Here is a 54860-nt window from a genome sequence, read left to right on the forward strand (position 1 = left end):
GAGCGCTTGCCGACCCGCAGCGCCTGCTGGAACAGGCTGTTGAGCGCCGGCCCGACCGTGCCCATCTCCTGGCCGAGCTGCAGGGCCGCGCGGGCCTGCCCGAGGATCTGGCCCTCGCCGACAGCCATCGAGTCGAGCCCGGCAGCCACCTTGAACAGGTGGGAGACGGCACCGTCGTCGTAGTGGACGTAGAGGTGCGGCAGCATCGTCTCGAGCGTCTGACCGGCGCCCTCGATGATGCGGCGGGAGAGCTCCTCGACGGAGCCGTGGAAGCGCTCGACCTCGGTGTAGATCTCGAGACGGTTGCAGGTCGCGATGACCGCAGCCTCGCTGACATGCTCACAACCAGCCACGTCGGCGAGAAGCTTCTGCAGGCCGTCCGCGTCCACCGACGCCGCCTCGAGCAGCGAGACCGGCGCAGAGTTATGTGAGATGCCGACAACAAGGACGCTCATGCCGTGATCCCTTCCTCGGAACCATTGTCCACCGTCTCGTCAGCTTCTGCAGCCTTGCGCGACTCGTGATACGCGAGGATCTGCAGTTCGATCGAGAGATCGACCTTGCGTACGTCGACACCCGGCGGCACGTTCAGGACGGCGGGCGCGAAGTTGAGGATGCTGCTGATGCCGGCCGCCACCATCGCGTCGGCGACGTCCTGGGCAGCGGTCGCCGGCACCGAGATGACTCCGATCGAGACCTGCTCGGCCGCGACGATCTCGGCCAGGTCGGCGAACGGCCGGACCTCGAGCCCGGCGACCGTCTGGCCCTGCATCGGCGCGGCCGCGTCCAGGAGCGCGACGGTGCGGAACCCGCGGCTGCTGAAGCCGGAGAAGTTGGCGAGCGCCTGACCCAGGTTTCCGATACCGACGATGATGACCGGCCAGTCGTGGGTGACGCCGATCTCGCGGGCGATCTGGTAGCTCAGGTAGTCGACGTCGTAGCCGACCCCACGAGTGCCGTAGGAGCCCAGGTAGGAGAGGTCCTTGCGCAGCTTGGCCGAGTTCACCCCGGCGGCCGTCGCGAGCTCCTCGGAGGAGCAGGAGGCGATGTTGCGCTCAGCGAGCGAGGTCAGCGCCCGGAGGTAGACCGGAAGCCGGGCGACAGTCGCCTCGGGGATGTCCCGGTGGGGGTCCTGGGCACCGCTGCCCTCGCCCGTATTCGTACTCCGTGCCGTCACGCTCTGCTCTTTCAATGCCGGCGCCACAGACGGGGGCTTTTTAGCCCGGGATCGCCCTGCGGCTCAGCCACCATACGGAGTTTGTGACCGCGAGAACAAACTCGCAGAGCGTCGGCTAGCACACGTGTTTGCGGAGTTGTCAGAGGGGGGTTGTTCAGGGTAATGGGCCGATCGACAGTTATTCTGGGGAGCGCGCGAGCGCTGCCCTCAGCCGCTCCTCGGAGACACGCCAGAAGTCGTGCTGCTTCCCGTCTACGTACGTCACGGGCACCTCGTTCGTGAATCGCTCGCGCAGTTCCTCGTCGGCGTCGATGTCGACCTCGGCGTAGTCGTCCCCGACCACCTTCTCGAGGACCAGCCGAGCCTCGTCGCACAGATGGCAGCCCTGACGGGAGTAAAAGGTCACACGCGGTTCCATCCGACCATCTTGACACCTGGGTCCCCTCACGGCGTCCGGACCACTACTGTTGGCGAAATGAGCAGCGCCAGCGACCGCCGCCGTGCCGAGCTGCGGCGAAAAGACCTCAAACGCCGCTCGGCTCTCGCCGGGGAGGCATCGGCCGCGGCCGCGGAGATCGAGGCCTGGCTCTATCCGACGGCCGGAGACCCGACGGCAGCGGCCTTCTTCGACGTGGACAACACGATCATGCAGGGCGCGACGATCTTCCATCTGGCCCGCGGCCTGCACCGGCGCAAGTTCTTCCGTACGCGGGACATCGCCTCGGCCGCGTACAAGCAGGCCTATTTCCGGGTGGCCGGGGTGGAAGACCCGGCCCACATGGAGTCGGCGCGATCGTCGGCGCTGTCGTTCATCCGCGGCCATCGCGCCGAGGAGGTCGAGAGTCTGATGGAGGAGATCTTCGACGAGGGCATGGCCCACCGGATCTGGCCCGGCACCAGGGCACTCGCGCAGACCCATATCGACCAGGGGCAGCGGGTGTGGCTGGTGACCGCGGCGCCCGTCGAGGCCGCGCGGGTCATCGCTCGGCGGCTCGGGCTCACCGGCGCGCTCGGGACGGTGGCGGCCACCGAGGACGGCGTCTACACCGGCGATCTGGTCGGCGAGATGCTCCACGGGCCGGCCAAGGCAGAGGCGGTCAAGGCGATCGCCGCCCGGGAGGGCCTCGACCTCTCTCGCTGCGCCGCCTACTCGGACTCCTACAACGACCTGCCGATGCTCTCGCTGGTCGGGCATCCGTGTGCGATCAATCCGGACGCGCGCCTACGCGCCCACGCGCGCGTGAAGGGCTGGCCGATCCGTGACTACCGCACCGGGCGCAAGGCCGCCCGGGCCGGCGTGGTGACCGCGGCTCTGGGCGGGGCGGCCACAGGGGCGATCGCGGTGGCGATCGCGCTTCGCGGCCGGCGGGACTGATCGCGCCGTTGGCGACCTGTATGCAGTGCCGGGTATTCGCCGCGCTGTCAGGAAATTGCCAACACACGCCGACGCAACTTCGGCTCGGGACCTGACATCTGGATGCCCTAACCCGTAAGGTTGGGCTCGCTCAGGGGGAGTCTTCGGGAGGGACCCACATGTCGCGCCGCGCCAATGACGTCCATCGTCGCTTGGATGCGCTGCGTGCTGCGGTCGAGCTCTTGATGAACGAGGGCTACGAACCCGCCTACGCCGGCGTTGCCGGTGCGTCCGGTCCGCTCGCCGAGCCCGAGCGTCGCGGCTCGGGTGGCACCCACGAGTCCAAGCCCCGCTCCGACAACGAGCCGGACGACGACGCCGAGCTCGCCACCTCCTCGGAGGAGAGCGAGGCCGACCGCACCCGGCTGATCGCGCTCGTCGAGCTCGCCCGTAAGGGTGACAAGGAGGCGTTCGGCCTCCTCTACGACCACTACCACGGAGCGGTCTACCGGTTCCTCTTCTACCGGACCCGCTCCACCCAGGTCGCCGAGGACCTGACCTCGGAGACGTTCTTCCGCGCGCTCCGCTCGATGACCGGCTTCCGCTGGCAGGGCAAGGACTTCGGCGCCTGGCTGATGACCATCGCGCGCAACCTGGCCACGGACCACTTCAAGGCGGGACGTACGCGCCTGGAGATGACCACCGAGGACATGGGCCAGCACGACTCGTCCTCGGACGGGCCGGAGAAGATCGTGATGGCCGGGATCACCAACGAGATGCTGCTCGGGGCTCTCTCCAAGCTGCCCGACGAACAGCGCGACTGCATCGTCATGCGTTTCCTCCAAGGGCTGTCAATCGCAGAGACAGCGGCTATCCTCGGGCGCAGCGACGGAGCCGTGAAACAGCTCCAGCTGCGCGGGATCCGCAATCTCGCCAAGCAGATGCCTGACGGGATCCGCTGATGACTGTGTTCCGCACCACCTTGAATGCTCGACCGGTTGCCGTAACCCGCGGCCGGGGCGACTCGTTGTCCGACATGGCAGCACCTTGTGCGCAGCTGTTTCGACGAATCCCTGACAGCCGATACCGAGTAGGAACCCCCCGATGAGCCCGGCATTCCCGGCGCGAAAGCGTGCCGACGAGTTCGACCGAATGGTCGCGGCTGCTGCCGCGACGGATCGGCGTGCCTCGCAGTCTGCCGACGAGCTTCGTGATCTGGCCGTCTTCGCTTCGTCGCTCTCCACTCTCAGCGACTCCGCCGTCCCCAGTCGCGACTTCTCCGTCTCCCTTCGCGAGCGCCTCATGGCGGCCGCCGACACCGAGCTCGTGCCCGCGCCGCGCACCGAGAAGACGGTCGAGCGCAAGCTCACCGTCGGCCCCGTACGCAGGCCGCGCCGGCAGCGCAAGCTGGCCGTCGCCTTCGCCGCGATGGCGATCGTCGGCGGCACCGCGGGTGCCGCGGCCGCGTCCCAGACCGCTCTGCCCGGTGACTCGCTCTACCCGGTCAAGCGCGCCGTGGAGAACGTCTCGGCCGGATTCACGGTCAGCACCCAGGCCCGTGGCATCCGGATCCTCGAGGACGCCGGCACCCGCCTGCGCGAGGCCAAGTCGCTGGTCGCCGACGAGCCGATGACCGACTCCGAGCGGGTCACCGCGACGCTCGAGACCTTCTCGCGTCAGGCTGCGCACGGCTCCGACCTGCTGATCAGCGACTTCGAGCAGTCCCAGGACAACGACTCGCTCGCCCAGCTGCGTACGTTCGCGGCCGATGGCGTCGAGGAGCTGGCCGAGCTGAGCCCGAAGGTGCCCGAGCGGGCCGAGCCGGCCGTCTCTGACGCCGCTCAGACCCTCGTGCTGATCGACCAGGCCGCCGCCCAGCTCTGCCCCACCTGCGAGGGTGGCATCACCGAGCTTCCCGCGACGCTGGTCTCCAGCCTCACCTCCGACATCGACGGGCTGCTTCCGGCCGACACCGTCGTCGAGGCCGAGGCGCTGCCGCCGCTCACCCAGGACGACAACGCCCTCGACCTGCCCTCCATCGACCCCGACAAGATCGGTCCCGGCTCGGTGACCGACCCCAAGGGCGAGAAGTACGACCCGGAGAAGCCCTCCGAGGAACCGGAGGAGGACGGCAGCATCCTGCCGACCCCGTCCACCCCCTCCGACGGCGATCCCTCCGAGGAACCCGACACCGACCCCGGCACCGTGACGGACCCCGTCACCGGTCTGGTCACCGGCGTCACCGGCCTGGTCGGCGACGTGCTCGCCGGCGCCACCGGCCTCCTCACCCCGTAACCCAAGCCGAAGCGTCACTGGCGCCGGTCGAGTTGGCACACGCGTGCCGTCTCGGCCGGCGCAGCTGACTTCTCGGCCGGCGGGGGTGACCTCGCGGGATCAGCCGAAGACGGAGGCGCGCTCGCCCAGCAGGCGGTAGAGGGTCTGCTGGATCGTCTCGCGCACCTGGTCGGTGACGTTGAAGACCAGCATCGGGTCGTCAGCCTCCGAGGCGTCGTACGCATCGGTGCGGATCGGCTCGCCGAACTCGATCAGCCACTTCGATGGGAGCGGGATGAGACCCAGCGGCCCGAGCAGCGGGAAGAACGGCGTGATCGGCAGGTAGGGAACGCCGATGACCTTGGCGAGGGCCGGAATGTTGCCGACCAGCGGATAGATCTCCTCGGCGCCGACGACGGAGAGCGGAACGATCGGGACGCCGGTGCGCAGAGCAGAGGAGACGAAGCCGCCACGGCCGAAGCGCTGGAGCTTGTAGCGCTCGCTGTAGGGCTTGCCGATGCCCTTGAAGCCCTCGGGCCAGACGCCGACCAGCTCGCCGTTGCGCAGCATCCGCTCGGCGTCCTCGCTGCAGGCCAGCGTCGCGCCCGCCTTGCGGGCGATGTTGCCGACGATCGGCATCCGGAAGACCAGGTCGGCCCCGAGCGGGCGCAGGTTGCGACCGAGCTCGTCGTGGATCGAGACCATCGTCATCAGGCCGTCCATCGGGATGGTGCCGGAGTGGTTGGAGACGATCAGGGCGCCGCCGTCGGTCGGGATGTTCTCGATGCCGCGCACCTCGACCCGGAACCACTTCTCCTTGATCGGCCGCAGCACGGCCAGCATGAAGCGTTGAGTGAGCTCGCGGTCGAAGCCGTATTCGTCGACGGAGTATTCGCCGGAGATCCGGCGGCGCAGGAACACGATGAACCGAGCGAGCTGCTCCTCCCACTCGGCACCGAAGACCTCTTTGGCGGCGCTCTCCAGAGCCGCGGCCCAGTCGGCCGCCGGGATCGCCCGCAGCGGGTGGCGCTCGCGGGCCGTGGTGCCGGTGAAACCCTGGGCGGGGGACTCAGTCACCGGGCGCTCCTGTCAGTCGGCTCTCCAAGGCGGCCAGCGCACGGTCGGCACGGTTCGCGGACGGCATCACGCTGTCCGCGAAGTCTACGACCGTGTCCTCGGTCGTGTATCGGGGTTCGAAGCCCAACAGCGAGCGCATCCGCGTGGTGTCGACGCCACGACCGTAGGTCAGCAGCGCCCTCAGCTCGGCGGGATACTCGCCGCCGCCGAACCTCGCCAGGCCGAACAGAGGCTCGGGGATCGGCACGGTGACCCGCTGCAGCCGGCGCGCGACCTGCGAATGGGTCAGCACGCCGTCGCCGGCGACGTTGAACGTCCCGGGGACCCCGGTGCGTACGGCATGCTCGAGGACGCCGTAGAGGTCCTGCTCGTGGAGGAACTGCAGGCGCGGGTCGAAGCCGAGCACGTTGGGCACGACGGCGCGCCGGAAGTGGGACGCGATGGGGCTGATCACGCTCGGCCCGAGGACGTTGGCACAGCGCAGCACCGTGACGGCGATGTCCGGGCGACGACGGGCGAAGCCGCGTACGTAGGACTCGATGTCTGCCGCGTCGCGGGCATAGCCGGAGGACGGGGTGCGCCGCGGCTCCATCGACTCGGTGAACATCGCCGGGTCGCGGCTGCTCGCCCCATAGACCTGGGTCGTCGACTTCACCACGACCTGACGCAGGGACGGCGCGGTCTGACAGGCCGCGAGGAGCTGCATCGTCCCGATGACGTTGAGCTCCTTCATCGTCGAACGACCCCCGGTGGTGCCGGGGGTCGCGATGACGCTGAGGTGGACGACGGTGTCGACCTCCTCCTTGGCGATCACCTTGGCGATCACCGGGTTGCGGATGTCGGCTCGGACGAATCCGACCTTGCCGATGTCACCGCGAGGCGGTGCGACATCGACGCCGATCACCCGCTCGACGTTCGGGTGGCGGGCGGCAGCGCGCGCGAAACGGCGACCGAGGTCACGCGAGACCCCGGTGACCAGGAGGACCCGACCGGGTCCGGTGCGTTCCGCCACCTACGCCACGAACGTCACTTGCCGAGCTTGCGGCGCTGGACGCGAGTCTTCTTGAGCAGCTTGCGGTGCTTCTTCTTCGCCATGCGCTTGCGACGCTTCTTGATGACAGAACCCACGGGGAACCCTTCACGATCGTTGCAGAGAATGCCGGCCCGGTGCCGACGCGGCCACTCACCGCAGCGCGCGGCAAACAGACCTAGGGGGTAAGACTAACGAAGCCAGGGCACCCAGAGAGAATCGGTGACCCGATGCGACCGGTGTTGCCCCCGCGCCCATCGTGCCCGGGCGCGGGGTCCGACAACTAGCCCGCGTTGTAGAACGAGCTCTTGAGGTATTCGTTCGCGTCGTCCTCCCGAACCCGGAAGGAACGACCGACACGCACCGCAGGCAGCTCGCCCGAATGAACCAACCGGTAGACCGTCATCTTGGATACGCGCATCATCGACGCAACCTCGGCAACGGTCAGGAACTTGCTGTCAGAGATGTCTCCAGAAGGAGTAACCATCTGCTTCCACCGTTCTCTCTCGAGTGATCGCGACGCCGGCGGCTTCCCCACCGCCGGTCCAAAACGCGATCCCAAAGTGAGAATAGGGCCTGATGTGACTGATGGGGAAGGGGACACCCCTGAGAATCTCACATACCACCGGCGTGTCGAGTTGCATTCGGGCGCGACGAACTGCGGTTTCTAGACCGTCCCGAAACTATGTGACCGGCTACGGCATCGGGTCGAGCCCGTGCAGCGGGAACACCGCTGTGCGAGTCGCGTGGACCTGCCGGTCGAGCCACGTGCCGGGGTCATATCCGCTCCCCCAGTCGCGGTAGGCCGGTTCACGTCCGTCCGTCATGCGCAACGGTGCGACCCTCCCGAGGCGCGTCTGCACGTGCTCACGCCAGCCACCTGGCACGTCGAGCGTCGGCTCCAAGGGATTCCCCGACACTAGCGCAAGAAGGTGCGTCCATGCGCGTGGCACGACGTCGACGACCGCATAACCACCGCCGCCGAACGCCACCCACTTGCCCCCGCACACCTCGTGGGCGAGCTCGTGGAGCGCGACGTACGCCGCCCGTTGGCCGTCCACGCTGAGCGCCAGGTCGGCGAGGGGGTCGTCGGTGTGCGAGTCGCAGCCCTGCTGGGTCACCAGGATCTCCGGCTGGAACTCCCGGATCAGGTCGGGCACGACGGCATGGAAGGCGCGCAGCCAGCCGTGGTCGGCGGTGCCGGGCGGCAGTGCGACGTTGACCGCGCTCCCCTCGGCCTCCGGTCCGCCGACCTCCTCGGCGAAGCCGGTGCCGGGGAAGAGCAGCTGGCCGGTCTCGTGGAGGGAGATCGTCAGGACGCGCGGGTCGTTCCAGAAGGCCCGCTCGACGCCGTCCCCGTGGTGCACGTCGACGTCGACGTAGGCGACCTTCTTCACGCCCTGGTCGAGGAGCCACTGGATGCCGGCGGCGACGTCGTTGTAGATGCAGAACCCGGCGGCCCGTCCGCGCATGGCGTGGTGGAGGCCGCCCATGATGTTGGCGCTGTGCAGACTCTCGCCGGAGTAGACCTGGCGGCAGGCCTCGATGCTCGCGCCGACGATGTGGGCGCTGGCGTCGTGGATGTGCGCGAAGACCGGGTCGTCCTCGGTGCCGAGGCCGTGGGCGAGGTCCGACTCGCCGCTCCGGCCGGCCTTGATGACCGCCTCGATGTAGCTCTCGTCGTGGATGGTGAGCAGCTGCTCCGGGGTGCCCATCGGCGCCTCGACGACCTTCAGGTGGTCGAGTACGCCGAGCTCGCCGGCCAGGCGCATCGTCAGGTCCACCCGGATCGGCGCCATCGGGTGGGTCGGGCCGAAGTCGTAGTCGGCCAGACTCTCGTCGAAGACGACCGTCGAGTGCCCCTGGCACGAGGTCGGCCACGTGGTCGGCGGAGTCGTCATGAGCCACACGGTATCTGTGACGTGTGAGACACTGGAGAGGTGTTCAGCATTCGTTCCACCCAGTGGTGGTCCGCCTCCTAGGCGGTCCACCCGATTGTTGAGCACTCACATCAGGCCGCCCACGGGCGGCCTTTCTCGTTGATCGTCGCTGACCCGTGGGCCTCACCACCCCGAAAGGTCCACCATGACCAGGCGACTCTCCCTCATCACACCCTCCGGCCGACTCACCATCGGCAACCTGCTCGGCGCGCTGCGCCCGATGGCCGCCACGGCCGACTCGGACGCCTTCTACGGGCTCTCCGACCTGCACGCACTGACGCTGCCGCACGAACCGTCGGTGCTGCGTACGCGGACAGAGGAGATGGCTCTCCTCCTGATGGCGTCCGGACTCGAACCGGCCACGTTGTTCATCCAGTCCCACGTCCCCGCGCATCGGTCGCTCAGCTATCTGCTCGAGTGCGTCGCGCACACCGGTGAGCTGGGCCGGATGATCCAGTTCAAGGAGAAGTCGCGCCGGGTCGGGGCGTCGGTGCGCGCCTCGCTGTTCACCTATCCGGTGCTGATGGCGGCCGACATCCTGCTCTACGGGGCGACCGAGGTGCCCGTCGGTGACGACCAGCGCCAGCACGTCGAGCTCGCCCGGGACATCGCGATCCGGTTCAACACGACGTACGGCCGGGTCTTCTCGGTCCCCCAGGCGGTGCACCCCGAGGCCGGGGCCCGGATCATGGATCTGGCCGAGCCGACCCGCAAGATGTCGAAGTCGGCCGGCGACGCGCATCCGGGCTCGATCTTCCTGCTGGACGACGCCGATGTCGTACGCCGCAAGGTGGCCCGTGCGGTCACCGACTCCGTCGGGGACGTCTCCCGCGACGAGGATCGGCCGGGGGTCAGCAACCTGATCGACATTCTCGAGGCCTGCGGCGGATCGGCGGCCGGGCTGTCGAACTACGGCGGGCTGAAGGCCGCGGTCACCGACGCGGTCGTCGCCGAGCTCGAGCCGATCCAGAAGCGCTACCGCGAGCTCGCCGCCGACCGGGCGTACGTGACGAAGGAGTACGCCGCCGGAGCCGAGCGCTGCCGCGAGGCGACCGCGCCGGTCCTGGCCGCGGCGGAGGCGGCGATCGGGCTGGGCTGAACGCGTCCAGGGGTAACACGGTGTTCGCACGGGTAGCAGCGGGCTGCAGCCCGCTGCTACCCGGCGTAACACCGTGTTACCCCTGTTTGGAACCGTCAGATCCGCACGTCGGCCAGCTCGCCCACCCGCGCACCCTGCGGCCGCAGGTAGACCACGAAGGTCACCAGGGCGCAGATGGCGTAGAAGATCGTGAAGGCGACGAACGCCGACTTGGTGGCGTCGAGGGGGTTGTCGACCCAGGGGCTGTTGAAGGCGATCGGGATGAGGAAGCCGCCGACAGCGCCGACAGCGCCGATGATGCCGACCGCGGCGGAGGACTTCTTGGTCGAGCCGACGAGTGCGGCCTCTCGCTCGGCGGTGCCCGGCGTGGTGGCCAGCTCGGCCTCACGACGGAAGATCGCCGGGATCATCTTGTACGTCGAACCGTTGCCGATGCCGGTCGAGGCGAAGACCAGCATGAAGAAGCCCAGGAAGACCGGGAACCAGGACTGGTTCTCGAACGCGATCGCGGGGGTCGCGTCCGGGTTCGGGGTGAGCTGCATCAGGGTCCACAGCACCCCGAGGGTGAAGACGACCAACCCGATGAACGCGCCGAGCGTGACCTTCGCGCCGCCCCAGCGGTCGGCCAGCCAACCACCCAACGGTCGGGTCGCGGAACCGATCAGGGCGCCGAGGAAGGCGAAGTAGGCGAAGTAGATGCCGGTGCCGAGCGGCGCCGGCTCGGGCACCCAGAAGTTGAGCTTGATCAGCAGCGGCATCGCGGCGGAGTAGCCGATGAAGGAACCGAAGGTGCCGATGTAGAGGAACGACATGATCCAGGTCTGCTTCGACTTCACGACCGAGAGCTGTTCCTTCGTGGAGGACTTGGCGTCAGTGATGTTGTCCATGAAGAAGAAGGCCGCGAGGATCGCGATGACGGCCAGCGCCGCGTAGACGAACGCGGCCCGCTCGAGGTGGATTCCGCCGTCGGAGGCCTTGATCAGCCCGAAGATGCCGGCACCACCGACGATGACCGGCAGCAGGAACTGGATGAGCGCGACGCCGAGGTTGCCGCCGGCGGCGTTGAGGCCGAGCGCGGCGCCCTTCTTCGCGGAGGGGTAGAAGAAGTTGATGTTCGCCATCGAGGAGGCGAAGTTTCCGCCGCCGAGACCGGCGGTGGCGGCGATGACGCAGAAGACCCAGTAGGGGGTGGACGGCTGGGTGACGGCGTACGCGAAGCCGAGGGTCGGCACGAGCAGCAGCGCGGCCGACATCATCGTCCAGTTGCGGCCGCCGAACTTCGGCACCGCGAGGGTGTAGGGCACCCGCAGCAGCGAGCCGACCAGGTTCGGGATGGCGATCAGGAAGAACAGCTGGCTCGGGGTGAACTCGAAGCCCTGGGCCACCAGGAAGGCCGAGGAGACCGACCAGATCAGCCAGACCGAGAAGCCGAGGTGCTCGGCGAAGATCGACCAGATCAGGTTGCGGCGGGCGGTCTTGGCCCCGGTTTCCTCCCAGAAGGTGGCGTCCTCCGGACGCCAGTCGTCGATCCAGTAACGGCGGCTCATGGTGGGCTCCTCATATGCGGGCAGTCGGCGAGATGCCACTCACCATCGCCAGTCCACGTTTCAACCGGCGCCAACCCTGGCGCGCAAGCCCGTCAACTTCCTCTCACGACCTCACAGGGCTCACGACCTCACCGCTGAGGAAGTACGTGGCGGGCGGCCCGAGCCGCCCGCCACGTACGTCTTGTCGCTGATCCGCCGCGGACTCAGCCGAGGTAGCGCTCCCACGGGCCGGTGATGGCCAGGGTGTAGCCGGGGTCCTGCATGTTGACGAAGAGGACCTTGCCGTCGGGCGAGAAGCACGGCCCGCAGAACTCGGAGTCGTTGAGGTCGTTGCGGGCGATGGCGTACGCCGGGCCGCCCGGGAACGCGCCGAGCACGTGCGACGCGCCAGAGCCGTCCTCGGCGAGCACCAGCGATCCCCAGGGGGTGACGGTGACGTTGTCGGGGCCGTCGAAGGTGAGGTCGGTGTACTTCGGCGCCGGGGCATCGTCCTCGGACTGCGTCTGGTGCGGGAAGTACGTCACCAGCTGGATGGTCTCGGCCGCGTAGTCGTAGAACCAGACCATGCCGTCGTGCGGGCTCGCATCGGCAGGGAGATCGGTGTCCTCCCATGCGTACGAGTTGACCACGTAGACGCCCTCGTCGGTGCCCCACACGCCCTCGAACTTGCGGCCGCGGGTGACCTCGCCGTCGGCGAACTGCTCGCGGCACGGCGTCTCCTGGGCGTCGCGCTCGGGGACGGTCTTCCACTTCACCGGGAAGGGCTGGCCCATCTGCGCGGAGGTTAGGTAGGCCACGTCGGGCAGCACCGAGCCGTCGGGGAGGATGATCTGCATCGCGGCGAGCGTGCCGGCGTCGTCGGCCAGCTCGGTGAGCACGCCCGGGCCGAGCCTCACCCCGGCCGGAGCGGTCCAGCGGTAGAAGAGCCCGTTGGGCTCGTCGGCGTCCTCGGAGAGGTAGACCTTCGTGCGGGTCTTGTCGATCGCGAGGGCCTCGTGGTCGTAGCGGCCGAAGGCCTTGATCGGGCGCGGGTCGGCCGAGCCGTCGGCCCAGACCTCGAAGACGTAGCCGTGGTCCTTCTCGTAGACGCCCTTGGTGCCGTCCTCGCCCTCCCACTCCTCGCCGGCGTCGTTGACGGTCTCCTCGCAGGTCAGCCAGGTCCCCCACGGCGTCGGGCCGCCGGCGCAGTTGGTGGAGGTGCCGGAGATCGCGACGAACTCACCGAAGTTGGCGCCGCCCGCGTCGGTGGTGATCACGGTGCAGCCGCCCGACGGCGCGCCCGGGTCGTAGACAGTGCCCTCGACGAGCGGCACCGGGATGCCCTCACCGGGCTCGATCTCGTGGTTCTGGATGAGCGTGTAGCGCCCACGCCTGCCGCCGAGCACCATCATCCCGTCGTGGTTGGACGGCGTCTTCTCACCCGTCCTCAGGGTCGTCTCCCCGGCGGAGGTGACGATGGCGTACGCGAACCCCTCGGCCAGCGCGAGGATCCCCTTGGGGTCGTCCACGAGCGGCGGGAACGGCTCGCGGGCACGCTTGCGTCCGGGAGTGCCGGGCCGCGCCGGCTTCGCCTCGGCAAGAGCGGGAACGGCACCGGCGACGGCCAGGCCGACCCCGGCCGCGGCTCCTCCGGTGAGCAGGGAGCGTCGAGTTGCGGACATGGGTTGGTACTCCTCGGAGCTTGGTAGGGGATCCCGAGACAGGTCTCAGCCCTCTACCCAAGCCACTCCGCAACACCTGCGCGCCCGCGCGAGATGAACCTCAGGCGACGGCGGCGTGAAACGTACGCCGACGGCGCCTCAGGCCGCTCCGAACAGGCCGGTCAGGCCGGTTCTCCGGGCGGGGCCGGAGCGCCCGCTCTCCCACGCGTATCCACACCTGCAGCACATCAGCCGCCGGCGGCCCCCCGCCGAACGCGAGAGAACCCGGATCTCCTCGTCTTCGGTGCACTTGGCACACATAGCCGAAGTCATCGAGTGAACTCCTCGCACTTCTCAAGTGAACAGAATCTGTACAACTCTCCCCAGGGTGACATATCCACCGGCCTGTCCACCAGATGAGCACTTCCTGTGGGCGAACTGTAAAGCGCTATTGACCAGCGGGAACGTCATCGGCGTTGGCCACGCCGTAGGGGATGTGGACCCCGGCGATCGACCCGACCGCCTCGTCCAAGTGGGTCGTCTGGTCGTCGAAGAAGATCAGCGGGCGGAGCACCTCGAGCACTCGCACCTTCTCCACACCACCGAGGAAGAACGCCTCGTTGACGTAGACGTCCCAGGACTGCAGCGACCGGATCGCCCGCTCATGGGCCGGGGCGCCGCGGGCGGTGACGAGCGCGATCCGCAGCCGTGGCTCGTAGCCCGGGTCCTCCAGGCGGCGCTGCTCCTCGATCTGCTGGATCCGGTTGAGGTCGCGCAGCAGCGGCTGCAGCGGCCCGGGCTCGAGCGGCTCGGCCTTACGGCTGGCCTCGTAGGCCCGGTACTTCTCGATCCCCTCCTCGCGGAAGACCCGCTCGGAGCCGTCGTCCGCGAGCACACCGTCGAAGTCGAAGGCGACGACGACGGAGCGGTCGGTCTCGTCGTACGTCGCCACCGACGGCAGCACGTGACCGGCCGGGAATCCCTCGCGGCTGGCCGCGATGACGTCCTCGCGGTTGCCGCTGAGGAACAGCGACATCCCGAGCGCGCCGATGTAGGGGTGAGGCGAGCGACCCTGGGTGAAGACCGCGCGGGTCATCGGCAGGCCGTGGTGCTCGATCGAGCGCATCACCCGCAGACCGGTGTTGGGGTCGTTGCGCGAGACCACGATCACCTCGACGAGACCGTCGTCGGCGTCGGCCGCCAGGTCGTTGAGGCTCAGCAGCCGCTTGATGAACGGGAACGCGACCCCCGGCCGGAGCGGTTCGTCGATGCGCTCGTCCTGGTAGCGGCGGTAGGCCTCCTCGCCGTGCTCGCGGAAGTAGGAGTCCGACTCGGTGAGGTCGAAGAGCGCGCTCGACGCGATCCCGACGACCAACCGGTCCCTCAGCTCGTATCCCACGCCTCGCAACCTACCGCCGATAAATCGATAAATCGTGTGCGTTCGGGGTCATGGCCTGTCTAACGTGGTCGGCATGCAGCAGCGACCGCGCCCGTGAAGACACTGCACGGGTTGTGGGGAAGCGGCTATCCCTCCTGGGTTGGGTCCAGGCGATCGCGGGTTCGAGTCCCGCCAACCCGACGACGAAATCAGTCCGCGTTGGTGACGCGGAGGAACTCCTGGACGTCGAAGACGGCCCGGAAGACGCCGGCGGCCTTCGGGAGCAGCGGCGCGACCTCGGCGTACGGGACGACGCGCGGGTCGGTGACCCGGTGGTCGACGCCGTTGTAGACGATCGTGGCCGAGTTGGCGGCCAGCACGTTCTGGGCCCAGTCGACCTTCGAGGTGTAGGGCAGGTTGATGACGAAGCCGTCGGGGGTCGGGAACGGCGTGATCGGGGTGGCGTACTCCCGTCCGCTCGCGCGGCCGACGTGGAGGACGACGCCGTTGGTGGCGCCTTCCATCCCGGCGGTCTTCAGGGCCTCGGAGGCGAAGCGCTTCGAGAAGGCGCGGATGCGGTCCTGCAACCACGGCGACTTGTTGCGCATGCCGATCACGAAGGCGGCGCCCGCGCCCGCTACGCCGACAGCCAGCAGACCCGGGATCACTCGACTCAATCGCATGCCGCAAACCTACCTCGCGCCCATGCGGTGGCCCGGGTGACAGATAGCGTGGGCGCCGTCACAATTGTTTGATCGGAAGCGAGGAGTGCGGATGCGGCGCTGGAGGCGCACCCACCTGGGCACAGAAGCCGATCGGGCGACCTTCCGCACCCTCCACAACGCATCGCTGGCGAGCCCGGCGCTGCGTGGCGGCCTGACCGTCGACAGCGCCGAGCGCGCTGCCCCTCACCTGCAGGCGCTCCTGGCCGCCCCCGCGCTCGCGATCACCGACACCGACGGCCTGCTCGCCTGGGAAGGCATCGGCACCCACCACCAGGAGCACGTGACCAAGCTGGCGGAGGGGACGCTGGAGCGCGGCGCGACCCGGTTCTACGACCGGGTCGACCTCGAGTGCGGCCAGGCGGGCTGCCCGCTGCACTCCGCCGTGGTCAGCCCGCTGGTCGTCGACGACCACCTGGTCGGCACGCTGCAGGCGTACGCCCCGGACACCTCCGCCATGATGGTCCGCGCCACCGACGAGGTCGCGACCTGGGTCTCCGGTCAGCTCGAGCTCGCCGAGCTCGACGCATCGCGGCGGCGCCTGATGGAGGCCGAGGTGCGCGCGCTCCGCGCTCAGATCAGCCCGCACTTCATCTACAACTCGCTCGGGGCGATCGCCAGCTTCGTACGCACCGATCCGGAGCGTGCGCGCGAGCTGCTGCTGGAGTTCGCGGACTTCACCCGCTACTCGTTCCGGACCCATGGCGAATACACCACGCTGTCCGAGGAGCTCCGCTCCGTGGAGCGCTACCTCCTGCTGGAGCAGGCTCGTTTTGGCGAGCGGCTCTCGGTGAGGCTCTCGGTGGCGCCCGAGGTGCTGCCGATCGCGGTGCCGTTCCTGTGCCTGCAGCCGCTGGTCGAGAATGCCGTACGCCACGGCCTGGCCGACGCGCAGACCGGCCACATCTCCATCCGGGCCGCCGACAGCGGCACCGAGTGCGTGATCGAGGTCGAGGACGACGGCGCCGGCGAGGACCCGGAGAAGGTACGCAACGCGCTGGCCGGCGGCAACGACTCCGTCGGGCTCGGCAACGTCGACGCCCGGCTGCGCAACGCCTACGGCGACGACTACGGCCTGGTGGTCGAGACCGCTCCCGGCGCCGGCACGAAGGTCATCCTCAGAATCCCGAAGTTCGCCCCAGGAGTGCACACATGAGCGAGCGCCAGCGAGCGGCAATGAGCCTCGTGCCGCCGCTTCCGTATTCTTCGCCCTCCTCTACGGAGGCGGCGGCATGAGCGGCCGAACCACGCAGGCGTTCGCCGCCCGCCAGGGAGCCCCTGGAGGCCGGCTCCGCATCCTGGTCGTCGACGACGAGCCGCCGGCGGCCGACGAGCTCTCCTACCTGCTCACCCAGGATGCGCGGGTGGCGGAGGTGCGCACCTGCCTGAACGCGACCGACGGGCTGCAGCAGCTGCAGGGGTCGGGCGTGGACGCGGTCTTCCTCGACATCCAGATGCCTGGTCTCAACGGGCTCGAGCTGGCCCGCCTGCTGGCGCGGTTCAAGACGCCCCCGGCGGTCGTGTTCGTGACCGCTCACGAGGAGCACGCGCTGGAGGCCTTCGACCTGCGCGCGGTCGACTACGTGCTCAAGCCGGTCCGCGCCGAGCGGCTGGCGGAGACCGTCACCCGGCTGATGGGCAGCATGCCGGAGGAGGAGCCGAGCGGCGACGTACAGATCCCGGTCGAGCTCGGCGGCGTCACCCGCTTCGTGTGGCGCTCCCAGATCACCCACGTGGAGGCGCAGGGCGACTATGCCCGGCTGCACACCGCCGACGCCTCCCACCTGGTGCGGGTCCCGCTGACCCAGCTGGAGCAGGAGTGGGCCTCCGCCCGGTTCGTACGCATCCACCGCTCTCTCCTCGTCAACCTCGCCCACGTGACCGAGGTGCGCTCGGAGGCCGGCCGCTGCTCGGTCGTCGTCGGCGGCTCCGCCCGCGGGACCGAGCTGCAGGTCAGCCGTCGGCACACGCGCCAGCTCAAGGACCTGCTCGCCCGACGCTCATGACCCGATCCCAATGACAGAACCACAGCGCGTACGCGTCACCGGACCGCCCCGACGACGCCCGGCCGTCCGCCGGGTCGACGTCGACGAGGACACCCGCCTCGGCGAGATCTACCTCGGCTCGCTGATGCGCGCCCAGTTCTCGATCGCCCTCCGCACCCTGGCGGTGCTCTTCCTCGGCGTCGGCTCGCTCCCGCTGCTGTTCTGGCTGGCCCCGGGTCTGGTCCGCACCGCGCCGTTCGGCGTCCCGCTCCCCTGGCTGCTCCTCGGGGTGCTGGTCTATCCGTTCCTGTTCCTCCTCGGCCGCTGGTACCTGCGCGGCGCGGAGCGCAACGAGGCGAGCTATGCCGACCTGCTCCGCTCGGACGACGAGACGCCATGACCCTCGACTCCGCCCCCGCGATCGTCGCGGTCACCCTGGTCACCCTGGCGACGCTGACCATCGGCACCTGGGGGCTGCGGTTCAGCCGCACCACCAGCGACTTCTACGTCGCCTCGCGGTCGGTGCGACCCGGCCTCAACGCGAGCGCGATCGGCGGGGAGTATCTCTCGGCCGCCTCCTTCCTCGGGGTCGCCGGGCTGGTTTTCACCTCGGGGGCGGAGATGCTCTGGTATCCGATCGGCTGGACCGCCGGCTACCTCGTGCTGCTGACCCTGGTCGCGGCGCCTTTGCGCAGGTCAGGGGCGTACACGCTGCCAGACTTCGCCGAGGAGCGACTCGCCTCCACAGGGGTGCGGCGACTCTGCTCGCTGCTGGTCGTGAGCATCGGCTGGCTCTATCTGCTGCCGCAGCTGCAGGGCGCCGGGCTGACCCTGGAGCTGGTCGCGGGCGCACCTCGCTGGGTGGGACCGGTGCTGGTCGGGACGGTCGTGCTGGTCAGCGTCTTCTCGGGCGGGATGCGCTCGATCACGTTCGTCCAGGCCTTCCAGTACTGGCTCAAGCTGACCGCGCTGCTCGTGCCGGTCGGGGTGCTGGTCGCGGTCTGGGCCAACGACGGCGCACCCCGCGCCGACCTCAGCCAGGCCTGGTCGCTGCCCATCGGCACCGACACCACCACCGGCCTCTATGCCACCTACTCACTCATCGCAGCGACCTTCCTCGGCACGATGGGCCTGCCGCACGTGGGCGTCCGCTTCTACACCAACCCCGATGGCCGCGCCGCCCGCCGCACCACCCTGGTCGTGCTCGCCCTCCTCGGCGTCTTCTACCTGCTGCCACCGATCCTCGGTCTCCTCGGACGCGTGTACGCAGCCACTCCCGCCTCCGCCGACACCCTGGTGCTCGAGCTGCCCCGGCTGATGGTCCCCGGCTGGGCGGGCGACGCCCTCACCGGACTGGTCTGCGCCGGCGCCTTCGCGGCCTTCCTCTCGACGTCGTCGGGCCTGGCGATCGCCGTCTCCGGCGTGCTCTCCCAGGACGTGGTCGTCCCCCTCCTGCGCCGAGGTGGCAGCCGCTTCGGTGGCGTCGCCGCCTTCCGGATCGCCTCCCTGGTCGCCGTCATCGTCCCGGTCGCCGGCGCCCTGCTGACCCCCAGCGTCGGGGTCGCCCGCGGGGTCGCGCTGGCCTTCGCTCTCGCCGCCGCCACCTTCTGCCCGCTGCTCCTGCTCGGCATCTGGTGGCGCCGGCTGACCGCCTACGGCGCCGCCACCGGCCTGGTCACCGGCCTGGTCACCACGGGGTCGGCCGTGGTGTTCACGATCAGTGGGTCGCGTACGGGCACCTGGGCGGATGTCGCGCTCACCCAGCCCGCGCTGTGGGCGGTGCCGCTCTCCTTCGCCGTCATGATCGTCGTCAGCCTCGCCTCCGCCGCCCATGTCCCGGCTCACACCACCCGACTCCTGGTCCGCCTGCACTCCCCTGAGCCGGTGACCGAGCCGGCTGTGTCGTCCATGAAGGCGGCCTTGCAGGAGCGCTGACCAGGCCGCGACAGCAGCCATTCAGCGTACGAAATCGACCGCTCGTCGCGCGACGACGCCGTCTACCGAGGGACCCGGCGTTACCCCGCGACGAGCGGTCCGAGAGAGCCCTAATGTGACTGCGATCACACGTCGTCCGTCATCCACCCCCACGGTTGACGGCCTCGTCAACGAAAGGGTTAGACCGTGAGCGACGAAGCACACGACCAAGCCCACCGGCACGACCCGGTCTACGACAGTCTGCACGCCACAGCGGAGTTTCGCGCTCTGCGGTCGGCGTACCGGAAGTTCGTGTTCCCGGCCACGGTGGCATTCCTGGCTTGGTATCTCCTCTACGTCTTCTGCTCCAACTGGGCGGAGGGCTTCATGAACACCAAGGTCGTCGGCAACATCAATGTCGCGCTGATCTTCGGGCTCCTCCAGTTCGCGACCACGTTCGGCATCGCCTACCTCTACGCCAACTACTCCAACAAGCACCTCGACCCGCTGGCTCGGAAGCTCGACGAGGAATACGAGATCGAGAAGAGGCAGCTCTGATGGACGGTAGCCAGATCCTCACCACGGTCCTCTTCCTCGGAGTCGTCGCGATCACGATCGGCATCACCTTCTGGGCGAGCCGACAGACGAAGACCGCGGCCGACTACTACGCCGGTGGCCGCGGCTTCTCCGGTTTCCAGAACGGTCTCGCCATCGGCGGCGACTACATGTCGGCGGCGTCGTTCCTCGGCATCTCCGGCGCCATCGCCCTGTCCGGCTACGACGGGTTCCTCTACTCGATCGGCTTCCTCGTCGCCTGGCTGGTGGCGCTGCTGCTGGTCGCGGAGATGCTGCGTAACTCCGGTCGCTACACGATGGCCGACCAGCTGGCGTACCGGATGAAGCAGCGCCCGGTCCGCCTGGCCGCGGCGACCTCCACGGTCGTCGTCTCGATCTTCTACCTGCTGGCCCAGATGGTCGGTGCGGGTGCCCTGGTGGCCCTGCTGCTCGGCGTCGAGGACCAGGTGGTCAAGAACATCGTGATCCTGTTCGTCGGCGCGCTGATGATCTTCTACGTCACCGTCGGCGGGATGAAGGGCACCACCTGGGTCCAGATCGTCAAGGCCGTCCTGCTGATGACCGGCTCGGCGCTGATCGTCATCCTGGTGCTCGCCCAGTTCGGCTTCAACCTCTCCGAGCTGCTCGGCTCCGCCGCCGACGCCTCGGGCAAGGGCGACGCGTTCCTCCAGCCCGGTCTGAAGTACGGCCTGAGCTTCACCAGCGAGCTGGACTTCGTCTCGCTCGGACTCGCCCTGGTGCTCGGCACCGCCGGCCTGCCGCACATCCTGATCCGCTTCTACACCGTCCCGACCTCGGCGGATGCTCGCAAGTCGGTGCTGTGGGCGATCGGCCTGATCGGTGTCTTCTACCTGTTCACCCTGGTCCTGGGCTTCGGTGCGGCCGCGCTGGTCGACCCGTCCACCCTGGACAAGGCCGGCAACCTGGCGGCACCACTGCTCGCCCAGGAGGTCGGTGGCGGTGAAGGTTCCATCGGCGGCGCCGTACTGCTGGCGCTCATCGCCGCGGTCGCCTTCGCCACGATCCTCGCCGTGGTCGCGGGTCTGACGTTGACCTCCTCGGTCTCCGTCGCCCACGACATCTACAACTCGGTGATCAAGCGTGGCAAGGCCACCGAGAAGGAGGAGATGAAGGTCTCTCGCTGGGCCGCGGCGGGCATCGGCCTGGTCGCGATCCTCTTGGCCATCCCGGCGCAGTCGCTGAACATCGCGTTCCTGGTGGCACTGGCCTTCGCGGTCGCCGCCTCGGCGAACCTGCCGGCGATCATCTACAACATGTTCTGGGCACGGTTCAACACCCGTGGTGCGGTGTGGTCGATCTACGGTGGCCTGATCTCCTGTGTCGGTCTGGTCTTCTTCTCGCCGGTCGTCTCCGGCAAGACGGCCGTGGACGCGGTGACGGGCGAGACGATCTCCGCCTCGCTGTTCCCGCTCGGCGTGGACTTCTCCTGGTTCCCCCTGGAGAACCCCGGCATCATCTCCATCCCGCTCGGGTTCTTCCTGGGCTGGCTGGGCACGGTGACGTCGAAGGAGCCGGAGACCGCTGAGCGTTACGTCGAGCTCGAGGTGCGCGCCCTCACCGGCGCCGGCTCGGAGAAGGCGATCACGCACTGAACCTCCACGGCGGGCCGTCGTACACAGGTGTTGTACGACGGCCCGCCATCATTCTTTCCCCCGCACTACCCTGTGGCTTGAGCCACACATTTTTCGTACGTAGGAGTCACTGTGAGCGACGAGACCCTGTCCAACCTGCTGCACGAGAAGCGCCGGTTCGAGCCCCCGGCCGAGCTTGCCGCCGCCGCCAACGTCAAGGCCGATGCGTACGACGCCGCTGCCGCGGACCGCGACGCGTTCTGGGCGGCCGCCGCGGAACGGCTCACCTGGTCCAAGCCGTTCGATCGCGTCCTGAACTGGGACAACCCGCCGTTCGCGAAGTGGTACGAGGGTGGCGAGATCAACGTCGCCTACAACGCCGTCGACCGCCACGTCGAGGCCGGGCTCGGCGACCGGGTCGCGATCCACTGGGTCGGCGAGCCCGCTGACGACAAGCGCACGATCACCTATGCCGAGCTCAAGGACGAGGTCTCCCGGGCCGCGAACGCCTTCGAGGCGCTCGGGGTCGGCAAGGGCGACCGGGTGGCGATCTACATGCCGATGATCCCCGAGGCCGTCATCGCGATGCTGGCCTGCGCGCGGATCGGCGCGATCCACACCGTCATCTTCGGTGGCTTCTCCGCCGACGCTCTCGCGACCCGCGTCGTCGACTGCGGCGCGAAGCTGATCGTCACCTCCGACGGCGGCTACCGCCGTGGCGCACCCTCGGCGCTCAAGCCCGCCGTGGACGAGGCGGTCACCAAGGTCGAGGCGACTCAGCCCGGCCTGGTCGAGAACGTACTCGTGGTCAAGCGCACCGGCCAGGACGTCGACTGGAACGACTCGGTCGACAAGTGGTGGTCAGATGTCGTCTCGTCGGCGTCGACCGAGCACACTCCGGTGGCGCACGACGCCGAGCACCCGCTCTTCGTCATGTACACGAGCGGGACCACCGGGAAGCCGAAGGGCATCCTGCACACCACCGGCGGCTACCTCACCCAGGCGGCGTTCACGCACTGGGAGGTCTTCGACCTCAAGCCCGAGACCGACGTCTACTGGTGCACCGCCGACATCGGCTGGATCACCGGCCACTCCTACATCGTCTACGGGCCGCTGGCCAACGGCGCGACCCAGGTCCTCTACGAAGGCACCCCGGACTTCCCCGAGAAGGGCCGCTGGTGGCAGATCATCGAGGAGTACGGCGTCACGATCTTCTACACCGCGCCGACCGCGATCCGGACGTTCATGAAGCAGGGGCGCGCCGTCCCGGACGGCCGCGACCTCTCCTCGGTCCGCCTGCTCGGGTCCGTCGGTGAGCCGATCAACCCCGAGGCCTACATCTGGTACCGCGACGTCATCGGTGGCTCGAAGGTGCCCGTGGTGGACACCTGGTGGCAGACCGAGACCGGCGCGATCATGATCTCGCCGCTCCCCGGCGTCACCCACGGCAAGCCGGGCTCGGCGATGAAGGCCCTGCCGGGCGTGGGCGCCGACGTGGTCGACGACAACGGCGTCTCCGTCCCGAACGGCGCCGGGGGCTACCTCGTGCTCACCCAGCCGTGGCCGTCGATGCTGCGTACGATCTGGGGCGACGACCAGCGCTACATCGACACCTACTGGGCGCGGTTCAAGGACCAAGGGTTCTACTTCGCCGGCGACGGCGCGAAGAAGGACGAGGACGGGGACGTCTGGGTCCTGGGCCGCGTCGACGACGTGATGAACGTATCCGGACACCGGCTCTCCACGACCGAGATCGAGTCGGCGCTGGTCTCGCACCCCTACGTCGCCGAGGCGGCGGTCGTCGGCGCGACCGACCCCGACACGGGGCAGGCAGTGGTGGCGTACGTCATCCTGCGCGACGGGTCGCCGGAGGACTGCCACAAGGAGCTCTCCGACCACGTCCGCAAGGAGATCGGCCCGATCGCCAAGCCGCGGCAGATCATGATCGTGCCCGAGCTGCCCAAGACGCGCTCGGGGAAGATCATGCGCCGACTGCTCCGCGACCTCGCCGAGGGTCGCGGCGTCGGCGATACAACGACGCTTGCCGATCAGACGATCATGGACCTCATCGCTGCAGGGAAGACGACCGCCACGGACGAGTGATCACGGTCGGCTCCCACAGCGGCCCGGTCGCCCCTCGCGGGTGGCCGGGCCGCTGCGTACGTTCTAGTGCTTCTTGTACTTCACGCGGCGGATGAAGTGGCTGTCGGTCCAGATCGGGTCCTTCTTGACGGCCTCACCCGACCCGGGCGCGTGCCAGACCCAGCGGCGGCCGTCGCGCTTCCCGGCGTAGATGCCGACTGATAGACGCCGCCGCTGCCGTAGAAGAAGACCAGGTCGCCCTTGCGTGGCTTCTTGACCTTGAAGGTGTGGCTGACCTGGGCCGACGAGCTGTGCGGCAGCTTGCGGCCGAGCTTCTTGTAGACCCATTGGGTCAAGCCCGAGCAGTCGTAGGCGCGGGGGCCGTTGGCGCCGTAGGAGTAGGGGTCGCCGGCCTGGCTCTTGACGCGACGCAGCGCTCGCAGCCCGCGCGACTTCTTCTTCTTTTTCTTGGTGGTGTGGGTGCTCGTCTGAGCGCTTGTGTTGGCGCTGGTCTGGGCACTTGCGCCCGGCGGGGAAGCTGCCGTGGCGGACTGGTTGGGAGCGGCGACGAGCGCGAGACCGACCACAAGGGCGGTCGCGAGGCCGACGGTCATCGTTCTGTAGGCGCGCGAAAGCGCACGGACACACGATCCGGTCATTCGAGGTTCCCCTGTTGCAGCGACGCCTGCGAAGGTTCACCTGTCGGATTCGGGCTGCTGTTGCCCGGGCGCTGGTCTCATCTACGCCTTCACCCCGAGCCGGTCTGCCTTGTCTCTGGCTCCCGGCGTACTGCTTGGCTCCCCCGTGCCCGTCACCGTGGTCGGATCGACTCTCCTCCGGTTGTGACGGGCCTCGGCGCGACCGGAGCGGCCCCACCATTCGGTGAGGGCTCATCCACTATGCAACGGAATCCGGTGCCGGTCGGGGCATTTGTGCAGCAACTCACTCTCTATTTGATGGTTTTGTATACGTTTGCCACCGTTTACGCCTGCGTCTTGGCCCAAGGCGGCCCCAAGTTGATCACCTTCCTGCCTCTGACGAAGGCGCTTGCTAGGGTCGTCGTCAGGTGTGCCGGGAAGTCTGGTCGGCGTGACTTCGTAGACCCCTGAGCCCCTGGAGGCCCACCCGTGACCGACACCCGCAACCGCCTCTTCACCCGCGGCTCCTGGCTGGAGACCTCGCGGACGGCCGAGATCCTGCGAGCCGAGACGACCGGCGGCGTACTCCTCATCATCGCCGCGATCATCGCGGTCATCCTGGCCAACAGCCCGTGGCAGGAGGCGTACGAGGCGGTCCGCGACTTCCGGGTCGGGCCGGAGGCTCTTCATCTCGACCTGACCATCGGGGCCTGGGCGGCCGACGGCCTGCTCGCGATCTTCTTCTTCGTCGCCGGCCTGGAGCTCAAGCGGGAATTCGTCTCCGGAGACCTCCGCGACCCCCGGCGAGCCGCGCTGCCCATCGCGGCCGCGGTCGGTGGCATGGTCGTGCCGGCGCTGGTCTACGTGGCCGTCAACCTGATCGGAGACGGCTCGCTGGCCGGCTGGGCGACACCGGTGGCCACCGACATCGCCTTCGCGGTCGCGATCCTGGCGGTCATCTCGACGCACCTGCCTGTGGGGCTGCGTACGTTCCTGCTGACCCTCGCCGTCGTCGACGACCTGCTCGGCATCATCGTCATCGCTGTCTTCTTCACCTCGGACCTGCACATCGGCTACCTGCTGCTGGCGCTCATCCCGATCGGGCTCTTCGCGGTGCTCGTGCAGCGTCGCGTACGCAACCCCTGGCTGCTCCTCCCGCTCGCGCTGATCGCCTGGACCCTCGTCCACTCCAGCGGTGTCCACGCCACCGTCGCCGGGGTGCTGCTCGGGTTCACCGTGCCCGTGATCGCCCGCAACCCGGAGGCCAAGCGCGGGCTCGCCGAACACTTCGAGCACCTGGTCCGGCCGATCTCGGCCGGCGTCGCGGTGCCGATCTTCGCCTTCTTCGCCGCCGGCGTCTCCCTCGGCGGCTGGGACGGGGTGACCAGCGCGATGCGTGACCCGATCACGCTCGGCATCATCCTCGGTCTGGTCGTCGGCAAGACCATCGGTATCTCCGGCTCGACGTGGTTGCTGGCCCGGTTCACCAAGGCCTCGCTCGACGACGACCTCGCCTGGTGGGACGTGATCGGGATGGCGATGCTGGCGGGCATCGGATTCACGGTGTCGCTGCTGATCGGCGAGCTCGCTTTCCACTCCGATCCCAGCGCCCATGACCACATGAAGGTGGGCGTTCTGTTCGGGTCCGTCCTCGCCGCTGCCCTGGCGACGGTGGTGCTACGGGCGCGCAACAGGGTCTACCGCCGCATCGAGGAGGTCGAGACTCTCGACGCCAACAAGGACGGCGTGCCGGACGTGTTCGAGGATGATCAGGGTCGGGACCGGTAAGGTCGTGGGCGCTCCCCAACAAACGTTCAGCGAAGGGTTCCCATGGCAGTCGACATCGTGAAGTCCCCGGGCGACGAGGACCCGACGATCGGGAAGCTCGTCGTCGACGCCACCCGCGACATCTCCGAGCTCGTCAACAAGGAGATCACGCTCGCCAAACAGGAGCTCAAGGTCTCGATGACCAACGCCGGCGTCGGCGTCGGTCTGTTCGCCGCGGCCGCGTTCCTGCTGGTCCTCGCCGTGATCATGCTCTCCGTCTCGGCGGCCTACTTCATCCACTGGACCGGCCTCGGCCTGCAGTGGTCCTTCCTCATCGTCTTCGGCTTCTACGTCCTCCTCGCCGCCCTGCTCGGCTTCATCGGCGTACTCAAGGTGAAGAAGGTCAAGGCCCCCGAGAAGGCGATCGCCCAGGGCAAGGAGATCCCCCGGGCTCTCAAGGGCAAGCGCTGACCCACCCCGCCAAGCCGGGGCCGAGGCGTCACTCCGGTCGGCCGAAGCGTCACGGTGACGGGCCAGTTTCCGTCCACAGGGCACGCTGAGTCCGAAGTTATCCACAGCCTCTGAAAAGGCGGATGACTTCGTACGCAACCTGTCGCACGCTGCGGCCATGAATCTCTCACTCGTCAAGACCGACAGCCGCCTGCCGGAGCGTCCCTTCACCACGTCCGACATCGAGTCGGTCGCGACCAACCGATACGCCCTCGCCCAGGCGATCAGCCATGGGGACGTTCGACGCCCGTTCCGGGGCGTCTATCTCGCCGCGCAGGCGGAGGACGACCCGGTGAAGCGCGCCGAGGCGCTCGTGCAGGTGGTGTCCGAGCACCAGGTGATCAGTGACCGAACAGCGGCCTGGGTGCATGGCATCAACACCTTCACCCAGACCGAGATGGCACAGCTCCCGGCCGTCGAGACGTGTGCCGTCCGCGGTCACACCCGCACGCGGCGCCCAGGCACCGACGGCCGCTCGCGCGACCTCCTGTCCGAAGACATCGAGGTCATCGGAGGCGTACGGGTGACGACACCGCTACGCACCGCACTCGACCTCGGCTGCAACCTGAACCGTCGGGAGGCGATGGGCGCTCTCAACGAGTTCGCCAGACACCATGGGATCACCCGGAGCTCCCTCGACGAGCAACTGCCCCGCTTTCGCGGCCGGCGCGGTGTCGTCCAGCTCCGCGAGCTCGTCCCGCTCCTGAATCGCCGCCTCGAGTCCCAGCGCGAATCGTGGACCTTGCTCGCGATCAGCGACGCAGGACTTCCTCTTCCCGAGGCACAGGTCTGGGTCGACGTCGAAGGAATCCCGACCTACCGCCTCGACTTCGCCTATCGGCTCGCCAAAGTCGCGATCGAGTACGACGGCGAAGATCACGACGACCCCGACCAGCGAATCTACGACGAAGAGCGACGAGGCTGGCTGATCGATCACGGCTGGACAATCGTCATCGTGCGAAAGGGCGACTTCACCGGCGACCGTCTCGACGCCTGGCTCCGCGAGATCAAGGCCGCCCTGACCCCGACCTACTCCACCCGCCGCTTCTGATCGAAGCGTCTTCCCCGTCGGCCGAGGCGTCACCGGCGCGAGCCGAGGCGTCACCGGCGCGAGCCGAGGCGTCACCGGCGCGAGCCGAGGCGTCACCGGCGCGAGCCGAGGCGTCACTCCCGTCGGCCGAGTTGGCATCGCGTTGCCAACTCGGCCGACGGGAGTGACGTCTCGGCCGACCTAGCTGACGCCTCGGCGAGAGGGGGTTAGCCGGCGCAGGCTCCGGTGTCGACGGTGGCGGTCTGGGAGCGAGCCTCGCGGGCGATCTCGATGACCTGGTCGGTGGTGAGGGCGTAGCCGGTCTCGGAGTCGGTGACCGAGGCGGCGAAGACGACGCCGACGACGTCACCCTCGGAGTCGACGATGGGGCCTCCGGAGTTGCCGGGGCGGATGAGGCTGCGTACGGAGTAGACGTCTCGGATGACGGTGCCGACGCCGTAGATGTCGGGCGAGCGGAGTCGCTGCTCGGCACGGATACGACCGGGCTGTACGTCGAAGGGGCCGTCTTGCGGATAGCCGAGGACGGCGATCGGGTCCTCGGCGCCGGCGGTGCGGTCGAACTCGAGGCGCTTGAGGTTGCCGCCGCCCTCGAACTTCAGGACCGCGATGTCGATCTCCGGGTCGTAGTGGACGACCTTGGCGTCGTTGGCGCCGTCTCCGACGATGACGTTGGGGTCGTCGACGCCGGCGACGACGTGGGCATTGGTCATCAGATAGCCGCGGCCGATGACGAACCCGGTGCCCTCGACACCCTTGCCGCACTCGTTGGCGCCGCGGATCTTGAGGACCGACTCGCCGGCGCGTTCGACATCGGGGTCGGTGAGCATGCGGCGCGGACCAGGTCCGACCTCGACGATCCGCTCACTGGCGAACGGCTCCAGGTAGCGCGGGAAGAACGATGTGCCGACGACGTCGTTGAACGCGCTCAGCGCACGATCCGCGGGCGACGGCATGATCGAGTCGACCTTGGCCAGGATCGCCGAGCCACGCACCGCGGGCGTGAGCCCGTTGATCTGTGCCCCCGAGACCGCGACCCCGAGAGCCCAAGCGACCACCAGTACGGCCGCCGCGCTGAGCAGCGATCCGCCGAGCGCATCGACGATCCGGGCCGGCTGCCAGGTGATCTCGTCCCGCACGCGTACGCCGCCGTATTGCAGCACCGCCTGCCCGATGGACGCACACGCGATCACGACGAACAGGGCACCGAGCGAGACCCACAACGACGGAGCCGCGCTGCCGAGCACCTTCGGCGCCAGCCAGATGCCGATGAAGCCACCGAGCAGCAGTCCGCCGGTCGCGAAGGCGCCGGTGATGAAGCCCTGCCAATAGCCCGAGAGCGCGTAGGCCCCGACGAGGATGATCAGGATCCAGTCAAGAAAGTTCACGGCTGATTCCGTTCGCGTCCCTGGAACATGTATTCGGGCAACTCCTTGATCGGGGCGTCCGGAATCTCCGTGATCCACCCGAGATAGGTGAAGAAACGGCTGATGATTCCACCTGTGAAGCCCCAGAGAATGACATCCTTCTCCGGTCCGATCAAGAACGCGGGCATCAGCCATCCGCTGCGGCCCGGCGCGCCGACCTGGATCCGGTGGGCCGGGTCGATGAGATCCGACAACGGCACCCGGTAGACGGCGTGCACCTCTTCGACCGAGCGCGTGGTGACCGGGGACGGCTCCCGCCACCACGCGATGATCGGCACCACCGCGTGGTTGGAGAACGGGATCCACAGCGCCGGTAGGCGGCCGACCACGTCGACACCCGCCGGGTCGAGCCCGGTCTCCTCCCAGGCCTCCCGCAGCGCCGCCTCCTCAGCGGTCTCCCCCGGATCGAGCCGACCGCCGGGGAACGAGACCTGGCCGGGGTGCGAACGCATCGTGTGCGAGCGCTCGGTCAGCAACAGGTCGGGACCCGACGGCCCTTCGCCGAAGAGCATCAGCACGGCCGACTCGCGGGCACTGCCGTCGGCCGGCGGCAGGAACTGTGAGATGTCCTCGCCCTGGATCTGCTGCGCCGCCTCGACGATCTCGTCGAACCACTCCGGCCGGGTCCCGTTGGCCGCCTGACGCTCGCTCACAGCTCGATCCCCAGCTTCTTCTCGACGAGCTCCTTCACCTGGGCCGCACTGGTCATGCCACCCATCTGCAGCAGCTCGACCTCGCCGGAGGAGGACAGGACGTACGTCGCCGGCACCGCCCGCGCCGTGAGCGGCCCGCCCTGCAGCTCACCGCCTGGATCGGCGTACATCGGGAAGGTCACCCCGCGCGAGATCGCCTCCTCGAGCGCGACTCCGGGGACGGTGTCCATGACGTCGATGCCGATCACCGGCACCTCGTCGCCGTAGGTCTCGTAGAAGCTCTGCAGCGCAGGCATCTCCTCCTTGCAGGGCGCACAGAAGCCCTGGAAGAGGTTGATCACCATCGGTCCCTCGAACGAGGCGAGGTCGGCGGACTCGCCACCGCCGAGGCAGGGCAGCACGATCGACGGCAGTCCACCGTCGCTCGCGGGCCCCTCCTGGCAGGCCTCCACCTTCGACGCCTTCTTGGCAGCGACCATCTCCGCGGTGGCGACGTTGACCTTGGAGGAGGACGGTTCGTCGGCGAGTGGCGCGCCGGACTGGCCGCCCCCGCTCGAGGAGTCGGTGCCACAACCCGCCAGGACGGCCAGCAGCAGGGCGGCTGCCGACACGACCCGGGCTCGTCTCCCCAGGGCACGAACCATCAGTTGCGGCCCTCCGCGCGGACCAGCTTGGCCGCGGCGACAGGGTCGGTCGGCCCCTCGCCGTACGCAGGGCACAGCTGTGACACGGGACAGGCACCGCACGCGGGCTTCTGCGCATGACAGATCCGCCGCCCGTGCCAGATCACGTGGTGGGACAGCATCGTCCAGTCCCGCTTCTCGAAAAGCGCGCCGACCTCGTGCTCGACCTTGACCGGGTCCTTCTCGGTCGTCCAGCCGAAGCGCCGCGAGAGCCGTCCGAAGTGCGTGTCGACGGTGATTCCCGGCTTGCCGAAGGCGTTGCCGAGCACCACGTTGGCGGTCTTTCGCCCGACACCGGGCAGCTTCACCAGCTGCTCCAGACGGTCGGGCACCTCGCCGTCGTACTCCTCCACCAGCACGGCGCTCAGCTTCAGCAGCGCGTCGGTCTTGGCGCGGAAGAAGCCGAGCGGCCCGACGAGCTGCTCCAAGTGCTCCCGGGGCGCCGCCGCCATCTCCTTCGCGGACGGGTAGGCCGCAAAGAGGGCGGGCGAGGCCAGGTTGACCCGCTTGTCCGTGGTCTGCGCGCTCAGCACGGTCACGACCAGGCATTCGAACGGATTGGTGAAGTCGAGCTCGGCCTTCGCATCCGGGTAGGTCTCACCGAGGATGCGGTCGATCCGACGGGCACGACGCACCAGACCCAGGCGCGTCTCAGTCGCAAACTTCTGGGCAGGCACGTAGCAAGGCTACGCGGCCGCACCGACAATCCCGATCCGGCCCGGAGCACGGCTACCACAAACACCGCTCAACACATGCACTTTCTGCCCTTATCGGTGGGTGATGTGCACTTGTGAGACGTTCCACAGATAGGATTCCCGGTGTAATACCCGCGGATGTGGGGAAAATCCAGGAGGAATGGCCGCAATGGACAACGACGTACTCCGTCAGGCACCGCTCTTCAGCGCACTCGACGACGAGTCGATGACGGCCCTGCACGCCTCGATGGCAGAGTCGAAGCTCCGCCGCGGAGAGGTGCTCTTTCACGAGGGCGACTCCGGCGACAAGCTGTACGTCGTGATCGACGGCAAGGTGAAGCTCGGCCGCACCTCGTCCGACGGCCGCGAGAACCTGCTGGCCATCATGGGCCCCGGCCAGATGTTCGGTGAGCTCTCGCTCTTCGACCCCGGCCCCCGCTCGGCCACCGTCACCGCGGTCACCGACTCCGCCTTCGCGAGCCTGTCGCACGAGGACCTCCTCAAGTGGCTCGAGGGCCGCCCGGTCGTCGCCCGCGGCCTGCTCGCCCAGCTCGCCGGCCGCCTCCGCAAGGCCAACGACGTCGTCGCCGACCTCGTCTTCTCCGACGTCCCCGGCCGTGTCGCGAAGGCCCTGCTCGACCTCGCCGACCGCTTCGGCCGCACCGCCGACGATGGCGTCCACGTCCACCACGACCTCACCCAGGAGGAGCTCGCCCAGCTCGTCGGCGCCTCCCGCGAGACGGTCAACAAGGCCCTGGCCGACTTCGCCAGCCGCGGCTGGCTCCGCCTCGAGCCGCGCAGCGTGGTCATCATGGACATCGAGCGCATGGCCCGCCGCGCCCGCTGATTCTTTACCTTCCAACAGGCATCCGGCCTCCTTCCACCTGACGTAACAGCAGGTGAAAGGAGGCCGAGATGCTTTTCGGATCAGACTCGGGTCAGGCGGAGTTCGACGAGTTCGTACGCTCCCGCGCCCAAGCACTCTCCCGCACGGCGTACCTGCTGACCGGTGACGCCCACCTCGCCGAGGACCTCCTCCAGCAGGCGCTCCTGTCCGCGGCCAAGGCGTGGCACCGCATCGAAGGCCACCCCGAGCCGTACGTCCGGCGGATCCTCTACACCCAGAACATCTCCTGGTGGCGCCGCCGTCGCTTCGCGGAGACCCCGCTGGACACGCACGAGGCCACCACCGCAGCGCCCGAGACCGGCGACCGAGATCTCCGGCTCAGCCTGGAACAGGCCCTTGCACAGCTGACGCTGAAACAGCGCACGATCCTGGTGCTGCGCTACTTCGAAGACCTGACCGAGGCCCAGACCGCCGACATGCTCGGGCTCCACGTCGGCACCGTGAAGTCGACCGGCCGCAAGGCGCTCGACCGACTGCGCGCCCTCGCCCCGCACCTCGAGGAGCTCATCAATGACTGACCAGAAGCTTCGCGACGAGCTCTCCCGCATCGCCGACACGACACCCGCACTTCGGGTCCCTGACGGCCTGTACGCACGCGGTCGCCGCATCCATCGCCGCTCGGTCGCGATCGTCGCGGCCTCCGTCACCGCGGCCGTCGCCCTCATCATCGTCGGCTTCACCGGGATCCCCAACCGACAGTCCGATATCGAGCCGGCCGAGCGCAACGGCGACCTGACCGTCCCAAAGATGGTCGAGACCGCGCCGGAGTGGTTGACCGAGCTCGACGGGCTCGGCTCCTACGTCCAAGCCGACGTCATGGAGGACGACCTCGACCTCGGCGTCGGTGCAGTCGCGTACGTCCGGAGCAGCAGCGACGAGAACGGCAGCGTCCCGGTCGTGGTCGATGCCGCCACGGGCGGCTATCACGTGCTCGACCTGGCCGGGTTCGTCGGCAAGGAGGTGCGCGGCCAGCCGTCACACAGCGCCCTCGCACTCTCGCCGGACGGCAGCCATCTCGCCTGGGCATGGGCCGATCCCACCGACAGCGACACCACACCGCGTCCAGCCGGCGTGAAGGTCGCCGACCTGACCACGGGGGACATACGCACCTGGAACATCTCCGCGCAGCACGACGCCGCGGTCTACGTCCACAACCTCGAGTGGTCCACCAACGGACAGTGGCTGCTGTGGCAGGGCTGGCAGATGCGGAGCTGGCGGGGCGAGAGCTTCGAGACCGAGACTTCCCGCGCCGGCGGCATCGGGCTCGGGGACGACGGGTTCCTCTTCACGGACGAGGGCTCCGCTCAGGCCGATCAGCAGAACAGGGAGCTCGGGTTGAGCCGGGAGGTCGAGTGGGCCATCTCGGACGACGGCACGATCGCCCGCCTCATCGATAGCCACGTCATCACGCAGACACCCGGAATGGACCCCGAGAATCAGCCGCTGAACCCGATCGACGAGGGACAGTACGTCGGCCTGGCCTTCAGAGGAACAGAGCTGCAGGTCATCAAGCAGCCCTTCGGAACCGAGGTGCTGCCGGCGGACGGGAGCTCTCCCGGGCTGAAGACCACTGCGAGCGGGTATCCGCGGCTCATCGGCTGGGCCGGCGCGAACCCGATCCTCTGGCAGGAGATCGACGACAACCTCACCTCCTTTGATCAGTACTGGTCGGCGGCCCCCGACGGCAGCTCGAGCCTCGTCGCGATGCACCGACAGATCGCCAAGGGCGCGACGATCGCCTACCGGCTGATCGAACCCGGTGAGGTCAGGACCACCGTCATCCGCCCCGACCCGACCTGGCCCGAACCGGCCAGCGGCCCGAACCTGCCGATGATCGGCCTCATCATCGCCGCCCTGTTCGCCCTCGTCCTCGCCCCGTTCGTCGTACGCCGGCGTCAGTTCCGTGCGGCGAGGAAGGCCAGCTGAGCGCGCTCCGAGTGCTCCGCGGCACCGGCCCACACGAACGGGGCTACTGAGGCCGGCGCTTCTGTGGATGGATCGTCTCGTGACGGGCGAGCATGGCGACGTACTCCTCGATCCTGCGCGCCCGGGCGGCCTCGGTCTTCAGGGAGGTGATGCGGTGATAGAGGGCGTAGCGGTTCTGGGAGGTGAGGACGTCGTACATCGCCTGCGCCTCAGGCACCACGGCGATCGCGGCGAGGAGGTCGGGCGGGGTCTCGGCGGTGGCCGGACCGGCGTACGCCGCCTCCCACCGCCCATCCGCCTTCGCCGCCTCCACGGCGGCCCGCCCGGCTGCGGTCATCCGGCCCTCGCGCTCGAGACGGTCGATGTGCTCGACGTTCCTCAGTGACCAGCGGCTCTTCGGCCCACGCGGGGTGAACCGCTGGAACGACGACTGATCGTCGCGCCGCCTGGCCTGGCCGTCGATCCAGCCGAAGCAGAGCGCTTCATCGAGCGCGGTCTGCCAGGTCAACGTGGTCAGCGTGCCGCCCTTCTTGGTCAGCACCAGCCAGACCGCAGGCGTGTCGGCATGGTGCTCCTCCAGCCAGGCCCGCCACGCGGGTGGGTCGGGAAGCAGGAGCTCGGCTCCGGACAGGATCGCCATGAGCCGAACAGTAGGCCTCAGCGGTCAGCGAGGTAAGCCAATTGCGCTCGCACCGAGAGCTCGGCGGCACCCCAGAGGACCTGGTCGACGTCGGCGTACACGATCTCGACGATCGCCCGCGGATCCGCATCGACTGGGGTGGCACCGAGCCCGGAGAGAGCTTCCTCGACCTGGCCGAGGCGTTCGCGCCGGTGGGCGATGTAGTAGTCCAGCGCGCCGAGGGCGTTCCCGATGACCGGACCGTGGCCGGGCCAGACGCTGCCGACGCCGTGCTCGGAGGCGAGGGCGTGCAGGCGGTCGAGCGAGTCGAGATAGGCACCCAGCTCGCCGTCGGGGTGGGCGACCACGGTCGTCCCCCGCCCGAGGACGGTGTCGCCCGTCAGCACCGCCCCGTCGGCGGGCAGCCAGAAGGACAGCGAGTCCGAGGTGTGGCCGGGAGTCCCGACGACGCGGATCTCCAGGCCGTCGACCTCGATGACGTCACCATCGCCGAGCCCTTCGGTCCCGAGCCGGTATTCAGGATCAAGAGCGCGTACGCCCGCCCCGACCCGCTCCGCGAAGGCCCGGGCCGCCTCGGAGTGGTCGTAGTGATGGTGGGTCAGCAGCACCGTCGCCACCTCGCCGGCGGCCTCCGCGACGGCATCGAGATGCCCCTCGTCGAGAGGCCCAGGGTCGATCACGACCGACCGGCGCGCACCCGGCTCGCGCAGCACCCAGGTGTTGGTGCCGTCGAGCGACATGATCCCGGGGTTGGGCGCGAGGATACACTGCCCGCGCTCGCCGAATGCCCCACCTGACCAGGACTCGTTCATGAGTGCTTCCTTCCGGCGACGAGGGAGGCGTGCAGGGGCATCATCGACAGGGTGTGGCCGCCGTCGACCTCGGTCACGGTCGGGGTGAACATCGTCAGCACACGCTCCGCGGCGGCAGCGAGGACCTCGTCCTCGGACCCGACCGAGGTGACCTCGAGACAGTTGAGATAGGTCGGCGGCATCATCGCCAGCTCGCCGGCCTCGACCTGGGCGACCGCCTCGGCGGTGCTCAGCCAGAGCACCGACGACGACTCGCTGGACACGTCGCGCGTCACCTGCCCCTCGGGGAGGCGCGCGACGAAGAACCAGGTCGCGAAGCGCTTCGGCTCGAAGACGGGCGTCGTCCAGGCGGCCCACGGCCCCAGCAGGTCCGTACGCAGCACCAGCCCGCGCCGGGTCAGCAGCTCGGTCAACGACAGCGAGCGTGACTCGAGGGCGGCCCGGTCGGCCTCCCAGTCGTCGCCCGAGACGTCGTCGACGACGGAATCGCCCGAGGCTCCCGCGAGCAGCACCCCGGACTCCTCGAACGTCTCCCGCACCGCCGCCGCGACCAGCGCCCGCGCGCGGGACTCGTCGACCCCGAGCCGGTGCGCCCACTCACCGGCGGACGGCCCGGCCCAGCAGGAGTCGGGCAGCTCGGCGTCGCGTACGTCCACCCCGCCGCCGGGAAAGACAGCCATCCCGGCAGCGAAACCCATCGTCAGCTGCCGGCGGAGCAGGTAGACCTCTGGGCCAGGGGATCCGGCATCGGAGCCCGGCCGCAGCAGCAGCACCGTCGCCGCGTCGCGCGGCTCGACCGGGGTGAGTACGCCCTGGGCGTACTCCCCGGCCAACGCCACGATGTCGTCACCAAGCCGGACTGGAGGGATCGGGATACGCACGTTCGTCACTGTAGCGACGCTCACACCAGCGCCCTACCCCCATCCGAGCCTCAGACCGAGGCTCAGATCTCGACGACGATCTCCACCTCGACGGGAGCGTCGAGCGGCAGGACGGGCACACCGACGGCGGAACGCGCGTGTCGGCCGGCCTCGCCGAAGACCTTCCCGAGCAGCTCCGAGGCACCGTTGGCGACGCCCGGCTGGCCGGTGAAGTCGGGGGTGGAGGCGACGAAGCACAGCACCTTCACGACGCGCTTGACCTGCGAGAGGTCACCGATCTCGGCCTTGACCGCGGCCAGGGCGTTGAGCGCACACTGCTGCGCCGCCGCGTAACCGTCCTCGGCCGACACGTCCCCGCCGACCTTGCCGACGGAGAGCAGCGCGCCGTCCTTCATCGGGAGCTGGCCCGAGGTGAAGACGTGGTTGCCCGAGCTCACCGCCGGGATGTAGGCCGCCACCGGCGGCACGACGTCCGGCACGCTCAGCCCGAGCTCGGCGAGGACCTCCTCGGGGCCGGTCACTCCGAGACCGCCCGCTTGAAGAAGCCGACGTAGTTGCCGGTGCCGTTGTCGAGGATGGAGACGAGCTCCCACCCGTCGGCCCCGAAGTTGTTGAGAATCTGCGCCGCAGCGTGGTTGAGGATCGGCGCTACCTGGTACTCCCACTTGGTCATATCGGCACCCTACTTCGCGGACCCGCGGACGGGTCTCCCGGCGAGATGGTTTGACCTTCCAACTGAGGATCCGGCCCACTATGGTCAGGTCCGTGACTTCCGCAGAGCAGCTGAAGACGTACGTCGACACCTGGTGGTCCTCCGTCCAGGACCTCCTCACGCTCCTGGAGGAGCTCTCCGAGACCGACTGGGACCAGCCGACCGACCTCCCCGGCTGGGACGTTCGCGCCATCGCCTCCCATGTCGCTCACCTCGAGGGCCTCACCGCCGGCGCACCCCGCGAGGACGCCTCCGTACCCGAGTCCGCCCACATCAAGTCGCCGATGGGCCAGTTCACCGAGATCGGCGTGCTCACCCGCCGCGACGTCCCCCCGGCGAGCATCATCGACGAGATCCGCCGCTACACCGCCGTACGTCACGACGAGCTGCTCGCCTCCCCGCCCGAGGACCCCGCGGCGCCGGCGTCCGGCATCTTCGGTGCGCTCGGGTGGACGACCGGCAAGCTGCTCCGCAACCGGCCGCTCGACCTCTGGCTGCACGAGCAGGACATCCGCCGCGCCACCGGCCGCCCGGGCAACCTGGACAGCCCCGGCGCCCTCCACACCGCCGACTACCTCCTCGAAGGTGTCGGTTTCGTGCTCGCCAAGAAGGCGGCCTGCGCCCCCGGCACCTCCGTCGTCGTCGAGGTCGATGGCCACGCGCCCTATGCGTTCACCGTCACCAAGGAGGGCAAGGGAGTCCCGGTGGCCGACCCGGTCGCCGCGCCCACCGTCACCCTCTCCACGGACCGGGAGACGTACGTCCTCCTCACCGGCGGCCGCGCTTCCGGCGACCCCGCCAAGGTCGAGATCACCGGCGACACCGCGCTCGGCACCAAGATCGTCGAGAACCTCAACATCACCCCCTGATGGCGCGACCCCGTTAAAGTCACTTCCATGAGTTCTGACTGGCCCCACGTGCAGCTGCATGTGGTGACCGGCAAGGGCGGCACGGGCAAGTCGACGGTGGCTGCGGCCCTGGCGCTCGGGCTGGCCTCGCACGGAAAGAACGTCCTGCTGTGCGAGGTCGAGGGACGCCAGGGGGTGGCACGGATGTTCGACGTCGACCCGCTGCCGTACGCCGAGACCCGCATCGCGACCGGGCTGCGGCTGCGGGCGCGATCCGGCGCCGACGCCGAGCCGGGCAACGTCTACGCCCTCCACATCGCCCCCGAGGAAGCCCTCCTCGAATACCTCAAGATGTACTACAAGCTCGGCCCCGCCGGCCGTGCCCTCGACCGCTTCGGCGTGATCGAGTTCGCGACCACGATCGCGCCCGGGGTCAGAGACGTCCTGCTCACCGGCAAGCTCTTCGAGGCCGTCCAGCGCAACAGCCGCAACAAGGGCGCCCGGACCTACGACGCCGTCGTGCTCGACGCTCCCCCGACCGGCCGGATCACGAGCTTCCTCAACGTGTCCGAGTCGGTGGCGGGCCTGGCCAAGGTCGGCCCGATCAAGCACCAGGCCGACACGATGATGACCCTGTTCCGCTCCCGGCGGACCGCGGTCCATCTGGTCACGCTGCTCGAGGAGATGCCGGTCCAGGAGACCGCCGACGGCATCAACGAGCTGCGCGCAGCCGGGCTCCCGGTCGGCGGCGTCATCGTCAACCAGGTGCGCCCCCGCGACCTCCCCGACGAGTCCCTCGCCCCCGCCCGCGCCGGCACCCTCGACGGCGAGCTGATCGCCGAGGACCTCAAGCGTGCCGGCGTCGAACCCGACCCCGCCCTGGTCACCGCCCTCGCCGACGAGGCGAAGGAGTACGCCGAGCGCCGAGCCCTCGAGGACGCCCAGCGTGATCTCGTCGCCGGCCTCGGGGTCCCGACCTACGAGCTCAACCGGATCGCCGGCGGGATCGACATGGGTGGGTTGTACGAGCTCGCGGCCGAGCTCAAGGATCAGGGGCTGGCATGAGGATGGAATCCCCGGTTAACCGGGTATCCCTGCACTTCTCAGGCATTGCAACACCTGAGAAGTGCAGGAAGTGCCTGAGCGGCGTGACGGAAGTGACGAGAGGGACAGCCAGATGAGCGCTCATCCCCGCGTCGGCCCGCTGGCCGCCCACGCGAACGACACCCGACAGCTCGACGTAGACCGGCTGCTCGACGACCGCGACACCCACATCATCGTCTGCTGCGGCAGCGGCGGCGTGGGCAAGACGACCACCTCGGCGGCGCTCGCGCTCAGAGCAGCCGAGCGCGGACGCAAGGTGGTGGTGCTGACGATCGATCCGGCGCGACGCCTCGCCCAGTCGATGGGCATCGAGCGGCTCGACAACACGCCTCGCCCTGTTCCCGGGATCGGCCCGGGCCGGCTCGACGCGATGATGCTCGACATGAAGCGCACCTTCGACGAGGTGGTCGAGTCACAGGCCAGCCCCGAGAAGGCGCAGCAGATCCTCAACAACCAGTTCTACATCGCGCTGAGCTCCAGCTTCGCGGGCACGCAGGAATACATGGCGATGGAGAAGCTCGGCCAGCTCTACCGCGATGCCTTCGCCCACAACGGCGGCAACGGCGACTACGACCTGATCGTCGTCGACACGCCCCCGAGCCGAAGCGCCCTCGACTTCCTCGACGCACCTGAGCGTCTCTCCAGCTTCCTCGACGGGCGCTTCCTGCGCCTGATGCTGGCCCCGACGAAGGGTCCGGTCAGGCTGATGTCGGCCGGGATAAACATCGTCACCAACGCGCTCAAGAAGGTCCTCGGCGGGCAGATGCTCACCGACCTGCAGACCTTCGTGACCGCGCTCGACACCGTCTTCGGTGGGTTCCGGCAACGGGCCCAGGAGACGTACGCACTGCTTCAGGCCGACGAGACCGCCTTCCTCGTCATCGCCGCTCCGGAGCCAGACGCGCTCCGGGAGGCCGCCTACTTCGTCGAGCGGCTCTCCGGCGACCGGATGCCGCTCCAGGGCCTGGTCGTCAACCGAGCCACCCTGCCCGACGACGCCTCGCTCACCGCCGCCGCGGCCGGCGCCGCCTCCGAGCGTCTCCCCGACGCGCCGCTCACCGCCGGGCTGCTGCGGCTCCACGCTGACCGCGCGCTCCTGGTCGAGCGCCAGTACCAGCTGCGCGAGCGCTTCGCGGTCGCCCATCCCCAGGTGCCGACCGCCGTCGTGCCGGCGCTGCCCGGTGACGTACACGATCTCGACGGGCTCCGCGAGATCGGCCGGCTGCTGGCCCGGGAATGAGTCGAGCCAGGACGTACGAAACGTACGTCCTGGCTCAGACCAAGACCTTCAGCGATCCACTCGAGTAGGGGACGAGAGGTCACTCCACGGAGGCACGGGTGCGCGCGGCCTCGAGCACGGCGCGCCAGGAGGCGTTCGGGCTGCGGCGGAGCAGTGCACGACGCTCGCGCTCGGTCATGCCGCCCCAGACACCCCACTCGATCTGGTTGTCGAGCGCCTCGGCGAGGCACTCGGTGCGAACGACGCAGCCGGAGCAGACCATCTTGGCCTTGTTCTGCTCGGCTCCACGTACGAAGAGCTCGTCGGGCTCGTTCTCACGACAGGCGGCCTGTAGCGACCATTCATCAACCCACATGGTGTGCCATCCCTTCATCGGAGCGCTTCGCCCTCCCCATATTGATGACGTGGCGCCCGTGCGGACTAAAGGTTAAGGACTCGACCCGGTCGAGTGACACACCCTTCTGGCCCAAAGTACGTAGTCCGAAATGACTAGTAGGGGTCCTGGGACCCGTTTTTGCCTCCCTGTCCGGCGCCGATTGCGAATCATGTGCTATTAGCCGCGATCACCTACGATGACCAGCATGTCTTCGCCGTCGCTGCGCCCGCAGACCGTGCTCAAGCATCTCGCCGTCATGTGCGGGGTCGCAGCCGTCCTCGGCGTCGTCGCCGCGGGTCTCGCCATCCCCTTCGCCGGTGTGGCTGGGATCGCGGCCAAGGAGACCGCCGAGAAGATGGACTCGCTGCCGAAGGCCTTCGAGGTCGACGACATGTCCCAGACGACCAAGATCGTCGACCGCAAGGGCAACCTGATCACGACGCTCTACGACCAGAACCGCGTCTACCGTCCTCTCGACCAGATCTCGCCCAATATGTCGAAGGCGCTCCTGGCGATCGAGGACTACCGCTTCTACCAGCACGGCGCGATGGACCTCAAGGGCACGCTGCGCGCGCTGATCACCAACCAGGCCAGCGACTCGGTGCAGGGTGGTTCCTCGATCACCCAGCAGCTGGTGAAGACGACGCTGGTCTACTCCGCGAAGACCGAGGCCGAGCGCAAGGCGGCCATCGAGAAGTCGACGGCCCGCAAGATCCGCGAGCTGCGCTACGCGATCGCGCTGGAGGAGAAGCACTCCAAGGACTGGATCCTCGAGCGCTACCTCAACGCGGCCTACTTCGGCGACGGCGCCTACGGCGTCCAGGCCGCCGCCAAGCACTACTTCAACGTCAACGCCTCCGAGCTCAACTGGCAGCAGTCGGCGATGCTGGCCGGAATGGTGAAGAACCCCACCGGCTACGACCCGACCAACTACCCCGACGCCACGATCGCCCGACGCAACGTCGTCGTCGACCGGATGGCCGCGCTCAAGGTCGTGTCCCGCCCCGAGGCGGAGAAGCTGAAGGACGCCAGCCTCGGCCTGAACGTCCAGAAGCAGCGCAACGGCTGCCTCGGCTCGTCGGCGGAGTTCTTCTGCGACTACGTGCTCAAGTGGCTGCTCAAGGACCCGGCCTTCGGCGAGAACGAGACCGACCGGCTCGCGCTGATCAAGTCGGGCGGTCTGACCATCAAGACCACGCTCGACCAGCGCTTCCAGGACGCCGCTCAGGAGTCCGTCGAGGATCACGTCTACGCCACCGACCAGGCCATCGGCGCCCTGGCCATGGTCGAGCCCGGCACCGGTCGGGTCCGGGCGCTCGCCCAGTCCCGTCCGATGGGCGACAACAAGAAGAAGGGCCAGTCCTACCTCAACTATCTGGTCCCGAAGGAGAAGTCCGGCGACTCGAACGGCTTCCAGGCCGGGTCGACCTTCAAGGCGTTCACCCTGGCCGCCGCCATCGAGCAGGGCTTCCCGCTCAAGCAGAAGATCAACTCGCCCGAGGAGCTGACCCTCAACGAGTCCACCTTCGCCGGCTGCCCGGGCGACGGCAACCGGGTCGGCAACCACACCTTCCACAACTCCACGACCTCGGGCAGCAAGGACGCCTACACCGGCACCCGGGAGTCCGTGAACACCTTCTACGCCCAGCTCTTCCAGCTCACCGGGATGTGCACGCCCTACAAGATGGCGCAGAAGATGGGCGTCAAGCTCACCGCCCCGTTCGGCGTCAGCTTCGACGACGGTCACATCTGCAAGCCGAGCGAGACCCGCTGCGGCGGCGCCGAGCGCGTGCCCACCTTCACCCTGGGCGTCGTCGACGTCAGCCCGCTCGAGATGGCCGAGGCGTACGCGACGTTCGGCGCCCGCGGCAAGCACTGCGACTCGGTGCCGGTCAACGAGATCCTCGACGCCAACAACAAGGTGATCAAGAAGTACGAGCCGACCTGCGAGCAGGCGATGGCCAAGGGCACCGCCGATGCGGTCAACGACATCCTCCGCGGCGTGATGGAGCCCGGTGGCTTCGGTCAGAACCTGGCCCTGTCGGTGCCGAGCGCCGGCAAGACCGGCACCACGCAGGACAACAAGGCGGTGTGGCTGATGGGCTACACGCCGCGGCTCGCGACCGCTGCGATGATCGCCGGAGCCAACTCGGCGGGCACGCCGCTAGGCCTCCAGGGCCAATACATCGGCGGCGACTACATCGCCACCGCATCGGGGTCGGGCTTCGCCGGCCCGATGTGGGGCGACGCGATGCAGGTGATCGACAAGTACCTCAAGTGGGTGGACTTCCAGGAGCCCGACCCGAACGTGATCGCAGGAAACACGGTCGACGTCCCCTGGGTCGGCGGCATGACCGTCGAGAAGGCGACGAAGGTGCTGAGGAGCGCCGGCTTCCAGGTCCAGCTCGGCCCGGAGGCGTACTCGGAGTACGACCCCGGTCTGGTCGCGTTCACCACCCCGTCCGGCGATGCTGCCGAGGGATCGCCGATCACGATCTACACCTCGCTGGGCCCGGAGCCGAAGCCCGACCCGAAGCCCGACAAGAAGAAGCAGCCGGACAAGAAGCCCGGGCGCGGCGATGAAGAGAGACCGGCCACGGTCGAGGAAGAGCCCGACTTCGGCTGGGAGTGGCCGACCGGCTGACGCCCGGCCCAGAAACGACGCGTGGCCCCACCGATCCGGTGGGGCCACACTCGTTCTCGGGCAGCCGTCAGGCGAGCTGCTTGCGCACCTCCGCGGCCACCGCGCCGCCATCGGCACGGCCGTTGGTCTGCGGGGTCAGGATGCCCATGACCTTGCCCATGGCGCGCATCCCCTCGTCAGCCGCACCGGTCTGGGCGATGGCCTTGCTGACCAGGTCGGAGATCTCCTCGTCGCTCAGCTGAGCGGGCAGGTACTCGGTGATCACCGCGGCCTCCGCGGTCTCCTTCTCGGCCTGCTCGGCGCGACCGCCGTCGGCGAAGGCGGTGGCGGCCTCGCGGCGCTTCTTGGCCTCGCGGGTGAGGATCGTGATGATCTCGTCGTCGGTGAGCTCCTTGGCCTCCTTGCCGGCGACCTCGGCCTCGGTGATCGAAGCCATGACCATGCGCAGCGTCCCGGCGCGCTCCTTGTCACGGGCCTTCATCGCGGAGGTCAGGTCGGTCCTCAGCTGGTCCTTCAGAGTGCTCATGGAACCCATTGTGGCAGGGTTGAGCCATGCGGCTCGCCTCAGTAATCGGCGCAACCCTCGGCACCGGGCTCGCCACCGGCGCGGCCATGACGGCGTACGCCTTGTGGGAGGCCCGTCAGTACACGCTGCGCCATGTCGGACTGCCGGTGCTCCCCGAGGGCGCGGACCCGCTGCGGGTGCTGCATCTCTCCGACATGCACGTGGTCCCGTCGCAGCACAAGAAGCTCGACTGGATCGCGTCGCTGGCGTCCCTGAAGCCGGACCTGGTCATCGACACCGGTGACAACCTGGCCCACCAGCGGGCGGTGCCGTCGATCGTCAATGCCCTCGGCACGCTGCTCGACGTACCAGGCGTCTTCGTGCACGGCTCCAACGACTACTACGAGCCACGGATGCGCAACCCGATCGGCTACCTGCTGCCGGACAACGGCAAACGGCAGACGAACGTGCCCGAGCTCCCCTGGCGTGACCTTTCCGCGTCGTTCACCAAGTCCGGCTGGCTGGACCTCACCAACACGCGCTCGTCGCTGACCGTCAAAGGGATCGAGTTCGCCTTCGCGGGCGTCGACGACCCCCACCTCCGCCTCGACGACCTGTCCACGGTCGCCGGCCCCGCCGACCCGTCCGCGGACGTACGCCTCGGGGTCGCGCACGCTCCTTATCTACGGGTCCTGGACCAGTTCACCGCGGACGGCTACGACGCGATCCTGGCCGGTCACACCCACGGCGGTCAGATCTGCCTGCCTGGCGGGCGAGCCCTGGCCACCAACTGCGATCTCGACCCCGCCCGGGTACGCGGCCTGCACACCCACACCCACGGCGGACGGCAGGCGTGGCTGCACGTCTCGGCCGGCCTCGGCACCTCGCCCTACACCCGGATCCGCATCGCCTGCCGCCCCGAGGCGACGCTCCTGACGCTCACCTCGCGCGGGGCGTCTCGTCGGTAGGGGCCGATTACGGATCGGGGGAGTCTCTGGGCTATGCTCATTTCTCGTTGGACCGTTTGTTCGGTGCAGCATTCGGGTTGTAGCGCAGCTTGGTAGCGCACCTCGTTCGGGACGAGGGGGCCGCAGGTTCAAATCCTGTCAACCCGACATCGAGTTCAGGCTCGGAGATCGCAGATCTCCGAGCCTGATCCTGTTTTCGGGCGAGTAGTGTCGACGCTATGAGCTTCGACACGCACAACGGCACCCGCGGCGCCAAACAGCCCTCGGCCAACCTCCTCCTGAAGCTGGGCAACAAGCTGATGATGAGCCGGGCCCGCAAGAGCAACGGCACCACGGCCGGGATGCGGCTGCTCGTGCTCACCACGATCGGCAAGAAGAGCGGCGAGCCCCGCTCGACGCCGCTCGCCTGGTTCCCGGGCGACGACGACACCTGGCTGATCGCCGCCTCGGCAGCCGGCGGACCGAAGAACCCGGCGTGGTACTACAACCTCGCTGCCAACCCGGACCGGGTCACCATCGAGCTAGGCGGCGAGACCATCCCGGTGGTCGCGGAGCAACTGCACGGCGACGAGCGCGCCCGCGCGTGGGCCGCGATCGTCGAGTCGGCCGCCAACTTCGGGAGCTACGAGGAGAAGACCGACCGCGAGATCCCGGTCATCCGGCTCACCCGCGCCTGAGTTCCATGGTGATGCGCGGCATCCCGGAGAAGGGAGAGGTTGAGGTCACGCTGCTGCAATGTCAATGGCGAGCTCCTGTGCACGCTCGTGGGCGCGCGCCATCGACGCCTCGTGCATCGGCAGCAACGACCTGAGTGCCGGGGCGTGCGGGACCATGGTCAGCTCAGGGATCACGGTGGTCACGTCCAGGCCGAGCAGGTCCTCATGGCCGAGGATCGCCTCCAGCACCGGCACGACGTAGTCATAGCCCTCTCGGGGAGCGCCGGGTCCGTACCCGCCGCCGCGGGCGGAGATCAGGACCGCCGGGCGCCCCGCGGCCGGGGAGGGCCCGGCGTGGTTGAACGTGCGGCCGTCGACGACGATCTGGTCGAGCCACGCCTTGAACACCGACGGCATGGTCAGGTTGTACATCGGCACGCTGAACAGGTAGGCGCCGGCACCGAGGAACTCCTCGATGAGCTCGTCCTGCACCTTGGCCGCTTCGGCCTGCTCGGGAGTGTGCTGGGCCCGTTCGATGGCCCGGGCAGTGATGCCCGCGCCACTCAGGTGAGGCACCGGGGCCGCGGCGAGATCGCGATGGACGACGTCACCCGACCATGCCTGACGGAAGGACTGGGCGACTTGGCGCGAAACCGAGGCCTCGCCAAGTGACGAGGAGTCGATGTGCAGCAGATATGACATAGCTGGTTCCTTTCAAGGTGGTGGATGCACCTTCGCGACGCGCGGCCGCAGCCGGTTCACGGAGGTGCGTTACATACCGCTGGTGCGGTAGATTCAGGTTGGAGAGGTGTTGAAATGGCAGAGAGAACGATCAGCGGCCCGTGCCAGGCTTGGCCGGAGGAAAACAAGTTCATCCGGGAGGTTCTCGACCGGATCGGCGACAAGTGGACCGTGCTGGTGATCAGCACTCTCGCCGATGCACGGCTGCGCTACTCCGACCTCCAGGCGAGCATCCCGGGCATTTCGCAGCGGATGCTCACCGTGACACTCAAGGCCCTCGAGCGCGACGGCCTGCTCCTGCGTACCGCCTACCCCGAGATTCCCCCGCGGGTGGAGTACGAGCTCACAGCTCTGGGACGGTCGCTGCTGGACTCCGTGATAGCCCTTGCAGCCTGGGCAGCAGCCCATCACGAGGACATCGCCGCCAGCCGCCGCACTCACGAGCAGACCGGAGTCGGCCGAGAGAAGGCGCGCACCGAGTCCGTTTCATAATCCCACCTCACTATTGGTTCGTAGCAACATCGTAGGTGCGTTAAATGAGGCGTACAAAAGGCACTTTCAAGTGCGCAGGGCACATTCGGAGTCAGGCAACACGCCGGACCCACGTTCTGGTGGCGCCCAGCCGCGTTTGGGTTCGAACGAGCAGATGGGGCGGCATCGAGTTCATGCTCAGAGATCGCAAAGATCTCCGAGCCAGAGTTCATTGTGGGGCCTGCCACATGCGAAACTGCCCCTCATGAGCAACGACCCCGCCGACAAGCTCGCCGCGCCGTCGTTCGGTTTCAAGAAGAAGCGTGGGGGCACGAAGCCGGCGAACGCCAAGCCCGAGAAGACCCAGCCCTCGAAGACTCAGCCCCAGAAGACCCAGGCCCCGAAGGCTCGGGTCGAGAAGGCACCGGTCGAGACCGCTACGGTCGAGACGGCCTCTGCAGAGAAGACCCAGGTGCTGGAGAAGACGGCACCACCCGTCGTAGCGCCCGAGCCGCCCGCGGAGAAGTCCGCGGAGAAGCCGGCTGAGAAGCCAGCGAAGAAGCAGAAGGCGGAGAACCCGCCCAAGCCCGCGAAGGAACCGAGGGCACCCAAGCAGCCCAAGGACCCGAGCCAGCGACGGATCAACCTCGGCACCCCGTCGGGCCTCTCCGCGGCGGTCATGATCGGCGCCATCGTCGGCGCGTTCATGGCCCTGGCCGTCTGGTTCAGCGGCACCGTGAGCCAGTGGACGCGAGGCACCTCGTCGCTCGGCGACAAGGGAGCGATCATCCTGATCGCCGTCTTCGCCCTCGCGATCATCGTCGGCGGCTACCTCCTCCGCCTCGCCGGTGCCCGCTCCCCCTTCACGATCAGCTTCCTCGGCTCAGCGCTCGTCGCCGTACTCTCGATGCTCTTCCTCACCGACCTCTTCGTCCACGCCTGGGGAGTGATCATCGTCGTGATCCTCGCCGCCGCCGCGTACGCCCTCGCCTACTGGGTCACCACCAACTACATCGACTGACAGACCCGGCCGAGGCGTCGCTCCGGTCGGCCGAGTTGGCACCGTCGTGCCAACTCGGCCAGCGCGCCTGACGTCTCGTCAGAGGGCAGCGGCGACCAGCTCGGCGAGCTGGACGGTGTTGAGCGCGGCGCCCTTACGGAGGTTGTCGTTGGAGATGAACAGGGCGAGACCGCGGTTGTCGGGGACACCCTCGTCCTGACGGATGCGGCCGACGTAGGAGGGGTCCTTGCCGGCGGCGTACAGAGGCGTGGGTACGTCGCGGAGCTCGACGCCCGGGGCGTTCGAGAGGATCGCGGTGGCGCGCTCGGGGGTCAGGGACGAGGAGAACTCGGCGTTGACCGCGAGCGAGTGACCGGTGACGACCGGGACGCGTACGCAGATGCCAGAGACCCGCAGGTCGGGCAGGGAGAGGATCTTGCGGGACTCGTTGCGGAGCTTCTGCTCCTCATCGGTCTCGTTGAGGCCGTCCTCGACCAGCGAACCGGCGTAGGGAAGGACGTTGTAGGCGATCGTCTCGACGTACTTGTCCGGCTCCGGGAACGTGATCGCGGACCCGTCGTAGGCGAGCTCGCGGGCCTTGTCGCCGGCAGCCGCGACCTCGCTGACCAGCTCCTCGACGCCGGCGACGCCGGAGCCCGAGACCGCCTGGTAGGTCGATACGACGAGCCGCTCGAGACCGGCTTCGTCGTGGAGCGCCTTGAGGACCGGCATCGCGGCCATCGTGGTGCAGTTGGGGTTGGCGATGATGCCCTGGCGGGCCTCGATGACCCCGTCCATCGCCGAGGGGTTGACCTCGGAGACGACCAGCGGGATCGACGGGTCCTTGCGCCAGGCCGAGGAGTTGTCGATGACGATCACGCCGGCGTCGGCGAACTTCGGCGCCAGCGCCTTCGAGGTGGCGCCACCGGCGGAGAAGATCGCGATGTCGAGGCCCGAGGGGTCAGCGGTGGCGGCGTCCTCGACGACGACCGAGCGGTCACCGAACTCGATGGTCTTGCCCGCCGAGCGCGCCGAGGCGAAGAAACGGACCTCGCCGAGCGGGAAGCCGCGCTCGAGCAGGATCTGGCGTACGGCGACGCCCACCTGTCCGGTCGCTCCCACGATTCCCAGGTTGATGCTCATCGGGCCTCCTCCGTAGCGCAAGCGCCAGAATACGGACGCGGCCCGATGAAAGACATAAAGTTCGCTCGCTGACGCTCGCTCATCGGCCGGTCCCTCCATAGACGATGGCCTCTACGTCGCTGTCGAGGCCGAATGCTTTGTGTGTGGCGCGCACGGCGCGGTCGAGGTCGTCGGCGCTGACGAGCACCGAGACGCGGATCTCCGAGGTCGACACCATCCGGATCAGGACTCCCTCGGCGGCGAGCGCGGCGAAGAACTTCGCCGTGATCCCCGGATGCGTACGCATCCCGGCACCGACGATCGAGAGCTTGCCGATCTGCTCGTCGGCGACCGGGTCGGCGAAACCGACCTCACCCTGGATGTCACCGAGCGCCGCGCGGGCCCTCTTGACGTCGGTGCGGGGCAGCGTGAACGAGATGTCCGTGCGCCGGGTCTTCTCCGCCGACACGTTCTGGACGATCATGTCGATGTTGATGCCGTTGTCGGCAAGTGTGTCGAAGATGCGGGCGGCCTCGCCGGGCTCGTCGGTGACGCCGGCGACGGTGATCTTGGCTTCACCGCGGTCGTGGGCCACGCCGACGATCTCCGGGGTGTCGCCATCGGCGTCGGCGCCGTAGGAGACCTTCTCGACCTCCACGTCGCTGAACGCCTCTGCGGCGGCCTGCACGGCGCGGTCGACCTCGTCGTCACCGACGACGACCGAGACCCGGACCTCCGAGGTGGAGATCATCTGGATGTTGACGCCGGCCTGCGCGATCGCGGAGAAGAAGTCGGCGATCTTCTTCGGCTGGGTGCGCAGCCCGGCACCGATCAGGGAGACCTTGCCCATCCGGGGCTCGGTGTTCACCCGCTCGAAGCCGAGCTCACCGCGCGCCTGCTCCAGCACCTTCCCGGCCCGCTCGACGTCGTCGCGGGGCAGCGTGAACGTGATGTCGGTGCGGTCGGTGCCGGCCGCCGACGAGTCCTGGACCACCATGTCGACGTTGATGCCCACCCCGGCGATGATCTCGAAGACCTTCGCCGCGGCGCCCACCTCGTCGGGTGCGTTGACGACCGTGATCTTGGCCTGGCTGCGGTCGTGGGCGATGGCGGCGACGATCGGCGCCTCCATCCCGGCGTCGGCGCTGCGCTGGTGGCCGGCATGCGGCGAGACCGCGTCGATGCTGCCCTTGACCACGGTGCCGTTGAGGGTGGAGAAGGAGGAGCGTACGTGGATCGGGAGGCTGTGACGCCGGGCGAACTCCACCGAGCGCAGGTGGAGCACCTTCGCCCCGGAGGCCGCCAGCTCGAGCATCTCCTCGAAGGCGACCGAGCTCAGCTTGCGGGCGGTCGGGACGATCCGCGGGTCGGCGGTGAAGACACCGTCGACGTCGGTGTAGATCTCACAGACGTCGGCGTCCAGCGCCACCGCCAGCGCGACCGCGGTGGTGTCGGTGCCGCCACGGCCCAGCGTGGTGATGTCCTTGGTGTCCTTTGAGACGCCCTGGAAGCCGGCCACGATCGCGATCGCACCGTCGGCGAGTGCCGCCTGGATCCGCTCCGGGGTGATGCTGAGGATCTTGGCGCGACCGTGCTGCGCGTCGGTGATCAGACCGGCCTGCGACCCGGTGAAGGACCGAGCCTCGTACGCCAGCCCGCGCTCGTTCGCGACGTCGTTGATCGCCATCGCGAGCAGCGCCATCGACTGCCGCTCGCCGGAGGTGAGCAGCATGTCGAACTCACGCGCGTGCGCGGTCGCGTCGGGCGAGACCTTGTTGGCCAGGTCGATCAGCTCATCGGTGGTGTCGCCCATGGCAGAGACGGCCACGACGACGTCGTGGCCCTGCTCTTTGGTCGCGACCACTCGCTGAGCAACGCGCTTGATGCCTGCAGCGTCCGCGACCGAGCTGCCACCGTACTTCTGAACGACGATTCCCACGGCGGGAAAGTCTACGTTGCCGGTGCGGGCGTCTTCTCCAGCATCTCATCAGCGGCGGCCAGGTCCTCGTCCTCACCGGTGAACGGCTCGGAGTCGAGGCGGTCGTGAGCGACCACGGTGAGCAGTGCGTTGAGCACGGCACCGGCCAGGTTGCCCCAGTTGTTGACGTAGCTGAACTGCCACCACCACAGCGCCTCGTCGACGTCGCCGAGACGGTAGTGACGCAGGCCGTACTCCAGGTCGGTCACCAGACTGGCGACGTCGTCGGAGATCTGGCTGTCGACCACGTCCGGGCTGTACGGATCGAAGACGAAGCTGTAGGTGTCGATGTCCCCGAACATCTCGGCGAGCCCCATCCGGAGCTCGTCGACGTCGGCTTCCATGCCCACGTCGGGTTGGAACTCCTCGCGAGGCTCGAAGTCCTGCTGGGCGCCCAGTCGCGCGCCCGCCAGCAGGATCTGGCTCACCTCCAGCAGCAGCATCGGCACAGCGCTGCCCCCATCGCCGTCCGCAGCGATCGCACGCACCGAGAGCAGGAAGCTCTCCACCGAGTCGGCGATGCTGGTGGCGAAGTCCTTGCCGGTCAAGTCATTCGTCATGACGGCCCCCTTCCCGAGGTCCCTTGAATCGTCAGGCTACCGCCGAAGTCGCGGCCTGACGAGGGTAAAGAGTCGGCTCTTAGGGATCGCACAGGTAACGGCTACTCAGCCGCGCGGCGTCCGGCGAAGGCTCGGCCGAGGGTGACCTCGTCGGCGTACTCCAGATCGCCACCGACCGGGAGACCGCTGGCCAGACGGGTGACCTTCAGTCCGAGCGGGCTCAGCTGACGGGTCAGGTACGTCGCCGTCGCCTCGCCCTCGAGGTTGGGGTCCGTGGCGAGGATCACCTCGGTGATCCCGGGGTCGTTGAGCCGCTGGACGAGCTCACGGATACGCAGCTGGTCGGGACCGATCCCGTCGATCGGGCTGATCGCACCGCCGAGCACGTGATAGCGGCCGCGGAACTCGCGGGTGCGCTCGATCGCGACGACGTCCTTGTACTCCTCGACCACGCACAGCACCGACTGCTCGCGACGTGGGTCGCGACAGATTCGGCAGGTCTCCTCCTCGGAGACGTTGAAGCAGACCGAGCAGAACTTCACCTTCGCCTTGACCTCGTTGAGGATCGAGGCCAGCCGATGTACGTCGGCGGGGTCAGCCTGGAGCAGATGGAACGCGATCCGCTGGGCGCTCTTCGGACCTACGCCCGGCAGCCGTCCCAGCTCGTCGATGAGGTCTTGGACCACACCCTCGTACAACTTGGTTATCGCCTGTCTCTAGCTGTGCTGGTTTCAACTGTGTCTGTTTCAGAAGCCGAGCTTGAACGGCGGCTCGCCACCGCCGGGGGCACCACCGAGGCCGCCCGCGAGCGGGCCCATCGCCTCACCGGCGAGATCGTCGGCCTTGCCCTTGGCCTCGCGGTAGGCGGCGACGATCACGGCGCCGAGGTCCTCGAGGTCGTCGGGGTTGCTTCCGTCGAACTCGCCCTGCTTGATCTCCACGCCGACCAGTTCGCCGGTGCCGGTGAGCTTGACGGTCACCGCACCGCCGGCGACGGTGCCGTCGACGATCGTCTCGGCGAGCTTCTCCTGGGCGTCGACGATCTGGCTCTGCAGCGCCTGGGCCTGCTGCATGATCGCGTTGAGGTCGAAGCCGCCCTCGCCGCCGAGGCCTTCGAGTGGGTTCGTCATCTGTGCCGTCCTAGTTGTGAGGAATCTCTTCGATCATCGTTGCACCCAGCTCCTGAGCGAGCAGCGCCTCGGCGCCCATCGCGGCAGGCCCGTCGTAGGCTTGGTCGTCCGGGTTCACAGCGGCATCCGCCTCCGCCAGGCGGGCCACCGTGTCGTCGACAGGGGGCTCGTAGTCGGCCGCACGTGTCGGCCGGATGGCCTCACGAGCCAGCGCGATCGCTCCCGGGTCGGCCGGCTGCGTCGATGACGTCGCGGGCGGCTCCGGCGGAGCCGGCGGCTGGTCGGGTGGCGGCGGCTCGGCGGCCCAGTCGGGTGGTGGCGCCTGCTCGTTCCAGGATGCCTCCGGCGGCTGTTGCGGCTGAGTCGGCTCCTGGGGCTGGCTCGGCTGCGGCGTCGGCGGGGCCTGTCGCTGCGGGGCTCCTTGGCCGCCGCCCGCGACGATCGCCTCGATCTTCGGCTGGATGCCGATCACGTTGACCAGCGCCTGCCCGAGGATCGGCTCGTGCCCGCCGGTCGCGAACCGGTCGCGGAGCCCCGGCGAGGCGAACCCGAGGGTGAGCACGCCGTCGCGGAAGTCGACCACCTGGGCGTTCTGGCCCACCAGCGACCAGGTCGCCCGGCGCAGGCCCTTGGTCTGCGCGATCACGTCGTCCCACAGGCGGCGGACGTCCACGTTGCCCATCCCGCCCGGCGACTGCGCCTGGGGCTGTGTCTGGGGCGGCGTCTGCGGCTGGGCCTGTGGTTGCGACTGTGGCTGGCTCGGCGGCTCGGAAGCGGCCGGCGCCTGCTGAGGAGGCATCTCCGCGGCCGGAGCGGGCTCGCGGGCAGGGTCGGGGGTCGGGGCGTACGCCTGGGCGGGCTCGGGCTGCGGCGCCGCCGGAGCGACCGTCTCGTGTCCCGGCGCACCGACCGACGGTTTCAGCACCGGCCGGTCCTGAGCGGGGGCGGCCGCCGCCGGAGCAGCGGCCACCGTCGGCGTACCACTGATCTCGATCCGCCTCTCCAGACGGTCCAGCCGAGCTGCGAGACCGTCGGCACCGTCCGCGGCGGGCAGCAGCACCCGGGCACAGATCAGCTCGAGCAGAAGTCGTGGCGCGGTGGCGCCGCGCATCTCGGTCAGACCGGTGGCGACCGCATCGGCGGCTCGCGACAGATCATGTGGTCCGAAGCGTCCGGCCTGAGCGACCAGCCGCTCGCCCCCGTCTTCGGAGACGTCGATGAGCCCGGTCGCGGGCGCGTCCGGGACCGCCTTGACGATGACCAGGTCACGCAGCCGCCGCAGCAGGTCCTCGGTGAACCGCCGCGGGTCCTGGCCGGTCTCGATGATCTTGTCGATGACGCCGAAGACCGCGGCGCCGTCATGGGCGGCGAAGGCGTCGACGACCTCGTCCAGCAGCGCGTCCGGGGTGTAGCCGAGCAGACCGGCGGCGAGCTCGTACGTCACGCCCTCAGGCCCCGCACCACCGAGCAGCTGGTCCATGACCGAGAGGCTGTCGCGCATCGACCCGGCGCCTGCGCGCGCGACCAGCGGCAGCGCGGCCGGCTCGACGTTGATCCCCTCTTTCTCGCACAGCGTCGAGATGTAGTCGGAGACCAACTTGGGCGGGAAGAGGCGGAACGGATAGTGATGGGTGCGCGACCGGATCGTCGGAATGACCTTCTCCGGCTCGGTCGTCGCGAAGATGAACCGCAGATGCTCCGGCGGCTCCTCGACGAGCTTGAGCAGCGCGTTGAAGCCCTGCGTCGAGACCATGTGGGCCTCGTCGATGATGTAGACCTTGTAGCGGCTCTTCACCGGCGCGAAGAACGCCTTCTCCCGCAGGTCACGGGCATCGTCCACACCACCGTGCGACGCCGCGTCGATCTCGATCACGTCGATGCTGCCAGGCCCACCACGCGCCAGGTCCCGGCACGACTCGCACTCCCCGCACGGATCCGCGATCGGCGCCTTCTCGCAGTTCAGCGCCCGCGCCAGGATCCGCGCCGAGGTCGTCTTGCCGCAGCCACGTGGACCGGAGAAGAGGTACGCATGGTTGACCCGGTTGCCCGCCAGCGCATTGCGCAGCGGGCCGGTGACGTGATCTTGGCCGATGACCTCGGCAAACGTCTCCGGCCGGTAGCGGCGATAGAGAGCTAGCGGTGCGTCCACCCGATAGACCCTATCCGCCCGCACCGACACTTAGCGACCGCGCGGGGCGCGCTGTCAAGAAATAGAAAAGGCCCCCCACGTACCCAACAGAGCTCGCTTATCCTTGCTGCCTTCCGGCCCTGGGGAGGTTCGACAAGATGTCGCCACATGGGGGGTTGCGGAAGAGTCTAGACGAGTCCGCTCGCCGATCCCAAAGGCGGCCCGCCCGCCCTCCGCCGATTTCCTCCATGATCACGGAGCCGCGTAGGATCCCTCACGGATCTGTCGCCTAGTGGCCTATGGCGCACGGCTGGAATCCGTGTTGGGTTAACGCCCTCGGGGGTTCGAATCCCCCCAGATCCGCCAGCACAAACCGGCGCCTGACCTGCTTTCGAGGAGGTCAGGCGCCGTTCATTTGTCCAGTGCGCGCCGGCCGCTGCGCGCGTAGCAGCGCGATCCCGAGGATCAGCCCTCCGGGCACGATCACGATCGGCGCCACCGGGTCCTCGAATCCGGTGGCGACCAGAGCCACGACACTGACCACACCGAGCAGGATGCCGACGATCGTGGTCGCACGGGCCGCCCGCCGCACGACGCCGTGGTCCCGCAACGCCTCGGCGGCGAACACCATCGACACGAGCGCGAGCAGCGACAAGGCCGACACGAGCGGGACCGTCAGCACGTCGAAGTCCCGCACGAGGGG

Annotated in this window: 57 protein-coding genes, 3 tRNA genes, 1 other RNA gene and 1 pseudogene (2 of these 62 running past the window's edge); 28 read left to right on the forward strand and 34 right to left on the reverse strand. The window is 68.6% G+C overall.

Annotation, left to right across the window (positions count from 1 at the left end):
* The 3 genes from OH802_RS02210 to OH802_RS02220 all read right to left on the reverse strand — a co-directional run.
* Positions 1-455, reverse strand: the start of a protein-coding gene (locus OH802_RS02210) for a glutamyl-tRNA reductase (protein WP_406024702.1). It extends 841 nt beyond the left edge of the window; 455 of the gene's 1296 nt are visible here — the first part of the coding sequence; it begins with the start codon at positions 453-455; the stop codon falls past the left edge of the window.
* Entirely contained in the window at positions 452-1177 is a 726-nt protein-coding gene (locus OH802_RS02215) for a redox-sensing transcriptional repressor Rex (protein ID WP_406024704.1), read from the reverse strand. Before OH802_RS02215 ends, OH802_RS02210 begins: the two co-directional genes overlap by 4 nt.
* A 178-nt stretch (positions 1178-1355) precedes the next feature.
* The gene (locus OH802_RS02220; RefSeq protein ID WP_357338520.1) at positions 1356-1595 is read right to left on the reverse strand and encodes a glutaredoxin family protein; all 240 of its coding nucleotides are present in this window, start codon (positions 1593-1595) and stop codon (positions 1356-1358) included.
* A 57-nt stretch (positions 1596-1652) separates the two neighbouring features.
* Here OH802_RS02220 and OH802_RS02225 point away from each other — a divergent pair, with 57 nt between their 5' ends.
* The 3 genes from OH802_RS02225 (at position 1653) to OH802_RS02235 (ending at position 4826) form a co-directional block, all read left to right on the forward strand.
* Positions 1653-2552: an HAD family hydrolase gene (locus OH802_RS02225; protein ID WP_378825760.1), complete on the forward strand. Its 900-nt coding sequence runs from the start codon at positions 1653-1655 to the stop codon at positions 2550-2552.
* Between the two features lie 191 nt (positions 2553-2743).
* On the forward strand, positions 2744-3493 hold the full coding sequence (locus OH802_RS02230) for a sigma-70 family RNA polymerase sigma factor (protein ID WP_406024707.1): 750 nt from the start codon (positions 2744-2746) through the stop codon (positions 3491-3493).
* A gap of 142 nt (positions 3494-3635) precedes the next feature.
* The gene (locus OH802_RS02235) at positions 3636-4826 is read left to right on the forward strand and encodes a DUF5667 domain-containing protein (protein WP_406024709.1); all 1191 of its coding nucleotides are present in this window, start codon (positions 3636-3638) and stop codon (positions 4824-4826) included.
* A 99-nt stretch (positions 4827-4925) separates the two neighbouring features.
* On the opposite strand, the gene OH802_RS02240 is transcribed toward OH802_RS02235, so the two are convergent.
* From OH802_RS02240 to OH802_RS02260, 5 genes are all read right to left on the reverse strand, one after another.
* Positions 4926-5882 carry a lysophospholipid acyltransferase family protein gene (locus OH802_RS02240; RefSeq protein WP_355229768.1) on the reverse strand — a complete coding sequence of 319 codons (957 nt, stop codon included), beginning with the start codon at positions 5880-5882 and terminating at the stop codon, positions 4926-4928.
* Positions 5875-6894: an NAD-dependent epimerase/dehydratase family protein gene (locus OH802_RS02245; RefSeq protein WP_406024712.1), complete on the reverse strand. Its 1020-nt coding sequence runs from the start codon at positions 6892-6894 to the stop codon at positions 5875-5877. Before OH802_RS02245 ends, OH802_RS02240 begins: the two co-directional genes overlap by 8 nt.
* Positions 6895-6908: 14 nt before the next feature.
* On the reverse strand, positions 6909-7010 hold the full coding sequence (locus OH802_RS02250) for a 30S ribosomal protein bS22 (RefSeq protein WP_008356322.1): 102 nt from the start codon (positions 7008-7010) through the stop codon (positions 6909-6911).
* A 185-nt stretch (positions 7011-7195) separates the two neighbouring features.
* Positions 7196-7399 (reverse strand): helix-turn-helix domain-containing protein, encoded by a 204-nt coding sequence (locus OH802_RS02255; protein ID WP_008356311.1) that lies wholly within the window; start codon positions 7397-7399, stop codon positions 7196-7198.
* 208 nt (positions 7400-7607) lie between these two features.
* On the reverse strand, positions 7608-8813 hold the full coding sequence (locus tag OH802_RS02260; protein ID WP_406024721.1) for an acetoin utilization protein AcuC: 1206 nt from the start codon (positions 8811-8813) through the stop codon (positions 7608-7610).
* Positions 8814-8997: 184 nt separating this feature from the next.
* Between OH802_RS02260 and trpS the strand changes: the two genes are divergently transcribed.
* On the forward strand, positions 8998-9951 hold the full coding sequence (trpS, locus tag OH802_RS02265; RefSeq protein WP_406024723.1) for a tryptophan--tRNA ligase: 954 nt from the start codon (positions 8998-9000) through the stop codon (positions 9949-9951).
* Between the two features lie 95 nt (positions 9952-10046).
* Here trpS and OH802_RS02270 read toward each other — a convergent pair whose 3' ends face one another.
* The 3 genes from OH802_RS02270 to OH802_RS02280 all read right to left on the reverse strand — a co-directional run bounded on the left by OH802_RS02270 (position 10047) and on the right by OH802_RS02280 (position 14537).
* The gene (locus tag OH802_RS02270; protein WP_406024725.1) at positions 10047-11498 is read right to left on the reverse strand and encodes an MFS transporter; all 1452 of its coding nucleotides are present in this window, start codon (positions 11496-11498) and stop codon (positions 10047-10049) included.
* A 203-nt stretch (positions 11499-11701) separates the two neighbouring features.
* Positions 11702-13159, reverse strand: a complete 1458-nt coding sequence (locus OH802_RS02275) for an alkaline phosphatase PhoX (protein ID WP_406024727.1) — start codon at positions 13157-13159, stop codon at positions 11702-11704.
* Positions 13160-13586: 427 nt separating this feature from the next.
* Positions 13587-14537 (reverse strand): 5'-nucleotidase, encoded by a 951-nt coding sequence (locus OH802_RS02280; RefSeq protein ID WP_406024729.1) that lies wholly within the window; start codon positions 14535-14537, stop codon positions 13587-13589.
* Between the two features lie 107 nt (positions 14538-14644).
* On the opposite strand from OH802_RS02280, the gene OH802_RS02285 reads away from it, so the two are divergent.
* Positions 14645-14717 (forward strand) — tRNA-Pro (locus tag OH802_RS02285).
* Positions 14718-14725: 8 nt separating this feature from the next.
* Here OH802_RS02285 and OH802_RS02290 read toward each other — a convergent pair.
* On the reverse strand, positions 14726-15199 hold the full coding sequence (locus tag OH802_RS02290; RefSeq protein WP_406024731.1) for a hypothetical protein: 474 nt from the start codon (positions 15197-15199) through the stop codon (positions 14726-14728).
* A 91-nt stretch (positions 15200-15290) separates the two neighbouring features.
* On the opposite strand from OH802_RS02290, the gene OH802_RS02295 reads away from it, so the two are divergent.
* The 7 genes from OH802_RS02295 to acs all read left to right on the forward strand — a co-directional run bounded on the left by OH802_RS02295 (position 15291) and on the right by acs (position 23408).
* Positions 15291-16394, forward strand: coding sequence for a sensor histidine kinase (locus OH802_RS02295; protein WP_406024733.1), 1104 nt, complete (start codon positions 15291-15293; stop codon positions 16392-16394).
* Between the two features lie 76 nt (positions 16395-16470).
* Entirely contained in the window at positions 16471-17244 is a 774-nt protein-coding gene (locus OH802_RS02300; protein WP_355229787.1) for a LytTR family DNA-binding domain-containing protein, read from the forward strand.
* Between the two features lie 10 nt (positions 17245-17254).
* Entirely contained in the window at positions 17255-17623 is a 369-nt protein-coding gene (locus OH802_RS02305) for a hypothetical protein (RefSeq protein ID WP_350665926.1), read from the forward strand.
* On the forward strand, positions 17620-19158 hold the full coding sequence (locus OH802_RS02310; protein ID WP_406024736.1) for a cation acetate symporter: 1539 nt from the start codon (positions 17620-17622) through the stop codon (positions 19156-19158). The genes OH802_RS02305 and OH802_RS02310 overlap by 4 nt, the downstream gene beginning before the upstream one ends.
* A 186-nt stretch (positions 19159-19344) precedes the next feature.
* Positions 19345-19695 carry a DUF485 domain-containing protein gene (locus OH802_RS02315; protein ID WP_406024738.1) on the forward strand — a complete coding sequence of 117 codons (351 nt, stop codon included), beginning with the start codon at positions 19345-19347 and terminating at the stop codon, positions 19693-19695.
* On the forward strand, positions 19695-21326 hold the full coding sequence (locus tag OH802_RS02320; RefSeq protein WP_406024740.1) for a cation acetate symporter: 1632 nt from the start codon (positions 19695-19697) through the stop codon (positions 21324-21326). Before OH802_RS02315 ends, OH802_RS02320 begins: the two co-directional genes overlap by 1 nt.
* Positions 21327-21437: 111 nt before the next feature.
* On the forward strand, positions 21438-23408 hold the full coding sequence (acs, locus tag OH802_RS02325; protein ID WP_406024742.1) for an acetate--CoA ligase: 1971 nt from the start codon (positions 21438-21440) through the stop codon (positions 23406-23408).
* Between the two features lie 80 nt (positions 23409-23488).
* Here the strand turns inward: acs and OH802_RS02330 are convergent, their stop codons facing one another.
* Positions 23489-24001, reverse strand: a complete 513-nt coding sequence (locus tag OH802_RS02330; protein ID WP_406024744.1) for a C40 family peptidase — start codon at positions 23999-24001, stop codon at positions 23489-23491.
* 513 nt (positions 24002-24514) lie between these two features.
* Here OH802_RS02330 and nhaA point away from each other — a divergent pair.
* From nhaA to OH802_RS02345, 3 genes are all read left to right on the forward strand, one after another.
* On the forward strand, positions 24515-25813 hold the full coding sequence (gene nhaA, locus OH802_RS02335) for a Na+/H+ antiporter NhaA (protein ID WP_406024746.1): 1299 nt from the start codon (positions 24515-24517) through the stop codon (positions 25811-25813).
* A gap of 42 nt (positions 25814-25855) precedes the next feature.
* The gene (locus OH802_RS02340; protein WP_406024748.1) at positions 25856-26263 is read left to right on the forward strand and encodes a phage holin family protein; all 408 of its coding nucleotides are present in this window, start codon (positions 25856-25858) and stop codon (positions 26261-26263) included.
* A gap of 157 nt (positions 26264-26420) precedes the next feature.
* The gene (locus OH802_RS02345) at positions 26421-27353 is read left to right on the forward strand and encodes a DUF559 domain-containing protein (RefSeq protein WP_406024750.1); all 933 of its coding nucleotides are present in this window, start codon (positions 26421-26423) and stop codon (positions 27351-27353) included.
* A 206-nt stretch (positions 27354-27559) separates the two neighbouring features.
* Here the strand turns inward: OH802_RS02345 and OH802_RS02350 are convergent, their stop codons facing one another.
* The 4 genes from OH802_RS02350 to nth are packed head-to-tail and all read right to left on the reverse strand — an operon-like array spanning position 27560 to position 30790.
* Positions 27560-28738 (reverse strand): MarP family serine protease, encoded by a 1179-nt coding sequence (locus OH802_RS02350; protein WP_406024752.1) that lies wholly within the window; start codon positions 28736-28738, stop codon positions 27560-27562.
* Positions 28735-29430 (reverse strand): NUDIX hydrolase, encoded by a 696-nt coding sequence (locus OH802_RS02355; RefSeq protein ID WP_406024754.1) that lies wholly within the window; start codon positions 29428-29430, stop codon positions 28735-28737. The genes OH802_RS02350 and OH802_RS02355 overlap by 4 nt, the downstream gene beginning before the upstream one ends.
* Entirely contained in the window at positions 29427-30041 is a 615-nt protein-coding gene (locus OH802_RS02360) for a TlpA family protein disulfide reductase (protein WP_406024756.1), read from the reverse strand. The genes OH802_RS02355 and OH802_RS02360 overlap by 4 nt, the downstream gene beginning before the upstream one ends.
* Positions 30042-30073: 32 nt before the next feature.
* Positions 30074-30790 (reverse strand): endonuclease III, encoded by a 717-nt coding sequence (gene nth, locus OH802_RS02365; RefSeq protein WP_406024758.1) that lies wholly within the window; start codon positions 30788-30790, stop codon positions 30074-30076.
* A gap of 187 nt (positions 30791-30977) precedes the next feature.
* Between nth and OH802_RS02370 the strand changes: the two genes are divergently transcribed.
* From OH802_RS02370 to OH802_RS02380, 3 genes are all read left to right on the forward strand, one after another.
* On the forward strand, positions 30978-31655 hold the full coding sequence (locus tag OH802_RS02370; RefSeq protein ID WP_008356269.1) for a Crp/Fnr family transcriptional regulator: 678 nt from the start codon (positions 30978-30980) through the stop codon (positions 31653-31655).
* Between the two features lie 68 nt (positions 31656-31723).
* Positions 31724-32233, forward strand: coding sequence for a SigE family RNA polymerase sigma factor (locus OH802_RS02375; protein ID WP_406024760.1), 510 nt, complete (start codon positions 31724-31726; stop codon positions 32231-32233).
* Positions 32226-33641, forward strand: a complete 1416-nt coding sequence (locus OH802_RS02380) for a hypothetical protein (protein WP_406024762.1) — start codon at positions 32226-32228, stop codon at positions 33639-33641. Before OH802_RS02375 ends, OH802_RS02380 begins: the two co-directional genes overlap by 8 nt.
* Before the next feature lie 43 nt (positions 33642-33684).
* Here the strand turns inward: OH802_RS02380 and OH802_RS02385 are convergent, their stop codons facing one another.
* From OH802_RS02385 to OH802_RS02405, 5 genes are all read right to left on the reverse strand, one after another.
* Entirely contained in the window at positions 33685-34281 is a 597-nt protein-coding gene (locus OH802_RS02385; RefSeq protein WP_406024764.1) for a YdeI family protein, read from the reverse strand.
* 17 nt (positions 34282-34298) lie between these two features.
* The gene (locus tag OH802_RS02390; protein WP_406024766.1) at positions 34299-35093 is read right to left on the reverse strand and encodes an MBL fold metallo-hydrolase; all 795 of its coding nucleotides are present in this window, start codon (positions 35091-35093) and stop codon (positions 34299-34301) included.
* On the reverse strand, positions 35090-35974 hold the full coding sequence (locus tag OH802_RS02395; RefSeq protein ID WP_406024768.1) for an NUDIX hydrolase: 885 nt from the start codon (positions 35972-35974) through the stop codon (positions 35090-35092). Before OH802_RS02395 ends, OH802_RS02390 begins: the two co-directional genes overlap by 4 nt.
* Positions 35975-36036: 62 nt before the next feature.
* The gene (locus OH802_RS02400) at positions 36037-36495 is read right to left on the reverse strand and encodes a RidA family protein (RefSeq protein WP_406024770.1); all 459 of its coding nucleotides are present in this window, start codon (positions 36493-36495) and stop codon (positions 36037-36039) included.
* The gene (locus OH802_RS02405; RefSeq protein ID WP_141791386.1) at positions 36492-36647 is read right to left on the reverse strand and encodes a DUF4177 domain-containing protein; all 156 of its coding nucleotides are present in this window, start codon (positions 36645-36647) and stop codon (positions 36492-36494) included. Before OH802_RS02405 ends, OH802_RS02400 begins: the two co-directional genes overlap by 4 nt.
* 92 nt (positions 36648-36739) lie before the next feature.
* Between OH802_RS02405 and OH802_RS02410 the strand changes: the two genes are divergently transcribed.
* The 3 genes from OH802_RS02410 to OH802_RS02420 all read left to right on the forward strand — a co-directional run bounded on the left by OH802_RS02410 (position 36740) and on the right by OH802_RS02420 (position 39878).
* The gene (locus OH802_RS02410) at positions 36740-37555 is read left to right on the forward strand and encodes a maleylpyruvate isomerase family mycothiol-dependent enzyme (RefSeq protein WP_406024772.1); all 816 of its coding nucleotides are present in this window, start codon (positions 36740-36742) and stop codon (positions 37553-37555) included.
* Between the two features lie 27 nt (positions 37556-37582).
* Positions 37583-38599, forward strand: coding sequence for an ArsA-related P-loop ATPase (locus OH802_RS02415; RefSeq protein ID WP_406024774.1), 1017 nt, complete (start codon positions 37583-37585; stop codon positions 38597-38599).
* Between the two features lie 112 nt (positions 38600-38711).
* Positions 38712-39878 (forward strand): ArsA family ATPase, encoded by a 1167-nt coding sequence (locus OH802_RS02420; protein ID WP_406024776.1) that lies wholly within the window; start codon positions 38712-38714, stop codon positions 39876-39878.
* A gap of 79 nt (positions 39879-39957) precedes the next feature.
* On the opposite strand, the gene OH802_RS02425 is transcribed toward OH802_RS02420, so the two are convergent.
* A complete protein-coding gene (locus tag OH802_RS02425) occupies positions 39958-40233 on the reverse strand; it encodes a WhiB family transcriptional regulator (RefSeq protein ID WP_045548985.1) in 276 nt (91 codons plus the stop codon).
* 226 nt (positions 40234-40459) lie between these two features.
* On the opposite strand from OH802_RS02425, the gene OH802_RS02430 reads away from it, so the two are divergent.
* On the forward strand, positions 40460-42898 hold the full coding sequence (locus OH802_RS02430; RefSeq protein ID WP_406024779.1) for a transglycosylase domain-containing protein: 2439 nt from the start codon (positions 40460-40462) through the stop codon (positions 42896-42898).
* 67 nt (positions 42899-42965) lie between these two features.
* On the opposite strand, the gene OH802_RS02435 is transcribed toward OH802_RS02430, so the two are convergent.
* The gene (locus OH802_RS02435; protein ID WP_406024781.1) at positions 42966-43424 is read right to left on the reverse strand and encodes a GatB/YqeY domain-containing protein; all 459 of its coding nucleotides are present in this window, start codon (positions 43422-43424) and stop codon (positions 42966-42968) included.
* 26 nt (positions 43425-43450) lie between these two features.
* On the opposite strand from OH802_RS02435, the gene OH802_RS02440 reads away from it, so the two are divergent.
* The 3 genes from OH802_RS02440 (at position 43451) to OH802_RS02450 (ending at position 45048) form a co-directional block, all read left to right on the forward strand.
* Positions 43451-44371, forward strand: a complete 921-nt coding sequence (locus tag OH802_RS02440; RefSeq protein WP_406024783.1) for a metallophosphoesterase — start codon at positions 43451-43453, stop codon at positions 44369-44371.
* Positions 44372-44444: 73 nt separating this feature from the next.
* A tRNA-Pro gene (locus tag OH802_RS02445) sits at positions 44445-44518 on the forward strand.
* Positions 44519-44589: 71 nt separating this feature from the next.
* Complete coding sequence (locus tag OH802_RS02450) at positions 44590-45048, forward strand: nitroreductase/quinone reductase family protein (RefSeq protein ID WP_406024785.1); 459 nt, start codon at positions 44590-44592, stop codon at positions 45046-45048.
* A 45-nt stretch (positions 45049-45093) separates the two neighbouring features.
* Here the strand turns inward: OH802_RS02450 and OH802_RS02455 are convergent, their stop codons facing one another.
* Complete coding sequence (locus tag OH802_RS02455) at positions 45094-45729, reverse strand: FMN-dependent NADH-azoreductase (protein ID WP_406024787.1); 636 nt, start codon at positions 45727-45729, stop codon at positions 45094-45096.
* Between the two features lie 114 nt (positions 45730-45843).
* Here OH802_RS02455 and OH802_RS02460 point away from each other — a divergent pair, with 114 nt between their 5' ends.
* Entirely contained in the window at positions 45844-46260 is a 417-nt protein-coding gene (locus tag OH802_RS02460; protein ID WP_406024789.1) for a winged helix-turn-helix transcriptional regulator, read from the forward strand.
* 244 nt (positions 46261-46504) lie between these two features.
* Positions 46505-47260 carry a hypothetical protein gene (locus OH802_RS02465; RefSeq protein ID WP_406024791.1) on the forward strand — a complete coding sequence of 252 codons (756 nt, stop codon included), beginning with the start codon at positions 46505-46507 and terminating at the stop codon, positions 47258-47260.
* 78 nt (positions 47261-47338) lie between these two features.
* Here the strand turns inward: OH802_RS02465 and OH802_RS02470 are convergent, their stop codons facing one another.
* From OH802_RS02470 to ffs, 8 genes and pseudogenes are all read right to left on the reverse strand, one after another.
* Positions 47339-48382: an aspartate-semialdehyde dehydrogenase gene (locus OH802_RS02470; protein WP_406024793.1), complete on the reverse strand. Its 1044-nt coding sequence runs from the start codon at positions 48380-48382 to the stop codon at positions 47339-47341.
* A 79-nt stretch (positions 48383-48461) separates the two neighbouring features.
* Positions 48462-49019 (reverse strand): ACT domain-containing protein, encoded by a 558-nt coding sequence (locus OH802_RS02475; protein WP_406029443.1) that lies wholly within the window; start codon positions 49017-49019, stop codon positions 48462-48464.
* Positions 48996-50300: pseudogene (locus tag OH802_RS02480) on the reverse strand (aspartate kinase); the annotation flags it as partial. The pseudogene OH802_RS02480 and the gene OH802_RS02475, both read right to left, overlap by 24 nt.
* Positions 50301-50311: 11 nt before the next feature.
* A complete protein-coding gene (locus OH802_RS02485) occupies positions 50312-50899 on the reverse strand; it encodes a DUF5063 domain-containing protein (RefSeq protein ID WP_141802328.1) in 588 nt (195 codons plus the stop codon).
* Positions 50900-51000: 101 nt separating this feature from the next.
* Entirely contained in the window at positions 51001-51597 is a 597-nt protein-coding gene (gene recR / locus OH802_RS02490) for a recombination mediator RecR (protein ID WP_008356228.1), read from the reverse strand.
* 48 nt (positions 51598-51645) lie between these two features.
* Complete coding sequence (locus OH802_RS02495; RefSeq protein WP_406024796.1) at positions 51646-52029, reverse strand: YbaB/EbfC family nucleoid-associated protein; 384 nt, start codon at positions 52027-52029, stop codon at positions 51646-51648.
* 10 nt (positions 52030-52039) lie between these two features.
* On the reverse strand, positions 52040-54178 hold the full coding sequence (locus OH802_RS02500) for a DNA polymerase III subunit gamma and tau (RefSeq protein ID WP_406024798.1): 2139 nt from the start codon (positions 54176-54178) through the stop codon (positions 52040-52042).
* A 66-nt stretch (positions 54179-54244) separates the two neighbouring features.
* Positions 54245-54335: signal recognition particle sRNA small type (gene ffs / locus OH802_RS02505), an RNA gene on the reverse strand.
* A gap of 100 nt (positions 54336-54435) precedes the next feature.
* Here ffs and OH802_RS02510 point away from each other — a divergent pair.
* Positions 54436-54523, forward strand: a tRNA-Ser gene (locus OH802_RS02510).
* 34 nt (positions 54524-54557) lie between these two features.
* On the opposite strand, the gene OH802_RS02515 is transcribed toward OH802_RS02510, so the two are convergent.
* A protein-coding gene (locus tag OH802_RS02515; protein WP_406024800.1) for a hypothetical protein crosses the window boundary here: on the reverse strand, positions 54558-54860 show its 3' end. Its footprint extends 447 nt past the window's final position; 303 of the gene's 750 nt are visible here — the last part of the coding sequence; its start codon lies beyond the right edge, outside the window; it ends in the stop codon at positions 54558-54560.

This window comes from Nocardioides sp. NBC_00850, from assembly GCF_045207335.1.
Lineage (GTDB): Bacteria > Actinomycetota > Actinomycetes > Propionibacteriales > Nocardioidaceae > Nocardioides.

Bases quoted from the DNA above. Each gene is read 5' to 3' on its own strand.
- OH802_RS02380 (WP_406024762.1), top strand. From the start codon at position 32,226: ATGACTGACCAGAAGCTTCGCGACGAGCTCTCCCGCATCGCCGACACG.
- OH802_RS02260 (WP_406024721.1), bottom strand. From the start codon at position 8,813: ATGACGACTCCGCCGACCACGTGGCCGACCTCGTGCCAGGGGCACTCG.
- OH802_RS02385 (WP_406024764.1), bottom strand. From the start codon at position 34,281: ATGGCGATCCTGTCCGGAGCCGAGCTCCTGCTTCCCGACCCACCCGCG.
- OH802_RS02295 (WP_406024733.1), top strand. From the start codon at position 15,291: ATGCGGCGCTGGAGGCGCACCCACCTGGGCACAGAAGCCGATCGGGCG.
- OH802_RS02470 (WP_406024793.1), bottom strand. From the start codon at position 48,382: ATGAGCATCAACCTGGGAATCGTGGGAGCGACCGGACAGGTGGGCGTC.
- OH802_RS02275 (WP_406024727.1), bottom strand. From the start codon at position 13,159: ATGTCCGCAACTCGACGCTCCCTGCTCACCGGAGGAGCCGCGGCCGGG.
- OH802_RS02415 (WP_406024774.1), top strand. From the start codon at position 37,583: ATGAGTTCTGACTGGCCCCACGTGCAGCTGCATGTGGTGACCGGCAAG.
- OH802_RS02425 (WP_045548985.1), bottom strand. From the start codon at position 40,233: ATGTGGGTTGATGAATGGTCGCTACAGGCCGCCTGTCGTGAGAACGAG.
- OH802_RS02420 (WP_406024776.1), top strand. From the start codon at position 38,712: ATGAGCGCTCATCCCCGCGTCGGCCCGCTGGCCGCCCACGCGAACGAC.
- OH802_RS02495 (WP_406024796.1), bottom strand. From the start codon at position 52,029: ATGACGAACCCACTCGAAGGCCTCGGCGGCGAGGGCGGCTTCGACCTC.
- OH802_RS02435 (WP_406024781.1), bottom strand. From the start codon at position 43,424: ATGAGCACTCTGAAGGACCAGCTGAGGACCGACCTGACCTCCGCGATG.
- OH802_RS02225 (WP_378825760.1), top strand. From the start codon at position 1,653: ATGAGCAGCGCCAGCGACCGCCGCCGTGCCGAGCTGCGGCGAAAAGAC.
- OH802_RS02465 (WP_406024791.1), top strand. From the start codon at position 46,505: ATGAGCAACGACCCCGCCGACAAGCTCGCCGCGCCGTCGTTCGGTTTC.
- OH802_RS02455 (WP_406024787.1), bottom strand. From the start codon at position 45,729: ATGTCATATCTGCTGCACATCGACTCCTCGTCACTTGGCGAGGCCTCG.
- OH802_RS02310 (WP_406024736.1), top strand. From the start codon at position 17,620: ATGACCCTCGACTCCGCCCCCGCGATCGTCGCGGTCACCCTGGTCACC.
- OH802_RS02220 (WP_357338520.1), bottom strand. From the start codon at position 1,595: ATGGAACCGCGTGTGACCTTTTACTCCCGTCAGGGCTGCCATCTGTGC.
- OH802_RS02450 (WP_406024785.1), top strand. From the start codon at position 44,590: ATGAGCTTCGACACGCACAACGGCACCCGCGGCGCCAAACAGCCCTCG.
- OH802_RS02430 (WP_406024779.1), top strand. From the start codon at position 40,460: ATGTCTTCGCCGTCGCTGCGCCCGCAGACCGTGCTCAAGCATCTCGCC.
- OH802_RS02405 (WP_141791386.1), bottom strand. From the start codon at position 36,647: ATGACCAAGTGGGAGTACCAGGTAGCGCCGATCCTCAACCACGCTGCG.
- OH802_RS02300 (WP_355229787.1), top strand. From the start codon at position 16,471: ATGAGCGGCCGAACCACGCAGGCGTTCGCCGCCCGCCAGGGAGCCCCT.
- OH802_RS02235 (WP_406024709.1), top strand. From the start codon at position 3,636: ATGAGCCCGGCATTCCCGGCGCGAAAGCGTGCCGACGAGTTCGACCGA.
- OH802_RS02330 (WP_406024744.1), bottom strand. From the start codon at position 24,001: ATGACCGTCGGCCTCGCGACCGCCCTTGTGGTCGGTCTCGCGCTCGTC.
- OH802_RS02270 (WP_406024725.1), bottom strand. From the start codon at position 11,498: ATGAGCCGCCGTTACTGGATCGACGACTGGCGTCCGGAGGACGCCACC.
- OH802_RS02345 (WP_406024750.1), top strand. From the start codon at position 26,421: ATGAATCTCTCACTCGTCAAGACCGACAGCCGCCTGCCGGAGCGTCCC.
- OH802_RS02305 (WP_350665926.1), top strand. From the start codon at position 17,255: ATGACAGAACCACAGCGCGTACGCGTCACCGGACCGCCCCGACGACGC.
- OH802_RS02460 (WP_406024789.1), top strand. From the start codon at position 45,844: ATGGCAGAGAGAACGATCAGCGGCCCGTGCCAGGCTTGGCCGGAGGAA.
- OH802_RS02370 (WP_008356269.1), top strand. From the start codon at position 30,978: ATGGACAACGACGTACTCCGTCAGGCACCGCTCTTCAGCGCACTCGAC.
- OH802_RS02375 (WP_406024760.1), top strand. From the start codon at position 31,724: ATGCTTTTCGGATCAGACTCGGGTCAGGCGGAGTTCGACGAGTTCGTA.
- OH802_RS02440 (WP_406024783.1), top strand. From the start codon at position 43,451: ATGCGGCTCGCCTCAGTAATCGGCGCAACCCTCGGCACCGGGCTCGCC.
- OH802_RS02485 (WP_141802328.1), bottom strand. From the start codon at position 50,899: ATGACGAATGACTTGACCGGCAAGGACTTCGCCACCAGCATCGCCGAC.
- trpS (WP_406024723.1), top strand. From the start codon at position 8,998: ATGACCAGGCGACTCTCCCTCATCACACCCTCCGGCCGACTCACCATC.
- OH802_RS02290 (WP_406024731.1), bottom strand. From the start codon at position 15,199: ATGCGATTGAGTCGAGTGATCCCGGGTCTGCTGGCTGTCGGCGTAGCG.
- OH802_RS02255 (WP_008356311.1), bottom strand. From the start codon at position 7,399: ATGGTTACTCCTTCTGGAGACATCTCTGACAGCAAGTTCCTGACCGTT.
- OH802_RS02340 (WP_406024748.1), top strand. From the start codon at position 25,856: ATGGCAGTCGACATCGTGAAGTCCCCGGGCGACGAGGACCCGACGATC.
- OH802_RS02320 (WP_406024740.1), top strand. From the start codon at position 19,695: ATGGACGGTAGCCAGATCCTCACCACGGTCCTCTTCCTCGGAGTCGTC.
- OH802_RS02390 (WP_406024766.1), bottom strand. From the start codon at position 35,093: ATGAACGAGTCCTGGTCAGGTGGGGCATTCGGCGAGCGCGGGCAGTGT.